This window comes from Streptomyces rhizosphaerihabitans (assembly GCF_025399795.1).
Taxonomy (GTDB): domain Bacteria; phylum Actinomycetota; class Actinomycetes; order Streptomycetales; family Streptomycetaceae; genus Streptomyces; species Streptomyces rhizosphaerihabitans.
Genome location: NZ_JAODTZ010000032.1, coordinates 1 through 57,671 on the forward strand (window position 1 = coordinate 1; position 57,671 = coordinate 57,671).

44 protein-coding genes (1 of these 44 running past the window's edge) are annotated in these 57,671 nt (G+C 71.2%); 24 read left to right on the forward strand and 20 right to left on the reverse strand.

All coding sequences use genetic code 11. The features are described 5' to 3' along the window. Positions 1 to 136: 136 nt before the first annotated feature. Entirely contained in the window at positions 137 to 1,963 is a 1,827-nt protein-coding gene (locus N4G66_RS27845) for a serine hydrolase (RefSeq protein ID WP_261706977.1), read from the reverse strand. A gap of 172 nt (positions 1,964 to 2,135) precedes the next feature. Here N4G66_RS27845 and N4G66_RS27850 point away from each other — a divergent pair, with 172 nt between their 5' ends. The 3 genes from N4G66_RS27850 (at position 2,136) to N4G66_RS27860 (ending at position 6,373) form a co-directional block, all read left to right on the forward strand. Continuing rightward, the gene (locus tag N4G66_RS27850) at positions 2,136 to 3,248 is read left to right on the forward strand and encodes an NAD(P)H-dependent flavin oxidoreductase (RefSeq protein WP_261706978.1); all 1,113 of its coding nucleotides are present in this window, start codon (positions 2,136 to 2,138) and stop codon (positions 3,246 to 3,248) included. Then, positions 3,245 to 4,795 (forward strand): acyl-CoA synthetase, encoded by a 1,551-nt coding sequence (locus N4G66_RS27855; protein WP_261706979.1) that lies wholly within the window; start codon positions 3,245 to 3,247, stop codon positions 4,793 to 4,795. The genes N4G66_RS27850 and N4G66_RS27855 overlap by 4 nt, the downstream gene beginning before the upstream one ends. 78 nt (positions 4,796 to 4,873) lie before the next feature. Then, entirely contained in the window at positions 4,874 to 6,373 is a 1,500-nt protein-coding gene (locus tag N4G66_RS27860) for an acyl-CoA synthetase (protein ID WP_261706980.1), read from the forward strand. 53 nt (positions 6,374 to 6,426) lie between these two features. On the opposite strand, the gene paaK is transcribed toward N4G66_RS27860, so the two are convergent. The 4 genes from paaK to N4G66_RS27880 all read right to left on the reverse strand — a co-directional run bounded on the left by paaK (position 6,427) and on the right by N4G66_RS27880 (position 12,317). Beyond that, positions 6,427 to 7,734, reverse strand: coding sequence for a phenylacetate--CoA ligase PaaK (gene paaK, locus N4G66_RS27865; RefSeq protein WP_261706981.1), 1,308 nt, complete (start codon positions 7,732 to 7,734; stop codon positions 6,427 to 6,429). A 139-nt stretch (positions 7,735 to 7,873) separates the two neighbouring features. Beyond that, positions 7,874 to 9,205, reverse strand: a complete 1,332-nt coding sequence (locus N4G66_RS27870) for an enolase C-terminal domain-like protein (RefSeq protein ID WP_261706982.1) — start codon at positions 9,203 to 9,205, stop codon at positions 7,874 to 7,876. Positions 9,206 to 9,318: 113 nt separating this feature from the next. After that, positions 9,319 to 10,278, reverse strand: a complete 960-nt coding sequence (locus tag N4G66_RS27875; protein ID WP_261706983.1) for a 5-dehydro-4-deoxyglucarate dehydratase — start codon at positions 10,276 to 10,278, stop codon at positions 9,319 to 9,321. Positions 10,279 to 10,688: 410 nt separating this feature from the next. Beyond that, the gene (locus N4G66_RS27880; protein ID WP_261706984.1) at positions 10,689 to 12,317 is read right to left on the reverse strand and encodes an acyl-CoA synthetase; all 1,629 of its coding nucleotides are present in this window, start codon (positions 12,315 to 12,317) and stop codon (positions 10,689 to 10,691) included. Between the two features lie 197 nt (positions 12,318 to 12,514). Between N4G66_RS27880 and N4G66_RS27885 the strand changes: the two genes are divergently transcribed. From N4G66_RS27885 to N4G66_RS27915, 7 genes are all read left to right on the forward strand, one after another. After that, positions 12,515 to 13,315 carry a crotonase/enoyl-CoA hydratase family protein gene (locus tag N4G66_RS27885; protein ID WP_261706985.1) on the forward strand — a complete coding sequence of 267 codons (801 nt, stop codon included), beginning with the start codon at positions 12,515 to 12,517 and terminating at the stop codon, positions 13,313 to 13,315. A 78-nt stretch (positions 13,316 to 13,393) separates the two neighbouring features. Further along, a complete protein-coding gene (locus tag N4G66_RS27890) occupies positions 13,394 to 14,335 on the forward strand; it encodes a Zn-ribbon domain-containing OB-fold protein (protein WP_261706986.1) in 942 nt (313 codons plus the stop codon). Then, a complete protein-coding gene (locus N4G66_RS27895) occupies positions 14,336 to 15,391 on the forward strand; it encodes a thiolase domain-containing protein (protein ID WP_261706987.1) in 1,056 nt (351 codons plus the stop codon). Continuing rightward, a complete protein-coding gene (locus N4G66_RS27900; RefSeq protein ID WP_261706988.1) occupies positions 15,388 to 16,554 on the forward strand; it encodes a thiolase domain-containing protein in 1,167 nt (388 codons plus the stop codon). The genes N4G66_RS27895 and N4G66_RS27900 overlap by 4 nt, the downstream gene beginning before the upstream one ends. Before the next feature lie 83 nt (positions 16,555 to 16,637). Beyond that, complete coding sequence (locus tag N4G66_RS27905; protein ID WP_261706989.1) at positions 16,638 to 16,880, forward strand: DUF397 domain-containing protein; 243 nt, start codon at positions 16,638 to 16,640, stop codon at positions 16,878 to 16,880. A 246-nt stretch (positions 16,881 to 17,126) separates the two neighbouring features. Continuing rightward, positions 17,127 to 20,018, forward strand: a complete 2,892-nt coding sequence (locus tag N4G66_RS27910) for an ATP-binding protein (RefSeq protein ID WP_261706990.1) — start codon at positions 17,127 to 17,129, stop codon at positions 20,016 to 20,018. 79 nt (positions 20,019 to 20,097) lie between these two features. Further along, positions 20,098 to 20,595, forward strand: a complete 498-nt coding sequence (locus N4G66_RS27915; RefSeq protein ID WP_261706991.1) for a hypothetical protein — start codon at positions 20,098 to 20,100, stop codon at positions 20,593 to 20,595. A 21-nt stretch (positions 20,596 to 20,616) separates the two neighbouring features. On the opposite strand, the gene N4G66_RS27920 is transcribed toward N4G66_RS27915, so the two are convergent. From N4G66_RS27920 to N4G66_RS27930, 3 genes are all read right to left on the reverse strand, one after another. Further along, positions 20,617 to 22,935, reverse strand: coding sequence for a SpoIIE family protein phosphatase (locus N4G66_RS27920; protein WP_261706992.1), 2,319 nt, complete (start codon positions 22,933 to 22,935; stop codon positions 20,617 to 20,619). 209 nt (positions 22,936 to 23,144) lie between these two features. Beyond that, complete coding sequence (locus tag N4G66_RS27925) at positions 23,145 to 25,112, reverse strand: N-acetylmuramoyl-L-alanine amidase (RefSeq protein WP_261706993.1); 1,968 nt, start codon at positions 25,110 to 25,112, stop codon at positions 23,145 to 23,147. A 263-nt stretch (positions 25,113 to 25,375) separates the two neighbouring features. Beyond that, on the reverse strand, positions 25,376 to 26,515 hold the full coding sequence (locus tag N4G66_RS27930; RefSeq protein ID WP_261706994.1) for an aminoglycoside phosphotransferase family protein: 1,140 nt from the start codon (positions 26,513 to 26,515) through the stop codon (positions 25,376 to 25,378). On the opposite strand from N4G66_RS27930, the gene N4G66_RS27935 reads away from it, so the two are divergent. Together N4G66_RS27935 and N4G66_RS27940 are read left to right on the forward strand one after the other, a co-directional pair. Then, positions 26,514 to 26,687 (forward strand): hypothetical protein, encoded by a 174-nt coding sequence (locus N4G66_RS27935; protein ID WP_158997174.1) that lies wholly within the window; start codon positions 26,514 to 26,516, stop codon positions 26,685 to 26,687. The two genes, N4G66_RS27930 and N4G66_RS27935, sit on opposite strands and share 2 nt — an antisense overlap. Before the next feature lie 59 nt (positions 26,688 to 26,746). Beyond that, positions 26,747 to 28,246, forward strand: a complete 1,500-nt coding sequence (locus tag N4G66_RS27940) for a DNA-binding protein NsdB (protein ID WP_261706995.1) — start codon at positions 26,747 to 26,749, stop codon at positions 28,244 to 28,246. A 189-nt stretch (positions 28,247 to 28,435) separates the two neighbouring features. On the opposite strand, the gene N4G66_RS27945 is transcribed toward N4G66_RS27940, so the two are convergent. The 3 genes from N4G66_RS27945 to N4G66_RS27955 all read right to left on the reverse strand — a co-directional run bounded on the left by N4G66_RS27945 (position 28,436) and on the right by N4G66_RS27955 (position 32,239). Then, complete coding sequence (locus N4G66_RS27945; protein WP_261706996.1) at positions 28,436 to 29,902, reverse strand: PP2C family protein-serine/threonine phosphatase; 1,467 nt, start codon at positions 29,900 to 29,902, stop codon at positions 28,436 to 28,438. A gap of 362 nt (positions 29,903 to 30,264) precedes the next feature. Continuing rightward, complete coding sequence (locus N4G66_RS27950) at positions 30,265 to 30,945, reverse strand: TetR/AcrR family transcriptional regulator (RefSeq protein WP_261706997.1); 681 nt, start codon at positions 30,943 to 30,945, stop codon at positions 30,265 to 30,267. Positions 30,946 to 31,225: 280 nt separating this feature from the next. Further along, positions 31,226 to 32,239, reverse strand: coding sequence for a Gfo/Idh/MocA family protein (locus N4G66_RS27955; RefSeq protein ID WP_261706998.1), 1,014 nt, complete (start codon positions 32,237 to 32,239; stop codon positions 31,226 to 31,228). A gap of 205 nt (positions 32,240 to 32,444) precedes the next feature. On the opposite strand from N4G66_RS27955, the gene N4G66_RS27960 reads away from it, so the two are divergent. Further along, entirely contained in the window at positions 32,445 to 33,863 is a 1,419-nt protein-coding gene (locus N4G66_RS27960) for a basic amino acid/polyamine antiporter (protein ID WP_261706999.1), read from the forward strand. 33 nt (positions 33,864 to 33,896) lie between these two features. After that, positions 33,897 to 35,159: an arginine deiminase gene (locus tag N4G66_RS27965; RefSeq protein WP_261707000.1), complete on the forward strand. Its 1,263-nt coding sequence runs from the start codon at positions 33,897 to 33,899 to the stop codon at positions 35,157 to 35,159. A gap of 43 nt (positions 35,160 to 35,202) precedes the next feature. Here the strand turns inward: N4G66_RS27965 and N4G66_RS27970 are convergent, their stop codons facing one another. From N4G66_RS27970 to N4G66_RS27980, 3 genes are all read right to left on the reverse strand, one after another. Further along, complete coding sequence (locus tag N4G66_RS27970) at positions 35,203 to 36,771, reverse strand: FMN-binding glutamate synthase family protein (RefSeq protein WP_261707001.1); 1,569 nt, start codon at positions 36,769 to 36,771, stop codon at positions 35,203 to 35,205. 143 nt (positions 36,772 to 36,914) lie between these two features. Continuing rightward, entirely contained in the window at positions 36,915 to 37,463 is a 549-nt protein-coding gene (locus N4G66_RS27975) for a DUF4232 domain-containing protein (protein WP_261707002.1), read from the reverse strand. A gap of 245 nt (positions 37,464 to 37,708) precedes the next feature. Next, on the reverse strand, positions 37,709 to 39,286 hold the full coding sequence (locus N4G66_RS27980) for an alpha/beta hydrolase (RefSeq protein ID WP_261707003.1): 1,578 nt from the start codon (positions 39,284 to 39,286) through the stop codon (positions 37,709 to 37,711). A gap of 269 nt (positions 39,287 to 39,555) precedes the next feature. Between N4G66_RS27980 and N4G66_RS45710 the strand changes: the two genes are divergently transcribed. After that, positions 39,556 to 40,302, forward strand: a complete 747-nt coding sequence (locus N4G66_RS45710) for a chaplin (RefSeq protein WP_315903701.1) — start codon at positions 39,556 to 39,558, stop codon at positions 40,300 to 40,302. A 128-nt stretch (positions 40,303 to 40,430) separates the two neighbouring features. Here the strand turns inward: N4G66_RS45710 and N4G66_RS27995 are convergent, their stop codons facing one another. Further along, complete coding sequence (locus N4G66_RS27995; protein ID WP_261707004.1) at positions 40,431 to 41,990, reverse strand: glycoside hydrolase family 76 protein; 1,560 nt, start codon at positions 41,988 to 41,990, stop codon at positions 40,431 to 40,433. Positions 41,991 to 42,319: 329 nt separating this feature from the next. Here N4G66_RS27995 and N4G66_RS28000 point away from each other — a divergent pair, with 329 nt between their 5' ends. After that, complete coding sequence (locus tag N4G66_RS28000) at positions 42,320 to 43,177, forward strand: GNAT family N-acetyltransferase (RefSeq protein WP_261707005.1); 858 nt, start codon at positions 42,320 to 42,322, stop codon at positions 43,175 to 43,177. Positions 43,178 to 43,199: 22 nt separating this feature from the next. Here N4G66_RS28000 and N4G66_RS28005 read toward each other — a convergent pair whose 3' ends face one another. Further along, positions 43,200 to 43,949, reverse strand: a complete 750-nt coding sequence (locus N4G66_RS28005; RefSeq protein WP_261707006.1) for an MBL fold metallo-hydrolase — start codon at positions 43,947 to 43,949, stop codon at positions 43,200 to 43,202. A gap of 389 nt (positions 43,950 to 44,338) precedes the next feature. On the opposite strand from N4G66_RS28005, the gene N4G66_RS28010 reads away from it, so the two are divergent. Further along, the gene (locus N4G66_RS28010; protein WP_391858891.1) at positions 44,339 to 46,327 is read left to right on the forward strand and encodes an RICIN domain-containing protein; all 1,989 of its coding nucleotides are present in this window, start codon (positions 44,339 to 44,341) and stop codon (positions 46,325 to 46,327) included. 521 nt (positions 46,328 to 46,848) lie between these two features. Then, the gene (gene fusA, locus N4G66_RS28015; RefSeq protein WP_261707008.1) at positions 46,849 to 48,939 is read left to right on the forward strand and encodes an elongation factor G; all 2,091 of its coding nucleotides are present in this window, start codon (positions 46,849 to 46,851) and stop codon (positions 48,937 to 48,939) included. Between the two features lie 150 nt (positions 48,940 to 49,089). Here the strand turns inward: fusA and N4G66_RS28020 are convergent, their stop codons facing one another. The 4 genes from N4G66_RS28020 to N4G66_RS28035 form a co-directional block, all read right to left on the reverse strand. Next, the gene (locus tag N4G66_RS28020; protein ID WP_261707009.1) at positions 49,090 to 49,524 is read right to left on the reverse strand and encodes a (2Fe-2S) ferredoxin domain-containing protein; all 435 of its coding nucleotides are present in this window, start codon (positions 49,522 to 49,524) and stop codon (positions 49,090 to 49,092) included. A gap of 152 nt (positions 49,525 to 49,676) precedes the next feature. Next, complete coding sequence (locus tag N4G66_RS28025) at positions 49,677 to 50,090, reverse strand: cupin domain-containing protein (RefSeq protein ID WP_261707010.1); 414 nt, start codon at positions 50,088 to 50,090, stop codon at positions 49,677 to 49,679. A gap of 90 nt (positions 50,091 to 50,180) precedes the next feature. After that, the gene (locus N4G66_RS28030) at positions 50,181 to 51,131 is read right to left on the reverse strand and encodes an alpha/beta hydrolase (RefSeq protein WP_261707011.1); all 951 of its coding nucleotides are present in this window, start codon (positions 51,129 to 51,131) and stop codon (positions 50,181 to 50,183) included. Positions 51,132 to 51,160: 29 nt separating this feature from the next. Beyond that, on the reverse strand, positions 51,161 to 51,595 hold the full coding sequence (locus N4G66_RS28035) for a cupin domain-containing protein (protein WP_261707012.1): 435 nt from the start codon (positions 51,593 to 51,595) through the stop codon (positions 51,161 to 51,163). 293 nt (positions 51,596 to 51,888) lie between these two features. On the opposite strand from N4G66_RS28035, the gene N4G66_RS28040 reads away from it, so the two are divergent. The 6 genes from N4G66_RS28040 to N4G66_RS28065 form a co-directional block, all read left to right on the forward strand. Continuing rightward, a complete protein-coding gene (locus tag N4G66_RS28040; RefSeq protein WP_261707013.1) occupies positions 51,889 to 52,539 on the forward strand; it encodes a GntR family transcriptional regulator in 651 nt (216 codons plus the stop codon). 75 nt (positions 52,540 to 52,614) lie between these two features. Then, complete coding sequence (locus N4G66_RS28045) at positions 52,615 to 53,403, forward strand: PIG-L deacetylase family protein (RefSeq protein WP_261707014.1); 789 nt, start codon at positions 52,615 to 52,617, stop codon at positions 53,401 to 53,403. After that, the gene (locus tag N4G66_RS28050; protein WP_261707015.1) at positions 53,400 to 54,110 is read left to right on the forward strand and encodes a 4-carboxy-4-hydroxy-2-oxoadipate aldolase/oxaloacetate decarboxylase; all 711 of its coding nucleotides are present in this window, start codon (positions 53,400 to 53,402) and stop codon (positions 54,108 to 54,110) included. The genes N4G66_RS28045 and N4G66_RS28050 overlap by 4 nt, the downstream gene beginning before the upstream one ends. After that, complete coding sequence (locus N4G66_RS28055; protein ID WP_261707016.1) at positions 54,107 to 55,195, forward strand: 4-oxalomesaconate tautomerase; 1,089 nt, start codon at positions 54,107 to 54,109, stop codon at positions 55,193 to 55,195. The genes N4G66_RS28050 and N4G66_RS28055 overlap by 4 nt, the downstream gene beginning before the upstream one ends. Positions 55,196 to 55,204: 9 nt before the next feature. Beyond that, positions 55,205 to 56,155 (forward strand): catechol 2,3-dioxygenase, encoded by a 951-nt coding sequence (locus N4G66_RS28060; RefSeq protein ID WP_261707017.1) that lies wholly within the window; start codon positions 55,205 to 55,207, stop codon positions 56,153 to 56,155. A 457-nt stretch (positions 56,156 to 56,612) separates the two neighbouring features. Beyond that, on the forward strand, positions 56,613 to 57,671 hold the 5' portion of the coding sequence (locus N4G66_RS28065) for an MFS transporter (RefSeq protein WP_261707018.1). 270 nt of this gene lie beyond the right edge of the window; only the first 1,059 of its 1,329 coding nucleotides appear in the window; its start codon is at positions 56,613 to 56,615; the stop codon falls past the right edge of the window.

Consider the following 57,671-nt stretch of genomic DNA (forward strand, 5'->3'; position numbering starts at 1 on the left):
AGCCGCCAGCCGCCAGCCGTCAGCCGTCAGCCGTCAGCCGTCAGCCGCCAGTCCGCGACTGGCCACCCGTCACCGGCCCCGGCCACCCGCCGGCCGACTGCGGGGCGACCGCACGACCGTCCCCGCAGCCCGCGCGTCAGTCCCGGGACGGCACCCAGCCCACGGCCGCGATCCGCTCCGCGTCCGCCGGGCGCGTCTCGTCGAAGACGACGCGGCCTGCGGCCTCGACCCGCAGGGCGTCGACGTACGCGCCACGGCCGACGTACAGCCGGTCGGTCGTGTACCGCCAGCGCAGTGAGAGAGAGCGCGCGTTCGGCAGGTCCGCGCGGAGCCGGTGCCACACCCGCCCCGACCAGCCGGTGGCCGTGCCCGCCGGATGGTCCTCCGGGTCCTTCGACCGTCGCCGGGTCGTGAAGGGGACCGGCTGCCAGGTCGTGCCGCCGTCGGTGGAGGACTCCAGGAACAGGACGTCCGACCGGGGTTCGGTGTCCCACCACAGCGCGCAGCCGAGGCACGTGGGACCGGCGGTGGTGTCGAGCGCGGGGAGCGTCAGCGTCGCCGTCGTCGAGTTCGCCGTCCCGGAGAACCAGGACGTACGGCCGCGCGCGGGACGCACCGCGACGGCCCGCGCCAGATTGTTCCCGGCGGCGACCCGGGGAGCGGAACCGGATCGCCAATTGCGCACGGGATGGACGGAGTTGCCGAGGACGATCAGGAAGGAGTCGGTCGTCGGGTCGAGGACGAGCGAGGTACCGGTGAAGCCGGTGTGGCCCGCGGTGCGCGGAGTCGCCATCGCGCCCATGTACCAGTGCTGGTAGAGCTCGAAGCCGAGGCCGTGCTCGTCGCCCGGGAACGCGGTGTTGAAGTCGGTGAACATCAGGTCCACCGTCTCCGGTCTCAGGATGCGCGCCCTGCCGTACGCGCCGCCGTTCAGCAGCGTACGGCCGAGGATCGCCAGGTCCCAGGCGCGGGAGAAGACCCCCGCGTGACCGGCGACTCCGCCCAGGGAGTACGCGTTCTCGTCGTGGACCTCGCCCCACACGAGCCCTCGGTCCAGTCCCGACCAGGGCAGCCGGGCGTCCTCGGTCGCGGCGATCTCCGGCTTCCAGGAGGCAGGCGGGTTGTAGCGGGTGCGGTCCATTCCGAGCGGGCCGGTGATCTCGTCGCGCAGGAGTGTGTCGAGGGTCCGGCCGGTGATCCTCTCCAGGACCAGCTGGAGCGAGATCAGGTTCAGGTCGGAGTAGAGGTACGCGGTGCCGGGCGGATGGAGGGGCACCTCGTCCCAGATGAGCTGGAGCTTTCCCTCGCGGGTCGGCGCCTTGTACAGGGGGATCCAGGAGCGGAACCCGGAGGTGTGGGTGAGCAGTTGACGGATCGTGATGTCCTGCTTGCCGCCGCCCGCGAACTCCGGGAGGTACGAGGCGACGCCGGCCTCCAGCTCCAGGGCGCCGCGCTCCATCTGCTGCACGGCGAGGATCGAGGTGAACAGCTTCGAGACGGAGGCGAGGTCGTAGACCGTGTCAGTCGCCGCCGGGATCTGCCGGTCGGCGGGGAACTCCACACCGGTGTCCGTCTTCTCGTCGTACGCCGCGTAGCGCACGGCCATGCCGATCGGCTGGTGCAGGGCCACGGTGCCGCCGCGCCCGGCGAGCAGGACGGCACCGGCGTACCAGGGGTACTTGGGGGAGGGGCCGAGGAACGTCTCGGCGTCCGCGACCAGTTGGCGCAGATGGCCGGCGAGCAGTCCGGCCTGCCCGGGGGTGCCGTGCTTCAGGGTCTGACGGCCGCTCCCCGTCGAGGCCGCCGCCGGGCCCGCCGGGAAGGGCGCGAGGGCCAGCGTCCCGCCCGCGGCCAGTAAGCCCCTGCCCCATTGACGACGGGTCAGCGCGCCGCCCGTTCCGGCCCGGTCGCCCCCCGCCCCGTCCTGCTCGCCTTCCGTCCTGTCCTTCGCGCCTTCGGTCATCGAGAAGCCTCTCGCTCGCGTCGCCTGAAAGTATCTTTCCGGGTCTGCCGTGCCGAGTGAAACTTTCTCGTCAGTGGCGGGCGTGTCAACCCTCCCCGACAGGCCCGAAGAGATCTGACGGAGTATCAGAAAAGGCCTTCCCTCGTCCGGACGTCTGCGGCATCCTGCGCCCATGCAGACGGAGCTGAGCAAGGAACTGGGAGTCGAGCACGCCATCTTCGGCTTCACGCCGTTTCCCGCCGTCGCCGCGGCCATCAGTCGCGCGGGCGGATTCGGTGTGCTCGGCGCGGTCCGCTACACCGCCCCCGCCGACCTCGAGCGCGACCTCGACTGGATCGAGGCGAACGTCGACGGCAGGCCCTACGGCCTGGACGTCGTCATGCCCGCGAAGAAGGTCGAGGGCGTCAGCGAGGCGGATGTCGAGGCGATGATCCCCGAGGGCCACCGGCAGTACGTCAAGGACACCCTCGCCAAGTACGGCGTCCCCGAACTCGCCGAGGGCGAGGCGGCCGGCTGGCGCATCACCGGCTGGATGGAACAGGTCGCCCGTGGTCAGCTCGACGTCGCCTTCGACTATCCGATCAAGCTGCTCGCCAACGCGCTGGGCTCACCGCCCGCCGACGTCGTCGAGCGCGCCCACGCCCAGGGCGTGCTCGTCGCGGCCCTCGCGGGCAGCGCCCGGCACGCGCGCAAGCACGCCGAGGCGGGCATCGACGTCGTCGTCGCGCAGGGCTACGAAGCAGGCGGACACACCGGGGAGATCGCCTCGATGGTGCTCACGCCCGAAGTCGTCGACGCCGTCGGCCCGTTGCCCGTCCTGGCGGCGGGTGGCATCGGCAGCGGACAGCAGGTGGCCGCCGCGCTGAGCCTCGGCGCCCAGGGAGTGTGGCTCGGGTCGGTCTGGCTGACCGTCACCGAGGCCGACATGCACTCGCCCGCCGTCACCCGAAAGCTCCTCGCCGCCGGCTCCGGCGACACCGTCCGCTCGCGCGCCCTGACCGGCAAGCCCGCACGCCAGTTGCGCACCGAGTGGACCGACGCCTGGGACGACCCGGACGGACCCGGCACGCTCCCCATGCCGCTCCAGGGCCTGCTGGTCGCCGACGCCGTCTCCCGCATCCAGAAGTACGAGGTGGAGCCCCTGCTCGGTACACCGGTCGGCCAGATCGTCGGCCGGATGAACAGTGAACGCTCCGTCCAGGAGGTCTTCGACGACCTGACCCGGGGCTTCGAGCGCGCCGTCGACCGCGTCAACCGCATCGCGGGCAGGGAGGAACGGGCATGAGCACGGCACCGAACGGTTTCTGGGCCCAGGCGACCGCCGACCCCGAGCGCGTCGTCCTCGTCACCCCCACCGGTGAGGAATGGACCGCGGGACGGCTGCACGCCACCGCCAACGGGCTCGTCCACGGACTGCGGGCCGCCGGCCTCCGGCGCGGCGACTCCTTCGCGGTCGTCCTGCCCAACGGCGTCGAGTTCCTCGTCGCCTACCTCGCCGCCTCGCAGGCCGGTCTCTACCTGGTCCCCGTCAACCACCACCTCGTCGGCCCCGAGATCGCCTGGATCGTCTCCGACTCCGGAGCCAAGGTCCTCATCGCCCACGAGCGGTTCGCCGACGCCGCCCGGCACGCCGCCGACGAGGCGAAGCTGCCCGGGGCGCAGCGGTACGCCGTCGGTGAGATCGAGGGCTTCCGCCCGTACACCGAGCTCCTCGACGGACAGCCCGGCTCCCCGCCCGCAGACCGCACCCTCGGCTGGGTCATGAACTACACCTCGGGCACCACGGGCCGCCCGCGCGGCATCCGGCGCCCGCTGCCCGGCAAGCTCCCCGAGGAGTCGTACCTCGGCGGGTTCCTCGCCATCTTCGGCATCAAACCGTTCGACGACAACGTCCACCTCGTCTGCTCGCCGCTCTACCACACCGCGGTGCTCCAGTTCGCGGGCGCGTCCCTGCACATCGGCCACCGACTGGTGCTCATGGACAAGTGGACGCCCGAGGAGATGCTGCGTGTCATCGACACACACAGCTGCACCCACACTCATATGGTGCCGACCCAGTTCCATCGACTGCTGGCCCTCCCCGACGAGGTGAAGGCCCGCTACGACGTCTCCTCCATGCGGCATGCCATCCATGGCGCGGCCCCGTGCCCGGACCATGTGAAACGGGCCATGATCGCGTGGTGGGGCGACAGCGTCGAGGAGTACTACGCGGCCAGCGAGGGAGGCGGAGCCTTCGCGACCGCCGAGGACTGGCTGAAGAAGCCCGGAACCGTCGGCAAGGCGTGGCCGATCAGCGAACTGGCCGTCTTCGACGACGACGGCAACCGGCTGCCGCCCGGTGAACTCGGCACCGTCTACATGAAGATGAGCACCGGCGGATTCTCCTACCACAAGGACGAGACCAAGACCCGGAAGAACCGTATCGGCGACTTCTTCACCGTCGGTGACCTGGGCTGCCTCGACGAGGACGGCTACCTCTTCCTCCGCGACCGCAAGATCGACATGATCATCTCGGGCGGGGTCAACATCTACCCGGCCGAGATCGAGGCGGCCCTCCTCTCCCACCCCGCCGTCGCCGACGCGGCCGCCTTCGGCATCCCGCACGACGACTGGGGCGAGGAGGTCAAGGCGGTGGTCGAGGCAGCCCCTGGCCACGAAGCGGGTCCGGCGCTCGCCGCCGACATCCTCGGCCACTGCGAGCGGCAACTCGCCGGGTACAAGCGGCCCAAGAGCGTCGACTTCATCGCGACCATGCCCCGCGATCCCAACGGAAAGCTGTACAAGCGACGGCTGCGCGATCCCTACTGGGAGGGCCGCAACAGGGCGATGTGACCTGGTTCGCCTTCCATCGCTGCCGCGCCGCGCCGCCTCACTTGACCTCGGCCTTCCCTGGATCGAGGATCACGTCTCATGAAGCCTGGACACGGCAGTACGGTCGACGGGGTGCTGCGCCGCAGTGCCCGGCGCACACCGGCGCGGCGCGCCGTCGACTACCGAGATCGCTCCTGGACGTACGCGGAACTCGACGAGGCCGTCTCCCGCGCGGCCACCGTCCTCCTCGGCGAGGGACTCGTCCCCGGGGACCGCGTGGGCGCCTACGGCCACAACTCGGACGCCTACCTGATCGGCTTCCTCGCCTGCGCCCGCGCCGGACTCGTTCATGTCCCGGTGAACCAGAACCTGACCGGGGACGACCTCGCCTACATCGTCGGCCAGTCGGGAAGCAGCCTGGTCCTCACCGACCCCGACCTCGCCGGCCGGCTCCCGGAAGGCGTACGGACCCTGCCTCTGCGCGATGCCGACGACTCGTTCCTCGCGCGGCTGGACACGGCACTCCCGTACGACGGGGACGAGCCGCGCGGCGACACGCTCGTGCAGCTGCTCTACACCTCGGGCACCACCGCACTGCCCAAGGGCGCGATGATGACGCACCGCGCCCTGGTGCACGAATACCTGAGCGCGATCACCGCTCTCGATCTGAGCGCCGGGGACCTGCCCGTGCACTCGCTGCCGCTCTACCACTCGGCGCAGATGCATGTGTTCCTGCTGCCCTACCTCGCGGTCGGCGCCTCGAACACCATCCTCGACGCGCCGGACGCCGGTCAGCTCTTCGACCTGATCGAGGCGGGCCGCGCGGACAGCCTGTTCGCCCCGCCCACCGTGTGGATCGGCCTGTCCAACCGTCCCGACTTCGCCGACCGCGACCTGAGCGGCCTGCGCAAGGCGTACTACGGGGCGTCGATCATGCCGGTCCCCGTGCTGGAGCGGCTGCGCGAACGGCTGCCGAAGCTGGCCTTCTACAACTGCTTCGGCCAGAGCGAGATCGGCCCCCTGGCCACCGTGCTGGGACCCGACGAGCACAAGGGCCGGATGGACTCGTGCGGACGCCCGGTCCTGTTCGTGGACGCACGCGTGGTGGACGAGGACGGCAAGGACGTGCCGGACGGGACACCGGGCGAAGTCGTCTACCGTTCACCGCAGTTGTGCGAGGGCTACTGGGACAAGCCCGAGGAGACGGCCGAGGCCTTCCGCGACGGCTGGTTCCACTCGGGAGACCTCGCGGTGCGCGACGCGCACGGGTATTTCACCGTCGTCGACCGGGTCAAGGACGTCATCAACTCCGGTGGTGTCCTGGTCGCTTCACGGCAGGTCGAGGACGCGTTGTACACCCATGAACAGGTCGCCGAGGTGGCCGTCGTCGGGCTCCCCGACGAGCGCTGGATCGAGGCCGTCACCGCGGTCGTCGTCGCCCGGGGCGAGGTCACCGAGGACGAACTGATCGCCCACGCACGCGAGAAGCTCGCCCACTTCAAGGCGCCCAAGCGCGTCCTGTTCGTGGACGAGCTGCCCCGCAACGCCAGCGGAAAGATCCTCAAGCGGGAACTGCGGGACCGGTTCGGCCAGGCGTAGCGGACAGGGCCGCGGGGGGTGTCAGGAGCCCCCGCGGCCCTGTCCGCGGCCGGTCAGGCGCGCGGACGCAGGTCCACGATCCGCTTCAGCTTGCCCACCGACCGTTCCAGGGACTCCGGTTCGACGATCTCGACGGTGACCGAGACGCCGATCCCGTCCTTGATGCCCGCGGTGATCGCCCGAGCCGCCGCCTCGCGTGTCTCGGGTGTCGCGCCGGACCTGGCCTCGGCCCGTACGGTGAGGGCGTCGAGGCGGCCCTCGCGCGTCAGCCTGAGCTGGAAGTGCGGGGCGACTCCCGGAGTCCGCAGCACGATCTCCTCGATCTGCGTCGGGAAGAGATTGACCCCCCGCAGGATCACCATGTCGTCACTGCGCCCGGTGATCTTCTCCATCCGCCGGAAGACCCGCGCCGTGCCCGGCAGCAGCCGCGTCAGGTCCCGTGTCCGGTAACGGATCACGGGCATGGCCTCCTTGGTGAGCGAGGTGAAGACCAGCTCGCCCTCCTCGCCGTCCGGCAGCACCTCACCGGTGATGGGGTCGACGACCTCCGGGTAGAAGTGGTCCTCCCAGATGTGCAGACCGTCCTTGGTCTCCACGCACTCCTGGGCGACCCCCGGGCCGATGACCTCAGAGAGGCCGTAGATGTCCACCGCGTCGATCGCGAACCGCTCCTCGATCTCGCGGCGCATCTCCTCGGTCCACGGCTCGGCCCCGAACACGCCGACCCGCAGCGAGGTGCCGCGCGGGTCCACGCCCTGCCGCTCGAACTCGTCGAGCAGGGTCAGCATGTACGACGGTGTCACCATGATGATCTCGGGCTTCAGGTCCTGGATCAGCTGGACCTGACGTGCCGTCATGCCGCCGGACGCGGGGATCACCGTACAGCCGAGCCGTTCCGCGCCGTAGTGGGCGCCGAGCCCGCCCGTGAACAGCCCGTAGCCGTAGGCGATATGGACCTTGTCGCCGGGCCGGCCGCCCGCCGCGCGGATCGAACGGGCCACCATGTCGGCCCACATGGACAGGTCGTTCTCCGTGTAGCCGACGACCGTGGGCCGCCCGGTCGTCCCGCTGGACGCGTGGATGCGCCGGATCCGCTCCTGCGGCACGGCGAACATTCCGTACGGGTAGTTCTCGCGCAGATCCGACTTCACTGTGAAGGGGAACCGGGCCAGGTCGGCGAGCGAGCGGCAGTCGTCGGGGCGCAGCCCGGCCTTGTCGAAGGAGTCCCGGTAGAAGGGCACGTTCTCGTACGCGTGCCGCAGTGACGCGCGCAGCCGCTCCAGCTGGAGCGCCCGCAGTCCCTCCGCATCGAGCCGCTCGCCCGCGTCGAGCAGGCCCTTCGCGTCCGTCGAGCCCGCCATCGCGCCCACTCCCTCACCAACCGTGCGATTCCGGACGACCGATCATTCGGTCGTTCTGTTCCGGATCAGTAATTCAGGTGTCCCGCGTCAGTGCAAGGGGTCCGCGAGCGCTTTTTGCGGGAGCGCGCGAGACGCCGGGTCAGCGCACCAGCGCGGGCCGCTTGGCGTCGAACTTCCACCCGGGGACGAGGAAGCGCATCCCGACGGCGTCGTCGCGGGCGCCGAGCGCCTCCTTCAGGTACAGCTCGTGTGCCGCCAGCAGCCGGTCCATGTCCAGCCGGACGCCCAGGCCGGGGGCGTCCGGAAGCGCGATCTCGCCGTCGACGATGCGCGGCGGGGCGACCGTGAGCCGCTCCAGACCCTCCTGCCAGATCCAGTGCGTGTCGAGGGCGTTGTACGCGCCCGGTGCCGCGGCCCCGCAGTGTGTGACCATGGCGAGCGAGATGTCGAAGTGGTTGTTCGAGTGGCAGCCCCAGGTCAGGCCCATCGCGTTGCACAGCTGGGCCACGCGCACCGAGCCCCGCATGGTCCAGAAGTGCGGATCGGCCAGCGGGATCGAGACCGACTGGAGGGCCAGGGCGTGGGTCAGCTGCCGCCAGTCCGTGGCGATCATGTTGGTCGCCGTCGGCAGCCCGGTCGCCCGGCGGAACTCGGCCAGGATCTCGCGCCCCGAGTAACCGTCCTCGGCGCCGCAGGGGTCCTCGGCGTAGGCGAGCGTGCCGACGAGCGGCTCGCACAGCTCGATCGCCTCGCGCAGCGACCAGGCGCCATTGGGGTCGAGCGTGATCCTGGCCTCGGGGAAGCGGTCCTTCAGCGCCCGGACGGCCCGGACCTCCTCGGCACCCTCCAGGACACCGCCCTTGAGCTTGAAGTCCCGGAAGCCGTAGAGGTCGTGGGCGGCCTCGGCCTGCCGGACGATCGCGCCGGGCGTGAGGGCCTCCTCGTGCCGCAGGCGGTACCAGTCCACGTCCGAGTCGCTCTCGCGGACGTACGCCAGGTCCGTGCGGTCCGGATCGCCGACGTAGAAGAGATAGCCGAGCACCCGTACCCGGTCGCGTTGCTGCCCGTCGCCGAGGAGGGCGGCGACCGGCACGTCGAGGTGCTGGCCGAGCAGGTCGAGCAGGGCCGACTCGACTGCGGTGACGGCGTGGACGGTCGTCCGCAGATCGAAGGTCTGGGCGCCGCGCCCGCCGGCGTCGCGGTCGCGGAAACGCTCCCCGATCTCGCGCAGGACGCGCTGGTAGTCGCCCACCTTCGCGCCGAGGACGAGCGACTCCGCGTCGCGCAGCGTCCGGGTGATCTTCTCCCCGCCGGGCACCTCGCCGAGCCCGGTCCGCCCCTCGGAGTCCTTGAGGACGACGACGTTGCGGGTGAAGTAGGGGCCGTGGGCGCCCGACAGGTTCAGCTCCATGCAGTCCCGCCCCGCGACGGGGTAGACGGTGAACTCGGTGATCGTCGATTGCTGACTCATCATCAAAATCCTTGTGTACGAGGGTGACCGGGCCGCTGATCCCAGGATGACGGCGACGGGCCGGGCGAGGGGCCGGCCCGCCCTGAGCCCCGTCGGGCCGTCCCCCGCCTGCTTCAGGCGGGTCGGCGCGCGGCGCCGGTCAGAGCCAGCCCGGTGTCGAGGATCCGTTCCAGGGCGGCGAGATCTGCCGGGCCCGGATCGGTGAGCGGTGCGCGCACCGGGCCGACGGGCAGGCCCCGCAGCCGGGCCGCGGCCTTGACCAGGGAGACGGCGTAGCCGGGCACCTTGTCACGCAGTTCGACGAGCGGGACGTAGAAGTCGCGCAGCAGCTTGGTCACGGTCGCCTCGTCGCCGGTGCGCAGCGCGGTGAAGAAGGCGTCGGCGATCTCGGGAGCGAAGGCGTGGACGGCCGAGGAGTAGGCGGGGACGCCCACGGTGGCGTACGCGCGGGCCTGGATCTCGGCGGTGGCGGCTCCGTTGAAGAAGAGGAAACCGTCGGGCGCGGCGAGTGTGAGGCGCTGGAGCCGGTCGAGGTCGCTGTGTCCGTCCTTCAGCCCGATGACGGTCGGGATCGCGGCGACGGCCCTCAGTCCCTCGGGGGTGAAGGCGACCGGGCCGCGCTGGTAGGCGATCAGCGGCAGTCGTGTGCCGGTGGCGATCCGGCGCAGCTGTTCGACCAGGCCGGCCTCGGGGGCCTCGACGAGGTAGTGGGGCAGCACGAGCAGGGCGTCCGCGCCGGCCTCCTCCGCGATCCGGGCGAACCGCAGCGCCTGCGCCCACCCGTAGCCGACGCCCGCGATGACGGGCATGCGGCCGTCGGCGATCTCGACCGTCGCGGTGACGACCGCGCGGTACTCGTCCTCGTCCAGCGCGCTGAACTCCCCGGTTCCGCAGGCGGGGAAAACCGCGCCCGGCGCCGTGGCCAACTGGGCGGCCAGGTAGGCCCGGTAGGACTCCGGATCGAGGGCGCCGTCCTCCGTGAAGCTCGTGAGCGGGAAGGACAGGACCCCGCTCGTCATGCCGTCCCGCAGCCGCTCGGCCACGCGCTCCGGCTCCGCGCCGATCCCTGCCATGAGTCTCATCCCTATATGCAGACGGTGTCTATATATGAGAACTCAGATTAGATTCGTGAACCCCGAGGGTCAATGGGTACGGCGGAGCGGATTTTCGATCATGTGCGCCAGCTGCTCTGCTCTGCCCGGTTCCGGTGGCGCGGCTCACAGCGAACACGAGGCCGGCATCGTCGCCGACGTGCGGGAGGCGCGGACGAGGAGCGGAGCCCGTCGGTCGCCCACCTCGGACACGTCCGACTGGCGCCGATGGGGGGTGGGGCGTTCCGGCTGGTGCCGACCGGGTGCGGCCGGTGTCGGGCTTCAGGTTCTCCGTCCGGCCCCGGCTGGAGAGCCTGTCCGGCGCCGCCGGTTCGTGCGCGACGATCGTGACGGGCGCATCCCGGACCGTGCCGGGGTCGCGGGCGCTCCGGTCAGGGTGTCGCGTCGGCGGCGACCGACCGGGCCCAGCGGTAGTCCGCCTTCCCGCTCGGGGAGCGCTGGATGAAGTCGGTGATGACGAGCCGGCGCGGGATCTTGTAGCCCGCGAGGCGGGCGCGGCAGTGCGTCTGGATGTCGTCGAGGGACGGCAGCGGCGCGCCCTCCCGGAGCTGTACGACCGCCGCCACGTGGTTGCCCCACTTGGGGTCGGGCACTCCGGCGACCAGGGCGTCGTACACGTCCGGATGCGACTTGAGGGCCTGTTCGACCTCCTCGGGATAGACCTTCTCACCGCCGGTGTTGATGCACTGAGAGCCCCGGCCGAGGACGATGACGATGCCCTCCTCGTCGACCGTGGCCATGTCGCCGAGGAGCACCCAGCGCTCGTCGCCCTTCCGGAAGAACGTCTCGGCGGTCTTCTTGGGATCGTTGTAGTAGCCGAGGGGTACATGGCCGCGCTGCGCCACCCGCCCCGGCTCGCCCACCGCGACCGGCTCGTGGGTGACCGGATCCACCACCTGCGTACGGGCGTTGACGCGAATCCGGAAGCCGCGCTCCGGGCCGGAGTCGGCTGTCGCGGTCCCGTTGAAGCCGGACTCCGAGGAGCCGAAGTTGTTGAGCAGCATCACGTTCGGGACGAGCGCCTGGAACTGTTCGCGCACGGTGTCCGACATGATCGCGCCGGACGAGGACACGCTGAACAGGGCGGAACAGTCCGTGCCCTTCAAGGGGCCGTTCAGCGCGTCGATCAGGGGCCGCAGCATCGCGTCGCCGACCAGCGACACGCTGGTCACCTTCTCGTTCTCGATCGTCCGCAGGACTTCCTCGGGCGCGAACTTGCGGTGGAGCACGACGCGTTGACCGAAGTTGAAGGCGATGAAAGCGGTGAGCGTCGAGGTGCCGTGCATCAGCGGGGGAGTGGGGAAGAAGGTGATCCCGGCACCGCCGGCCGCGACGCGCTCGGCGACCTCCTCCGGCTTCGCGACCGGATCGCCGGTCGGCGCGCCCCCGCCGAGACCGGCGAAGAAGAGGTCCTCCTGCCGCCACATGACGCCCTTGGGCATCCCTGTCGTGCCGCCGGTGTAGATGATGAACTGGTCGTCCGCGGAACGCGAGGGGAAACCGCGCCCGGGTGACCCGGCAGCCTCGGCCTCGGCGAACTCGACCACATCCGCCATGACCGGCGCGACCGCCGCGGACGTCGCGGCACCCACCCGTACGAGGTGCCGCAGCCGCGGGGCGCGTGGCCGTGCCGCCGCCACCCGATCGGTGAACTCCGCGTCGAAGACCAGCGCCGAAAGGTCGGCGTCCTGGTAGAGGTAGGCCAACTCTTCCTCTACGTATCGGTAGTTGACGTTGACCGGGACGATGCGCGCCTTCAGGCAGGCCAGCACCGTCTGGAGGTACTCGATGCCGTTGTAGAGGTGGAGGCCGAGGTGCTCGCCGGGACGGATCCCGCTGTCGATCAGGTGGTGCGCGACACGGTTCGCGGCCGCGTCCAGTTGCGCGTACGTCAGGCGGCGCTCCGCGCCCGTGCCCGGGTGGTCGATGTACACGAGCGCCTCGCGGTCCGGGACCGCGTCGACGACCGACTCGAACAGGTCGGCAAGGTTGTACTCCACCGTTCCTCCTGACCGTGCACGTCCGTGGCCGGGCGCCCCCGGGGCAGGTCCACCCCGGGCCCGACGGTCATCAGAGCAAAGCCCGACCCAACTGGGAAGGGTCCCGGCACAAGAAATCTGACTGTCTGTCAGAAAACCCTTGTACTGGCTCGACGCCTCCTGCAACCTGTTCTCGCATCCGAGACGGGAGGACGGCAATGGGTGGGACGGAACACCTCACCGTGCAGCGCGAAGGCGCCACACTGGTGCTCACGCTCAACAGGCCCGAGGCCAGGAACGCGCTCTCGCTGCCGATGCTGGTCGGTCTGTACGACGGCTGGGTCGATGCCGACGAGGACGACGCGATCCGCTCGATCGTGCTCACCGGCGCCGGTGGTGCCTTCTGCGCCGGGATGGACCTCAAGGCGCTGGCCGGCAAGGGCATGGAGGGCGAGCAGTACCGGGACCGGCTCAAGGCCGACCCCGATCTGCACTGGAAGGCCATGCTGCGCCACCACCGCCCCCGCAAACCGGTGATCGCGGCCGTCGAGGGGTACTGCGTGGCCGGCGGTACCGAGATCCTCCAGGGCACCGACATCCGGGTCGCCGGCGCCTCCGCGACGTTCGGACTGTTCGAGGTCAGGCGCGGACTCTTCCCGATCGGCGGCTCGACGGTCCGGCTGCAACGCCAGATCCCGCGCACCCACGCCCTCGAAATGCTCCTCACGGGACGCCCGTACACCGCCGAAGAGGCCGCGGGCATCGGTCTGATCGGCCATGTCGTGCCCGACGGCACCGCGCTGGAGAAGGCCCTCGCCGTCGCGGAGCAGATCAACGCCTGCGGCCCGCTCGCGGTCGAGGCCGTCAAGGCGTCGGTGTACGAGACCGCGGAGCTGACCGAGACCGACGGCCTCGCCGCCGAACTGCGGCGCGGCTGGCCGGTCTTCGACACCGCCGACGCCAAGGAGGGCTCCCGGGCCTTCACCGAGAAGCGCCCGCCCGTCTACCGGCGAGCCTGACCCGCAAGCCCGGTCCCGGACGCGTTCGACCCGCCCCGCGGGCGCGGCGCGTCCGGCCGTTGGAAGGAGAGATCCGGGATGCCCGAAGTCCTCAAAGCCCCACTCGTCGTCGAGTTCCCCTTCACCCGCTCGCTCGGGCCCGTGCAGAGCGCCTTCCTCACGGGCCTGCGCGAACGGGTCGTCCTCGGCGTACGGACCACCGACGGCCGCACCCTCGTTCCGCCCGTCGAGTACGACCCCGTCACCGCCGACGAGATACGCGACCTGGTCGAGGTAGCCCCCACCGGCACCGTGACCACCTGGGCCTGGAACCACGAACCCCGCCGCGGCCAGCCCCTCGGCACTCCCTTCGCCTGGGTCCTGGTGAAACTCGACGGCGCCGACACCGCCCTCCTGCACGCCCTCGACGCCCCCGGTCCCGACGCCGTACGCACCGGGATGCGCGTCCGCGTCCGCTGGGCCACCGAACGCTCCGGCGCGATCACCGACATCGCCTGCTTCGAGCCGTACGACGGCGCGCCGGGCGAACTCACGGGCCACGACGGCCGGTTCGGCGACATGGTGACCGGGATCGTCGCCCCCGCCCGGCTCGACTACGTCTACTCACCGGGCCGCGCCCAGTCCGCCTACATCGCGAGCCTCTCCGAGCGGCGGACCGTCGGCGAACGCTGCCCCTCCTGCCGCAAGGTGTACGTACCGCCCAAGGGCGCGTGCCCCACCTGCGGGGTGGCCACCTCCGAACAGGTCGAGGTCGGCCCGCGCGGCACCGTCACCACGTACTGCATCGTCAACATCAAGGCGAAGAACCTCGACATCGAAGTCCCGTACGTATACGCGCACATCGCCCTCGACGGCGCCGGCCTCGCACTGCACGGCCGGATCGGCGGCATCCCCTACGACGAGGTCCGGATGGGCCTGCGCGTGGAGCCGGTGTGGTCCGAGGGCGGCCGCCACCCCGACCACTACCGGCCCACCGGGGAACCGGACGCGGACTACGAGACGTACAAGGAGATGCTGTAGATGCGGACCGTCAGGGACATCGCCGTCGTCGCCTTCGGGCAGACCGACCACCGGCGCACCTCCGACGAGCTCTCCGAAGTCGAGATGCTCCTCCCGGTCCTGCACGACGTCCTCGACCGGACGGGCCTGCAGACCAGCGACATCGGCTTCACCTGCTCCGGCTCCACGGACTATCTCGCGGGCCGCGCCTTCTCCTTCACCATGGCGCTCGACGGCGTGGGCGCCTGGCCGCCGATCTCCGAGTCGCACGTCGAGATGGACGGCGCCTGGGCGCTGTACGAGGCGTGGACCAAACTGCTGACCGGCGACGCCGACACCGCGCTCGTGTACGCATACGGCAAGTCCTCGCCCGGCTCCGTACGCGACGTCCTGACCCGGCAGTTGGACCCGTACTACGTGGCCCCGCTGTGGCCCGACTCGGTCGCCCTCGCCGCGCTCCAGGCCCAGGCGCTCATCGACGCGGGGGAGACCGACGAACTCGCGCTCGCTTCGGTCGCCGCCCGGAGCAGATCCTCAGCGACCGCCAACTCCCATGCCCAGCTGCGGGGTTCGGTGCCGCAGGGCGACTATCTCGTACGACCGCTGCGCACCGGCGACTGCCCGCCCATCGGCGACGGCGCCGCCGCCGTGATCCTCGCGGCCGGGGACCGGGCCCGCGAACTGTGCGAACGGCCCGCCTGGATCCGGGGCATCGACCACCGCATCGAGGCGCACTCCCTCGGCGTACGCGACCTGACCGACTCGCCGTCCACACGACTGGCCGCCGAACGGGCCGGAGCCTTCGAACGACCCGTCGACACCGCCGAGCTGCACGCCCCCTTCACCTCCCAGGAAGTGGTCCTGCGCAAGGCGCTGCGGCTCGACGACAGCGTGCGAATCAACCCGTCCGGGGGCGCGCTCGCCGCCAACCCGGTGATGGCGGCCGGACTCATCCGCATCGGCGAGGCCGCCGCGCGCGTCCATCGCGGGGAGTCCGACCGGGCACTCGCCCACGCCACCTCGGGCCCCTGCCTCCAACAGAACCTGGTCGCCGTACTCGAAGGGGATGCCCGATGAGCAAGGAGCCCGTGGCCGTCGTAGGCATAGGCCAGACCAAGCACGTGGCGGCGCGACGGGACGTGTCCATCGCCGGACTCGTCCGTGAGGCCGCACAACGAGCCCTTGAAGACGCCGAGTTGACGTGGGCCGACATCGACGCCGTCGTCATCGGCAAGGCGCCCGACTTCTTCGAGGGCGTCATGATGCCCGAGCTGTACCTCGCCGACGCGCTCGGCGCGGTCGGCAAACCGATGCTCCGGGTGCACACGGCGGGCTCCGTCGGCGGATCGACGGCCCTGGTCTCCACCAACCTCGTCGCGGGCCGCGTCCACGGCACCGTCCTGACCCTGGCCTACGAGAAGCAGTCCGAGTCCAACGCCATGTGGGGCCTGTCCCTGCCCATCCCCTTCCAGCAGCCGCTGCTCGCCGGCGCCGGCGGCTTCTTCGCACCGCATGTGCGCGCCTACATGCGGCGGACCGGCGCACCCGACACCGTCGGCTCCCTCGTCGCGTACAAGGACCGCCGCAACGCGCTCAAGAACCCGTACGCGCACCTCCACGAGCACGACATCACCCTGGAGAAGGTCCAGGCCTCACCCATGCTCTGGGACCCGATCCGCTACTCCGAGACCTGCCCCTCCTCCGACGGAGCCTGCGCGATGATCCTCACCGACCGCGCCGGAGCGGCCCGTTCACCGCGCCCGCCCGCCTGGATGCACGGCGGCGCGATGCGCAGCGAACCGACCCTCTTCGCCGGAAAGGACTGCGTGTCCCCGCAGGCCGGAAAGGACTGCGCGGCGGACGTGTACCGGCAGGCGGGGATCGCCGACCCCCGCCGAGAGATCGACGCCGTCGAGATGTACGTGCCGTTCTCCTGGTACGAGCCCATGTGGCTGGAGAACCTCGGCTTCGCCGACGAGGGCGAGGGGTGGAAGCTCACCGAGGCGGGTGTGACCGAACTGGAGGGCGACCTGCCCGTCAACATGTCGGGCGGGGTCCTCTCCACCAATCCGATCGGCGCCTCCGGCATGATCCGCTTCGCCGAAGCGGCCCTCCAAGTACGCGGCCAGGCCGGAGAACACCAGGTCGACGGGGCTCGCAGAGTGCTCGGCCACGCCTACGGCGGCGGATCCCAGTTCTTCTCGATGTGGCTGGTCGGGGCCGAGCCGCCCGCCTCCTGAAACCGTCCCTCTCACGTGGCCTGTGCGCGGCACGGACCGATCGCTAGGCTGGCCGCGGACGACGAACCGGGAGGAGCACGGACGTGGCCGAAAGCACCATCGAGCAACACCCGCTCGCGGGCTGGGACAAGCCGGAGCTGGACCTCAGCAACGCCGAATGGCAGTCCAGCAGCCGGGGGCGGGGAGATGTCCAGATCGCCTTCGTCGAGGGCTTCATCGCGATGCGCAACAGTGGCCGCCCGCAAAGCGCTTCCTTGATCTTCACTCCCGCGGAGTGGGGGGCCTTCGTATCGGGAGCCCGCGAGGGCGAGTTCGACCTGACCTGAACCGAAGACCGACGGGTCCTCCCGCTCCGGCCCCTGGCACGGGGAAGGGGCGGCGGCCCGAGCCCTCGCGCCCAGCGGGCCGCTCACCGGCCGGTCCTCCCGCGGCCACGCCGCCTCGGCGAGGTTCCGACCAGGAGTGCCCGAACGGGCTGCCCCGCGGATGATCGGGGCGTACGCTGAGGTGCCTGGACGTCACGGTGCGCATCCGCTCCCCGCGCGGGCGCGCGATCGTGACAGGGGGTGATCATGGGGCAACGCAGCCTGCGCAGCCGTCGGACGCTCTTCGAGCGCGAGAGTGAACTGTCCACCGCCGACGAGGCGTTGAGCGATCTCGTCGGCCTGCGCCGGGACGCCGGTGAACCACCGGGCCGCCCCCGTGGCGCGCTCCTCGCCTTCGCCGGACGCGCCGGAATCGGCAAGACGACCCTCCTCGGCGAGGTCCGCAGGCGCTCCGCGGCCAAGGGCTGCACCGTGCTGAGCGCGCGTGGCGGAGAACAGGAGCAGCGCGTCGCCTTCCACGTCGCCCGCCAGCTCCTGCAGCCGCAGCTCGCCGGATTCTCCGAGGCCGAACTCCGCGCCTCCCTGGGCAGTTGGTACGCGATCGTCGGCCCGGCGCTCGGCCTCTGCGCGCCGTCCGAGGGCGCCCCGCCCGACCAGCAGGGCCTGCGCGCCGGACTCGACTGGGTGCTCACCCACCTCGCCGTGCAGCGTGCCCCGATGGTGCTCCTCCTGGACGACGCGCACTGGGCCGACGCCGAATCGCTCAGCTGGCTGGCCGCGTTCGCGCCCCGTGCCGAGCAACTCCCGCTGCTGCTCGTCGTCGCCTACCGGCCCGACGAACTCCCCGAACACGCCGAGGCGTTCAGAGGGCTGCCCGGTCGCGCCGGACAGCGCCCCATCGGCCTCGAACCCCTCAGCGCGGCGGCCGTCGCCCGGCTCGTCCGCGAAGACCTCGGCACCCAGGCCGACGACGCCTTCTGCCGCGAGTGCTGGGCCGTCACCGCGGGCAACCCGTTCGAGGCCGTCGAACTGACCGCGAAGGTCCGCGACCGCGGCCTGACGCCGACCGAGGACGGAGCGCATCTCCTGCGCGACCTCGCCGCCGCCGTCAAGGGCAGCGGCATCGTCGCCCGCCTCGAACGCCTCGGCACCGCGACCGTCCGCTTCGCCTGGGCCTGCGCCGTGCTCGGCACCGAGATCCACCCGACACTCGCCGCGGCCGTCGCGGGCCTCGGCCCCGAGGAGGCCGCCGACGCGGCGGACGCGCTGCGCATCGCGAGGATCCTCACCGGCGCCGACCCCCTCGAATTCGTCCACCCGCTGATCGCCACCGCCGTCTACCGGGACATCCCCGGCAGCGTCCGCGTCGCCCTGCACGGCCAGGCCGCCTGGTGCGTGATCGACGAGGGCCTCGGCCCGGCCGCCGCCGCCCGGCACCTCATGGAGACCCACCCCGACGGCGACACCTGGATCGTCCAGCAATTGCGCGCCGCGGCCCGCGAGACCCAGCGCGCCGGAGCCCCCGACGCCGCCCGCCGCTACCTCGCCCGCGCCCTGCGCGAACCCCCGCCCATCGAGGACCGCGCCGCCGTCCTGTACGAACTGGGCTGCGCGTCCCTGCTCACCGAACCGACGACCACGGTCAACCACCTGCGCGCCGCTCTGGAAGAGCCCATCACCGACCCCGAGCTGCGCCACAACATCGTCTACCGACTCTCCCAGGTCCTCGCGCACAGCGACCGCCTCGCCGAGGCCTCCGAGACCCTCGCCCGCGAGATCCCGGTCACCGGCGACGCCCGGGTACGGCTGCGTATGCAGTCCGAGCAGTTCATGTGGGACGCCTTCCGCGCCGACGAGCCCGACTCGCCGGCCCGCTCCCGCCGACTGGCCCGCCTCGCCGACCGGCTCACCGGCCACGACCTCACCGAGCGCTATGTCATCGGACTGCGCGCCTGGGACGCCACCCTGCGCGGCGAACCCGCCCAGGTCGCCCTGCACCACGCCGAACGCGCCCTGGCCGGCGGGCTCGGCTGGGCCGAGGCCGACCGCGGCTTCGAGGTCCCGGTCCTGGTCGCCATGACCTTCATGTACGCCGACCGGCCGGGCCGCACCGAGGAACTCTTCGCCACCGGCATCGCCGACTTCGAATCCCAGGGCTGGCACGGCGCCCACCTCTCCTTCGGCTACACGATCCTCGGGTACGTCCGCTTCCGCCGCGGCCGTCTCGCCGAAGCCGAGGACTTCGTCCGCGCGGGCCTCCGGCTCGCCGAGCGCGTCGGGCCCGGTACGCCCGTCCACTGGTACGCGGTGGGCACCCTCATCCAGGTCCTGCTCGCCCGGGGCCAGGTCGAGGAGGCCGCGCGGACGGGCGAGGCCTACGCCTTCTGCGCGCCCTTCCCGGCCGCCGTGACCTTCCCCGACGCCCAGACCGTGTACGGCGAACTCCTGCTCGCCCGCGGCCTCACCAAGGACGCCGCCATCGAGCTGGCCGCCGCCGGCCGCCGCCTCGAGCCGCGCGGCATGCGCAACCCGGCCTGGTGCCCCTGGCAGCTCCACCTCGCGCGCGCCGAGAGCCACGACACCCCGGAGCGCGCCGTCGCCACGGCACTCGAAGCGGTGAACCGTGCCCGCCAGTACGGCGCCCCCTCCGCGATCGGCCAAGCCCTGCGCGTCGCCGCCGAGGTCTCCCCGGGCCCGGCCCGCGTCCAGCTCCTCGAAGAGGCCGTCGGTCATCTGGAGCGTTCCCCGGCCGCCTACGAACTGGCCTGCGCCCTGGTTGCCCTGGGCACCGAACTGCGCCGCGCCGGACGCCCCAAGGAGGCCGCCGAGCACCTGTACCGCGGCCTCGACGCGGCCGTCCAGTGCGGTGCCGACGGGCTGATCGAAGACGCCAGTGACGGGATTGCGGCTGCGGGACTGCGACCGCGCCGCCTGCACAGCACCGAGACGGACACTCTGACGGCCCGCGAGCGCACCGCCGCGGCACTCACCGCGCAAGGCCGGACCCCGGCCCGGATCGCCGAGGAACTGAACATCGACGAGCACGCCGTCGCCCGGCTCCTGTCGGCGGTCTACCGCAAGGTCGGCACGGACGACAGAGGACTGGCGGCGGCGCTGGGGGAACAGGCGATCTCCTGACGCGCGGGGGCCCGTGCCCCGGCCCGCGCGGACGGTGCCCGTGGGGCCCGGTAAGCGCCCGTGCACGTACCATTGCGGCATGTCCTTCCTCCGCCGCCGCAGCGCCACGCCCGCCGGGCCCGACTTCGACGTTCTGGCCATGGATCCGGGCGACTGGCCCGGCAATCTGGGCGCGGGCCTGCTGCCCGCCCCCGACGGCAGCTGCCAGGGTGTCTTCCTGCGCTACGACCTGTTCGGCGGCCGCGGTCCCGCGATGATCATCGGCAATCTGCCGGAGGGCTCCCAGGCCCGTGACGTCGCCGAGGGCGAGGTCCCCTTCGAGGTGGCCCAGCTGCTGATCGCGTTGGAGAACGACGAAGAGGTCACCGTCACCGGGACCGAGGACATGCCGGTGATGCAGGGCGACAACCTTCTGATCGTGCGGCGGCTGAAGCTCTCCGAGACCCGGATCGCCTGCGTCCAGTTCGACCGCAGCGACAACGTCCTGGTGACCATCGCCGCCTGGGACCGTCCGATCACGGACGACCTGTACGCCCTGCTGAAGCCGCTCCCGGCGGAACTCTTCCAGCAGGGCTGAGGCCGAACACCCCTCCAGGCGTCACAGTTTGAGGGTGAACCAGGTGGTCTTGCCCGAATCGGTGGGCCGGATGCCCCAGTCGTCGGCGAGCGCGCGGACCAGGATCAGTCCCCGTCCCGACTCCTCGTCCTCGGTGGCCGTCCGGGGCTGCGGCAGATGCGGGCTGCGATCGCTGATCTCCACGGTCAGATCGGTGGCCGTGCGGCACAGGTGCAGGCTGATGGGCCCCTGGGCGTGCTGCACGGCGTTCGTGAGGATCTCGGAGAGCAGGAGCCGGGCGTCGTCCGCGGAGGGCGCGCAGTCCCAGGCGGTCAGCGCCTTGCTGAGGAAGGCGCGGCCCTCCGGCACCGATTCGGGCGCCGCGGGCAGGTCGGTGCTGATGGTGGCCAGGGGCCCGTCGGGGAGCCGGGTGAGCAGCAGTGTGACGTCGTCGTTGTGTCCCTCGGCGTCCGGCAGCAGGGTGGCCAGCACATGGTCGGCGGCCGCCTCCAGATCGGGCGCGGTGGTGAACAGGCCCGTGAGGGTCGAGGTGAGCTCGGCCAGCTGGTCCTCGATGTCGCTGCCGGGCGTCTCGATGAGACCGTCGGTGTAAAGGACGAGCGTCGCCCCCGGCGGTATCACCGAGGTCGCCTGCTCGTAGAGGATGCCGCCGACACCGAGGGGCGCGTTCACCGGCGCGGGGAGCGGCCGGGCGTCGGCGCCGGGCGTGGCCACCAGTGTGGGCAGATGCCCGGCGGAGCAGACCGTCACCTCGCCCGCGTCGGCGGAGATGACCAGATAGCAGCAGGTCACGAGCTGGTCGGGCACATCCAGATCGCCGACGACCGCCTCCAGGGCCTGCATCAGCTGGCGGGGCTGCATACCGGTCTTGGCCAGGGCGTGCGCGGCCGACCGCAGCTGGCCCATCACGGCGGCGGCGTCCAGTCCGCGGCCCATCACATCGCCGATCAGGACCCCGACCCGGCCGGCCCCCAGCGGGATCAGGTCGAACCAGTCGCCGCCCACCCCGGCTCCCTGTGTGGCGGGCCGGTAGCGGCTCGCGGTGGTCAGGCCGGGAATGGCGGGCGGGGTGCCCATGAGGCTGCGCTGGAGGGTGAGGGCGATGTGCCGCTGCTGTTCGTAGAGGAAGGTCAGCTCCGCCTCGGCCTTCTTGCGGTCGCTGATGTCCCGGACGATCGCGCACGCACCGATCACCGAACCGTCCGTGGCACGGGTCGGCCACAGTGTGATGTCCACGTCCAGCAGGTCGCCCGAGCGCGTCAGCCGCAGGGTCTCGAAGTGCTCGACCTTCTCACCGCTGCGCAGCCGGTCCAGGAGCAGGTCGATCTCGCCGCGCCGCTCGGTGGTGGCGAGCAGCGACACATGCCTGCCCATCACCTCGGACCGGCTGTAGCCGTACAGCCGCTGGGCCGCCGCGTTCCAGTACGTGATGTGGCCGTCCAGGGTCTTGGCGAGGATCGCGTCCTGGGAGGACTCCACCAGACCGGCCAGTTCGTTGATCCGGGCCTCGGCAGCCTTGCGGTCGCTGACGTCGCGGACGGCGGCGGAGACGAGCAGGCCGTCGGCCGTTTCGAGTGGGCTGAGGCTGATCTCGACGGGGAATTCGGTGCCGTCCTTGCGGAGGCCGTGGAGTTCGAGTTCGGCGCCCATGGGGCGGACCTGTCGGTTGTCGGCGTAGCCGTCGCGGTGGCGGTGGTGGTGGGCGCGGAAGCGGCCGGGTACGAGGAGTTCGACGGGATTGCCGAGGAGTTCCTCGCGTTTGTATCCGAAGAGGGCTTCGGTCTGGGCGTTGACGAGTCTGATGGTGCCGGTGTCGTCGACGATGACCATGGCGTCCGGTGCTGCCTCCAGCAGCCCCCGAAACCTTTCCTCGGCAGCCTTGCGGTCGCTGACGTCGCGGACGGCGGCGGAGACGAGCAGGCCGTCGGCCGTTTCGAGTGGGCTGAGGCTGATCTCGACGGGGAATTCGGTGCCGTCCTTGCGGAGGCCGTGGAGTTCGAGTTCGGCGCCCATGGGGCGGACCTGTCGGTTGTCGGCGTAGCCGTCGCGGTGGCGGTGGTGGTGGGCGCGGAAGCGGCCGGGTACGAGGAGTTCGACGGGATTGCCGAGGAGTTCCTCGCGTTTGTATCCGAAGAGGGCTTCGGTCTGGGCGTTGACGAGTCTGATGGTGCCGGTGTCGTCGACGATGACCATGGCGTCCGGTGCTGCCTCCAGCAGCCCCCGAAACCTTTCCTCGGCCCCTGCCGGTGCGCTCTCGCGCGTTGCGCCGCCGCACCGGCATTGCCGGGGGTCCGCCACATCGGCGGGCCGCGTTGAAGTCTCTTTGACGAAGTCGCCCATACCCGCCCCAGATGTGCCGCGTACTGTGAGCGACCCATCCCAGCGCACATCGATCGGGCGCGCGGTTACATGTCGTTAACTGGCCCTACCGAGGTCGAACCTGTCCTAGGCGGCACATTCCCTGGTCGGTTGCCCGGGTCATTGTCGTCACCGACGGACGGAAACCGGGTCCGCTCCGCGCGGACCCGGCTCCGCATCATCGGGATCCGCTACGGAACCAGGTCCACGTCCGCGGCCCGCACGAACTCCACCCGGTGCCCGAACTGGATCTCGTAGTACATGTCCGTACCGATCACGACCCTGTGCGGTGTCGTGTCGAAGGTCGGCGCGTAGAAGTACTCGCCGGGCACCTTGTCACCGGCCGCGTACCGCTGGCCCGCGAGGATCTTGTACGGCAGCGGCGAGACGGCCTGGACGGGCACGCCCGCCGGATAGGCCTCCTTCTCCGGGTACGCCCTTCCGTATACGGGGATCTGCGCCAGCCCCTCCTTGGGTGTCACGACGGGCCCCGACGCCCGCACCGCCGTCGGCTGCTTGCGCGGGTTCTTGAACCAGGCCTTCTGGCCCAGGTACCAGATCGCCGTCCAGTCGCCGTCCCGTCCGGCGAGCGCGTACCGCTGACCGGTGGAGACGCGCGAGGCCACGTCGTTCACGCCCGTCGTCGAGGCGTCGCCCTTCGGGTACAGGCCGATGTCCTGGATCAGTGGTGAGCTCTCGTCCGGCTGGGAGTAGAGCCGCACCTCGCTGGAACCGTGGGCGGCACAGGGCTCGCCCTTGGTGACGCAGCCCGTGTACACCGGCTGGTTCGCGTCGAAGTCGGGCAGGACGGTCACCAGGTCGCCCTTGCGGAACGAGCGGTGGAAGGGGTGCCCGAGCAGGGTGAAGTAGTGCTGCCAGTCCCAGTACGGACCCGGGTCCGTGTGCATGCCCGGAATGGTGGAGGTCGTGGGGCCCGGTACGTTGTCGTGCCCCAGGATGTGCTGCCGGTCCAGCGGGATGTCGTACTTCCGGGAGAGGTACCTCACCAGCCGGGCGGAGGCGCGGTACATCTCCTCCGTGTACCAGGCGTCGGGTGCGGTGAGGAAGCCCTCGTGCTCCAGGCCGATGGACTTGGCGTTGATGTACCAGTTGCCCGCGTGCCAGGCCACGTCCTTGGCCTTCACGTGCTGGGCGATGTGCCCGTCGGTCGAGCGCAGGGTGTAGTTCCATGAGACATACGTCGGGTCCTGGACGAGGTTCAGCACACCGTCCCAGGTGCCTTCCGTGTCATGGATGACGATGTACTTGATGCTCTGCGACGTGGGCCGGTCGCCCAGGTCGTGGTTGCCGTAGTCGCCCTCGCCGAACTCCTCGTACGGGGCCGGGATCCACTCGCAGGACACCGTCCTCGGGCATTCCGTGCCGTCGGCGGAGGCCGTCCGCAGCCCTGCCTCTCGCAGCTGGGCCGTGTCGGGGCTCAGCCGGGGCTGAGCGTCGAGGGTGACCTGCTGGCCGGCGTCCGTGGTGCGTCGCTCGCCTGAGCGCATCACCTCGTAGGCGTCGTCGGCGTAGGTCGCCGCGGTGGTGCTGTCGTCCGCTCCCGAGAAGCGCGCCACCGCTCCGTACCAGTCGGCGGCGTCGTCGCTCAGGGGCTCACCGAGGTCCCGCTGCGCGGCGGCGAGGAGCGCGGCGCCGCCCGCGACGTTCGCGGCCGCGTCGGTGCGCAGTTGCTCCGCCGGCAGGCCGGTGAGATCGGCGGCCTTCGTCAACGTCTTGAGCCGGGCCGGAAGTCGGGAGTCGGTGGGCGCCGACGCGTCGGGCAGGAGCGCGGGACGCGAGCTGTCGCCGCGGGCATCCTCCGTGCCGTCGCTGTGATGCGGAGTCCCGGCGATCGCCGTCCGGGCGTCGGTCAGGTGCATGGGACCGTAGCCGCCGGTGACGCTCGGGGCGCCGGCGTGCGCGTCCCAGCGGGACTGCAGATAGGAGACGGCGAGCAGCACGCTCTGCGGAACGTGGTATTCGGTGGCCGCGGCGGCGAAGGCTCGCTGCAACCGGGCCGCGGGCGCCTGCTCGGCGGAGCTCGAAGGGGCCGCGCCGAGCAGCGGCAGCAGCAGCGCCGCCGAGGCGACGGCTCCTGCGGACCTGCGCGCGCGTCTGTGCCCGGTGGTGCCCTTGGGTTCGGTGGCGGACCAGTGCAATGCAGCCTCCTGGGACGGTCGGGCGCGGTGGGGCGTGCGAGGGCCGAACGCGTCAGTGCTACCGGCTCTCCGACGATCCGTCAATCATGCCCACAGGCAGGCGATTTCCCATGTCAGTGCGGGGTGAACGGGGTTTCGTGGCGGCGGCCTCCCGGCCTGCGGGGCGTCAGTGGAATGGACCAATGCGCCGAACGGAGGGCTGTACATGAGGGAGGTCCGCGGTGCGCCCGTACCTCGGCGTCACCGCGGACCTCCGTCCCCCGTCAGCGAGTCCCGACCGCCGCTCGCACGGCCCGGCGGGCCATCTGGCAGTCGTCGTGCAGCCGCCTCAGCAGCAGCCGCTGTTCCTCGCCGGACGGCGCAGCAGCCGGGTGGGCCGGGCCCGCTGCCGCCGGGGCCGCGTCGTGCAGGGAACGCTGCACTGCCATCTCGTACGTACGGATCTCCCGGGTGAGGACGATCATCAGGTTCACCAGGAAGGCGTCCCGTGCCGCCGGGCCGGCCGACTGCGCGAGCTGGCTGATCTGACGGCGCGCCACGGGGGCGTCACCGAGGACCGCCCACAGCGTCGCCAGGTCGTAGCCCGGCAGATACCAGCCCGCGTGCTCCCAGTCCACCAGCACTGGACCGGCCGGTGAGAGAAGGATGTTCGACAGGAGGGCGTCGCCGTGGCAGAACTGACCCATGCCCTGGCGGCCGGACGACGTCGCGATGCCGTGCAACAGCTTCTGCAGATCGCCCATGTCCCGGTCCGTGAGCAACCCCAGCTCATGGAATCGGGAGATCCGTTCCGCGTAGTCCAGGGGGGCGTTGAAGGTCCCCGCCGGCGGCCGCCACGCGTTCAGCCGACAGATGGCGCTCAGCGCGGCGCGGATGTCCGCGCGCGGCGGGGCCTCGAGCGGGTGGCGCTGGAGCGCGGCCACCCGGCCCGGCATGCGCTCGATCACCAGCGTGCAGTTGTCCGGATCCGCCGCGATCAGCCGGGGCACCCGCACGGGCGGGCGGTGCCGGACGAACAGGCGGTATGCAGCTATTTCGTGCCGGATCCGCTCGGCCCAGACGGGGGAGTGGTCCAGTAAGCACTTGGCGACGGCCGTGTTGCGCCCCGTCGTGCCGACGAGGAGCACGGAGCGTCCGCTGCGGCGCAGCACCTGGACCGGAGCGAACTCCGGACAGATCCGGTGCACCGACGCGATCGCCGTGCGCAGCTGGGCGCCCTGAGGGCCGGACAAGTCGAGTCTCCCGCTGAGCGGTTGGGTGCCGAGCCCCGGCACGCGCCGCGTCCGGCCGGCACCGAGTACGGGGGCCGCCTGACGTGCGGGGTCGAGGTAAGGGCCGCTGCCCACCGGGCGGGAGTGCAACGACCGGGGCGGAGCGGACACGGAGGACGATGCTGTGTACATGGGCGAAACAGATCCCTTCGTGTGCCTGCAAGTTGCCGCGCTGCCCGCCCCGGCCGCCTGGTTCATCCTGGGGAATGTCCCTGGCAACCGGGTCGGGGTGGCGCGTTCCTACCTGACACCCGACGTCCACTGGCACACCATCTGGCGCACCCTGGCGAACCCTGGCGAATAGTCGCTCAGCAACTGACAGGCGGTTACTGTCGAAATCAGCCGAGAACCTGGGGGCTTGACGTGAACGGACAACCCAACACTCGTCTGTCGGACCTGTTCGGCCTGGCCGGCTGGTCCAAGGGCGAGCTCGCGAGAATGGTCAATCGGCAGGCGGCGGCCATGGGCCACCCCCAGCTGGCGACCGACACCTCGCGGGTGCGGCGGTGGATCGACACGGGAGAGATCCCGCGCGATCCGGTGCCGCGGGTGCTGGCGGCTCTGTTCACCGAGCGTCTCGGCCGTGTCGTGACCATCGAGGACCTCGGTCTGGTCAGGCACGGGCGCGCGGGGAAACGGCAGGGCGGCGGGAGTGCGGAACATCCCGACGGAGTGCCGTGGGCGCCCGAGCGGACTGCCTTGGTCCTCACCGAATTCACGGGAATGGACCTCATGCTCAACCGACGCGGCTTGGTGGGCGCGGGTGCCGCGCTCGCCGCGGGATCCGCACTCAGCACTGCCATGCACGACTGGCTGCACACCGATCCGGCCCTGACGGCCGACGCTCCGCAGTTCGAAGACCCCCTGCACGCCGACCCCGCCGGGTTCGACCGGTACGAGGCCGCCCCCATCGGGTCGCAGGAGATCGAGGAACTGGAGCGCTCCGTCGAGGTGTTCCGGGCCTGGGACGCGGCCCGCGGCGGCGGGCTGCAACGCAAGGCCGTGGTGGGCCAGCTCAACGAAGTGGGAGGCATGCTCTCCTACCGGCACCCCGACCATCTCCAGCGGCGCCTCTGGGGCGTCGCCGCCAACCTCGCCGTCCTCGCGGGCTGGATGTCGCACGACGTCGGCCTGGAGCCCACGGCTCAGAAGTACTTCATCATCGCCGCCCACGCGGCCCGGGAGGGCGGCGACCGGCCCCGCGCCGGGGAGGCGCTCTCCCGAGCGGCTCGCCAGATGGTGCATCTGGGCCGGCCCGACGACGCACTCGACCTCATGAAGCTCGCCAAGTCCGGTTCCGGCGAAGAGGTGCTGCCCCGCACCCAGGCGATGCTGCACACCATCGAGGCCTGGGCTCAGGCGTCCATGGGCAAGGGCCAGGCCATGCGGCGCACCCTCGGTGTGGCGGAGGACCTGTTCGTCTCCGACCGTGGTGACGTACCACCGCCCAGTTGGATGCAGTTGTTCGACGAGGCCGATATGCACGGCATGCAGGCTCTGGCCTACCGCACCCTCGCCGAACACGAGCCGGCCGCCGCGGTGACCGCGCAACGTCACGCCAAGGAGGCGCTGAAGCTGCGGGAGTCGGGCCGGGAGCGGTCGAAGATCTTCGACCACATCTCCCTCGCGTCGGCCTGCTTCATCGCCGACGATCCCGAACAGGCCGACCGCTACGCGCGACTGGCACTGACGTCGATGGGCTCCAACTCCTCCCATCGCACCTGGGACCGGTTGCGCGAGATGTACCGGCTCACCGGGCAGTACTCCAGCTATCCGAAGATCAGCGATCTGCGTGAGGAGATCAAACTCGCGCTGCCGAAGGGTGCGTTGAAGCCCAGGCGCGGCAACAGTGCGCGGGTGTAAGGGGCCTGCTCCCACATCCCCGCGTGCGGGTGCCGGTATTCGGGGCGGGTCGCGCTGCGACGTGCCGCGGCGACTCGGCTGACAACGACGTCAGCCGTCAGGCGCCGAAGCCGATCCTGACCCACTCTCCGTCGTGTCCGACTCGGGTGTCATCGGTGTGCGGTGTCGGCAGGGTCAGCGTCATCGGCGTCAGGGTCCGATCCGGGCGATGAGTACGCAGGCGTCGTCCTCGCGCTCGGTCTCGCCGAATTCCTCGACAACCATCCGTACACAGTCCTGGGCCGTACGGGCCTCGCCGAAGCGCGGGGCCAGGTCGAGCAGCCTCTGGACGGCCGCCGTTCCTCCCAGGCTCCCGGCTTCGTCCGGGTCCGGGGCATCCGATCGCCGGGGCACCAGCCCCTCGGTGTGCAGGAGCAGCAGGTCGCCCACACGGAGGTCTACTTCGGCCTGCCCGTAGACGGCACCGGAAGTGGCTCCCAGCAGTACGCCGTCCGGTGCGGCCAGCGCACACCCCGTCCCGTCCCGGAACAGCAGCGGGGCGGGGTGTCCTGCCTGCGCCCAGCTGAGGGTGCGGGTCGCCGGCAGGTAGCGGCAGCAGACGGCGCTGCCCAGGGCGGGTTGGACGGTGGCGTCGAGCAACTGATTGAGCCAGGAGAGGAGTTGACCCGGCTGGGTGCCCGCCACCGCCATACCGCGCAGGGCGCCGAGCAGCATCGCCATCCCCGAGGTCACGGTGACCCCGTGGCCGGTCAGGTCGCCGACGCTCAACAGGGTCTCCCCGTCGGGGAGTTCGAGTGCGTCGTACCAAGTGCCGCCGACCAGCGTGCTGGTCGAGGACGGCAGATAGTGGGCGGCCACGTCCAGCGCACGGGGGCCCTGGCGCGGGAACCGCAGGGAACCGCGCCAGGGCGGCAGCACCGCCTCCTGGAGTTCGACCGCGAGCCGATGCTCGGTCTGTGCGACGTGCTGCTGGCGCCTGAGCGATTCACGGGTCTCACCCACCGTCCGCTGACTGAGGCGCAGTTCGCTGACATCGCGCAGCACGGCCCACATCGAGGCGGTGCTGCCGTCGGCGTCGAGCACGGGCTCGCCCATCATGTGCACGGTCCGCACTCCGCCGTCGGGACGCACGATGCGGAACTCCCCGTCGATGGGCTTGGCGTCGATGAGGCAGTCGGTGACCATCGTCGTCAGCATCGGCCGGTCATCGTCGAGGACCAGGGAGGGCAGTTCGTCGAGGGTGAGCGGGGGAGCGGCGGCGTCGCGGCCCAGGATCTGGTAGAGCTCGCCGGACCAACTGGCCTCGTCCGTCAGCAGGTTCCACTCCGCGCTGCCGACCCGGCTCAGCAGTGAGCCGTGCCGGGATGCGCCCGGTCCGGTTCCCGCGGTGGGCACGGCCGCGGGCTGGACGGGTACGGCCGGCGGTCCGTCCCGCAGCTGGGCCAAGTGTTCGTCCAGGTCGTTCAGTTGGTGGAGTGCCAGATTGCACAGCGCGCGCTGCCAGCGCCCCTGCGCGTCCTCGTCGTCGGCGGGCGCCTCACGCCGTACGGCGTCCACCTCACCGCGCAGACGCCGCGTCTGCGAGATGAGCGCGTCGACCGTGCCGCGCCGGGGCGGCTGAGCGGCGGGGCGGTCCGCAGAGAGATGGGGTGGCATGACGTACTCCGATGCGGGGACGGTACGACCTAGGCTGACGGAAGGACCGTTACGACTGTCGCACAGCCCGCGACGCGCTGTAAGGGATTTGGCAACACCCGATACGGTCGTGCTTCTGGTATATGCCGCAGTCCTCCCGGAGCGGGCGACTGGTCCCGATGCGGTAGATGTTGCTCGGGGGCAAGTCGTAGACACCGTACGCGACTTGAGGGTCGGTGATGGACCCGTGGAGGGTTTTCATTCTGCTGTTCGAGGGGTGTTTGTACGAGCCTGTGCGTCGCGGATTCGCGCCCGGCCGCCCGCCCTTCATCACGCGCCCCGTCAGGCGTCGCCCGTGAGGCGTCGCCCCTTCGCGGGGCCTCTCAGAGCGAGCGCACGAAGTCCGTCACCTCGGCCTCGTAGAGAAACGACGGATCGATGCCCATCGAGGTGAAGTTGCCCTCGATCTCCAGCGCGACCATGCCGTGCAGATGGGCCCACAGCATCGTGGAGCGCGCGGCGACCGCTTCCGGTACGCCCTCGAAGCCGTGCCGCTCCTGCCACTCCCGGAACTGCGCCGCCGCGCCCTCCGGGACCCGCGCGTCCGGCTCGGCCAGGGCGCTCACCGCGTCCAGGAGCACGGTCATGGCGGGCTGTGAGGCCTCGACCAGACTCGCCGACTGGGCGTCGTAGCCCTGGAGCGGGGCCCGGAAGAGCAGGCGGTAGCGATGCGGCTCGGCCAGCGCCCAGGCCCGGTAGGCCCGGCCCAGCTCGGTCAGCCGGGTGACGGCGTCCTCCGTGCAGGCCTCCGCGGTGCGGGAGAGCGCCGACGCCAGGTCCCCGTAGGCGTCGATGACGAGGTCGGTCAGCAGGCTGTCCCGGTTGGCGAAGTAGCGGTAGAGCGCGGGTCCCGTCATGCCCAGCTGCTTGGCGATGGCGTTGAGCGACAGCGCTTCCGGGCCACCCTCGGCCAGCTGGCGCAGCGCCGCCGTCTTCACTTCCTGGCGTACCTGCGCGCGGAACCGGTCGCGCGGGCCCGTCCCGGTCCGGGTTTCAGCGGCCATGTCATCGCCTCTTCGTATCGGGTGCGGGAGGGTGTGATAGTTAGAGACTATCACGGTCGCAATAAGCAGTAACGAAACGGCTTCGCGCCGGGGTTCCGGCCGGGCGCGCGGGTCTTCCCGCAGACGGCGCAGCCGGGATCAGCCATGATCGCCGCGTACAACGGTGATCACGTGAATCCCGGGCTCGGCCGGTACCCCAGGCACCGCGGAACGATCACGGCAGTCCGCCCAACGGCAACGGCAACGGCAACGCCACGGCCGCCGCGCGCCGGCCGGTCGATCAGGCGTAGAGGTCCGGGCGCGGAGCGAGGTCGACGGCCACCCGGCCGCCGTTCTCCAGCGCCCGGACTCCCGCCTCGGCGACGGCGGACGCCGCGTACCCGTCCCAGACGCCGGGCCCGGTGACCCGGCCCGCCCTGGTCGCGTCCACCCAGGCCTGGACCTCGCGGTCGTAGGCGTCGGCGAAGCGTACGAGATAGTCCTGCGCCACCTCCTCGTGCGTGCCGCCCGCCGTCGTCACGGTCATGGTGTGCTCGTCCCCGATCCGCGCGCTCCCCGACTCGCACACCGCCTCGCACGTCACCTGGTAACCGAATCCGGAGTTCACGAAGACCTCGACGTCGACCAGCGCGCCGCCGGCCGTCTCGAACACGACGAACTGGGGATCGATCAGACCCTCGGGGGCGTTCGAGGACGGCTGGGGGCGCAGCACGGTCACCGCCGCGAGTTCCTGGCCCAACAGCCAGCGCGCCGCGTCGATCTCGTGCGAGACGGAGCTGTTGACCAGCATCGCCGAGGTGAAGCCGGGCGGTGAGGCGACGTTGCGGTGCGTGCAGTGCAGCATCAGGGGGCGGCCCAGCCGACCGCTGTCCAGCAGGGACTTGAGGCGCTGGTACTCGGGGTCGTACCTGCGCATGAACCCGACCTGCGCCAGTCGCCGCCCGAGCCGTACCTCCGCCTCCACCACCCGCAGCGCCCCGTCCGACTCCGGCACCAGCGGCTTCTCGCACAGCACCGGCAAGCCGCGCGCGAAGGCCGCGAGCAGGGCCTCCTCGTGCGCGGGGCCCGGGGACGCGATCAGTACGGCCCCGACGCCGGGCGCGTCCAGCGCGGCCGCCGCCTCGGCGTGGACCGACACACCGTCGATGCCCGCCACCGCCGCCTCGGCGCGAGCGGTGTCGGGATCCGCCACGGCAGCGACCCTGGCGCCGCTCACCACCTTGTCTATACGGCGTACATGGTCGGCTCCCATGTGTCCGGCACCCAGTACCGCCACACCCAACAGCTCACTCACGCGGTGCGCACCTCTCCGACGACAGCTCGGACGCTTCCGTCCCTGTCATCCGATTGTCGGCCGGGGAGATCAATAACGCAGCACCCTGACGGCTTCCTTTGCCGGGCATTCAGGGCAATTGGTTGTTAATGTCGCTCAAGTCGCCAGACGACGTCGCCCGCATCGTGGTCGCGCACGACGATGCCTGTCTCCGCAGGACATCCCCATGACGCAGGTCGGCACCGAATCCGAGGCGCCAACGGCCGCCAAGCTGACGCTGGTCACCCTCACCATGATGGTCGTCGGCTCCATGGTCGGCGCCGGTGTCTTCTCCCTCCCGCGACGGTTCGCGCAGGAGACGGGCGTGGCGGGCGCGCTGATCGCCTGGGCCGTCGCCGGCACCGGCATGCTCATGCTCGCCTTCGTCTTCCAGCGGCTCGCGATCAGCAGACCCGACCTCGACGCGGGCGTCTACGCGTACGCGAAGGCGGGCTTCGGCGAGTACCTCGGATTCTTCTCGGCCTTCGGCTACTGGGCCAGCGCCTGCGTCGGCAACGTCACCTACTGGGTGCTCATCATGTCGACCATCGGGGCCATCGCACCCGCGCTCGGCGACGGGGACACCGTCCTCGCGATCGTGCTCTCCTCGGTCGGCCTGTGGGCCTTCTTCCTCCTCGTCCGGCGCGGGGTGAAGGAAGCTGCGGCCATCAACCGGATCGTCACCGTGGCCAAGATCGTCCCGATCCTCGTCTTCATCGTCCTTGCCCTCTTCTATCTGAAGCCCCAGGTCTTCGCCGACAACTGGGGCGGCGCCGACTACGCGGGCTCGCTCTTCCAGCAGGTCAAGGGCACCATGCTGGCGACGGTGTTCGTGTTCCTCGGAGTGGAGGGGGCCAGCGTCTACTCCCGGCACGCCAAGCGCCGCGAGGACGTCGGCCGGGCCACCGTCCTCGGCTTCCTCAGTGTGTTCGCCATCTTCGCCTCGGTCACGATCGTGTCGTACGGGCTGATGCCGATGGCGGAGATCGCCGAGCTCAGGCAGCCGTCGATGGCCGGGGTCCTGGAGAGCGCGGTCGGCACCTGGGGCCAGGTCTTCGTCAGCGTCGGCCTCATCGTCTCGGTGCTCGGCGCCTACCTCGCCTGGACGCTGATGGCGGCCGAAGTCCTGTTCGTCGCCGCCAAGGACGAGGACATGCCGCGCTTCCTGTCCCGCTCCACCGCCGCCGACGTGCCGGTGCCCGCACTGCTCCTGACGACCCTGCTCTCCCAGGTCTTCCTGTTCGTCACGCTGTTCTCGGACGACGCCTTCAACTTCGCGCTCGACCTGACCAGCGCGCTGACGCTCATCCCGTTCCTGCTCGCGGCGGCCTTCGCCGTGAAGATCACCCGGGGCAGATTCGGCGGCGACCTCGTCGTCGCCTCCCTCGCCACCGTCTACACCGCGTTCCTGCTCTACGCGGCCGGACTGAGGTTCATCCTCGTCTCCTTCATCATCTACGCGCCCGCCACCGTGCTGTTCGTGATGGCGCGACGCGAGCAGGGCAGAGCGCCGTTCTCGCCCCGCGAAGTCGTCATCCTCGCCATCTCGATCGCCGGTGCCGTCCTGGGGATCGTCGCCCTGGCGCTGGGCTGGATCAGCCTCTGAACCGTCAGCCTCCGACCTGGAGAAAGGCACACCGTGACCAGTCAAGACACCACGAGCCGTCCGGCGTACGGCGTCCACTCCGAGGTCGGCAGGCTGCGCAAGGTCCTGGTCTGCGCACCCGGCCTCGCACACCGCAGGCTCACCCCGACCAACTCCGACGACCTGCTCTTCGACGACGTGATGTGGGTGGAGAACGCCCAGCGCGATCACGCCGACTTCGTCAACAAACTGCGGGGACGCGGCGTGGAGGTCGTCGAACTGCACGAACTGCTCGCCGAGACCATGGCCGTCCCCGCCGCGAAGGACTGGCTCCTGGACCGGAAGATCACCGCGAACGAGGTCGGACTCGGTCTCATCGACGGCACCCGGGCCTACCTGGAGTCCCTCGCACCCGCCCGCCTCGCCCAGTACCTGATCGGCGGACTGGCCACCGCAGACCTGCCCGACGAGTTCCGCTCCGGCTATCTCTCCCTGGCCCGCGAATCGACCGGGGTGCGCGAGTACCTGATGCCGCCGCTGCCCAACACCCTCTACACCCGCGACACCACCTGCTGGCTCTACGGCGGGCTCACCCTCAACCCGCTCTACTGGCCGGCCCGGCACGACGAGACGCTCCTGATGAAGGCGGTCTACTCCTTCCACCCGGACTTCGTAGGCTCCACCGTCTGGTGGGGCGACCCCGAACTGAGCTGGGGCCAGGCCACGTTCGAGGGCGGCGACATCATGCCGGTCGGCAACGGCGTCGTCCTCATGGGCATGAGCGAGCGCACCTCACGGCAGGCCATCAGCCAGGTCGCGGCCGCGCTGTTCAGCAACGGCGCGGCCGAGCACGTCGTCGTCGCGGGCCTGCCGAAACTGCGCTCCGCGATGCACCTGGACACCGTCTTCACCTTCGCCGACCGCGACCTCGTCACTCTGTATCCCGCCATCATGGACTCGGTGCACACGTTCTCCCTGCGGCCCAGCGACAAGGCTCCCGGTGTCGAACTCACCGACGAGGGCTCACGCGACTTCACCGATGTCGTCGCCAAGGCGCTCGGACTGTCCGAACTGCGGATCGTCGAGACGGGCGGCGACGTGTACGCCTCCGAGCGGCAGCAGTGGGACAGCGGCAACAACGCCGTCGCCCTGGAGCCCGGCGTGGTGTTCACCTACGACCGCAACACCCAGACCAACACCCTGCTGCGCAAGGCCGGCATCGAGGTCATCACCATCGTCGGGGCCGAGCTCGGACGGGGACGCGGTGGCGGCCACTGCATGACCTGCCCCATCGTGCGGGACTCCGTCGACTTCTGACGCCCAGCCGGAGATTCCGGCCCTCGGCAGGCGTCTTCCACGCTCAGAAGGAGTCCGGATCGGCGGCGGCCCAGTCCTTGGCCCAGGACGAGGGCGGCTCGGCGAGCAGCACCCCGGGAGCCAGCCACTCGTAGAGCTCCGCGTACGACCGTACGGTGGTGGGGCCGACGCGCCGCAGCAGCCGGTGGGGCGTGAGGTCGCCCGGATCCCGTACGCCCATCGCGGCCATGATCCGGCTCGCGCTGTGAACGGTGGCCCGCTGGTAGCGGTGCACGCGCTCTGACTTGTCGGCCACGTCCAGCGCGCGGACCCGGCGGGGATCCTGGGTCGCCACGCCCACCGGACAGGTGTTGGTGTGGCAGCGCCGGGCCTGGAGGCAGCCGACGGCGAACATCATCGCGCGGGCCGCGTTGGTGTAGTCGGCGCCCTGGACGAGGCGTTTGACGATGTCCGAGCCGGTGGCGACCTTGCCGCTCGCCCCGATCCGGACACGGTCCCGCAGCCCGGTGCCGACCAGCGCGTTGTGCACCGTGATCAGCCCCTCGGTCAGCGGCGTGCCGATGCTGCCGTCGAACTCCGCGGGCGCGGCCCCGGTGCCGCCCTCCGAACCGTCGACCACGATGAAGTCGGGCGTCACGCCCTCGGCGAGCATGGCCTTGCAGACGGCCAGGAATTGCCGGCGCGAGCCGACGCAGAGCTTGAAGCCGGTCGGCTTGCCGCCCGCCAACTGCCGCATCCGGGCGATGAACCGCACCAGTTCCCGCGGGGTCGAGAAGACCCGGTGGTACGGCGGCGACACCACGGTCCGGCCTTGGGGGACATCGCGGGCCCGCGCGATCTCGGCGCTCACCTTCGCCCCCGGCAGGACCCCGCCGATCCCCGGGTCCGCGCCCTGCGAGAGCTTCAACGACACGCACTTCACCTCGGGCAGCGCGGCCTTGTCCGCGAACTCCCGCGCCTCGAAGTCCCCTTCGGAGGTGCGGCACCCGAAATACCCCGTGCCGATCTCCCAGACGAGGTCGCCACCGCCCCGCAGATGGTGGTCCGACAGGCCGCCCTCGCCGGTGTCGTGCGCGAAACCCCCCATCGCCGCACCCCTGTTGAGCGCCATGATCGCGTTCGCCGAGAGTGCCCCGAAGCTCAGCGCGGAGACATTGAGCAGAGCCATGTCGTACGGCTGGGTGCAGTCGGGGCCGCCGACGCGGACGACGGGCGGCTCGTCCGGCACCCGGACCGGACGCATCGACGGCTCCAGGAACTCGTGGCCGTCCGCGTACACGTCGATGTCGGTGCCGAACGGCTCCTCGACCTCGACGCCCTTGGCACGCTCGTACACGAGGGCACGCACCCGGCGGTCGTAGGGCCGTCCGTCGTGGTTCCGCTCGACGACGTACCGCTGGAGCTTCGGGCGCAGCGCCTCCAGGAGGAAGCGGAGATGGCCGGAGAGGGGATGGTTGCGCAGGACGGAATGACGTCGCTGCCCCAGGTCCCAGCCGCCGAGCACGGTCAGCGCCAGCAGCGGGGCCGCCGCGCACCACCACCACGCCGAGACGCCGCGGACGAGGACGAGCGCCCCGGCCGCACCGAGGGCGACGAGCAGCAGTGGGAGCATCCGGCGCACCCCATGAGTCAAACCCATGGAGACGAAAGCCGCCGATCGGGACACCCGGGGATCACGGGGTCCCGCGACCGGCGGCTACGGACGGCCCGGGTCCCGCGCCGCGCGAGCACGCGTACGCCCGGGAGGGGTGCCGCTCAACGAACGCCGAGCACCCTGTCCGCGGCGGCCGCGGACGGCTTCCACCATGTCGTGACCGGCTCCCACACCAGGACGGCGGAACCGGCGCCCAGCTCGCGCGCGGTGAAGGCGCGCCCGAAGAGCGAGGGATCGGCCGAGACGGTGATCGAGCGGACCCGGCGGGCGTCCGGGTCGGACCTGTCGGCGATCGTGCGCACGGACGCGTACGCGGTCAGGCCCGCGGCGATCCGGTACGGAGCGCTCTGTCCGGCGGGCTTCGGCAGGGCCGCGCCGTCGAGGTTGCCGAAGGTGACGACGGGGACGCGGTCGACGGTGCAGGCGCGGCTCGATCGGTTGGTCACGCGCAGGTGCAGTACGCGGTGGTCCGCGGACTGCTCGGCCCGCAGTCCGAGGGCGTTCGCCGAGCACTTCCTCGGCTGCGCGGCGGCCTTCGAGGGACGGGCGCCGGAGGGTGCGGACGGCATGGCAGCCGCACTGCTCTGGGGTACCGCGAGGAGCAGCGCGGCGGCGACGGCGGAGAGGGTGAGGACGGGTCGGATACGCATCGGTGCTGTTCCCCCTGCTGTGGTCATGTGCGGGCTCGGCGGGCCGGATGAAGGCGACGCCTGTCCATAGTGACCTTCGGCGGGTACGAGAGGCTGTAACCGACTTGTCCGTGTTACGTATCCGAGCCCGTTCTGTCACCGTCCGGGCGGATGCCTTGGCCGTTCGGGGCACCCCGGAGCCGGTGGGAGAGGCGCCTGGCCGTGCGGTCGTCGGCGCCGCGCCCGCGGCACGCCTGCGCCGCCGGTCAGCCGGCGTCCGTGTCCTCCGGGCCGCAGGAGCTTCCGCTGGCCGGCAGGGACCCGTACAGCAGGAAGTCGTCGACCTTCCGGTGCACGCACTTCGAGGACGCGTACCCGGTGTGCCCCTCGCCCTTGTTGTCGAGCACCACCGCGGAGGAGCCGAGGCGCCTGGCGGTCTCCAGGGTCCAGCGGTAGGGGGTCGCCGGATCCCCGCGGGTGCCGACGAGCAGCATCTTCGCGGTGGGTACGTCGCGGACCTCGTCGCGTATGTAGTCGGTGCCCTTCGGGCGGCCGTAGCACATCAGCACCTGGGCGAGCCGGTACTGGCCGAAGACGGGCGACGCCTCCTCGTAGGCGGCGCGCAGTCCGGCGATCTGCCGGGTGACCTGGTCGGCGCTGGGCCGGTCGGGGTCGTCGGCGCAGTTGACGGCCATCAGGGCGGCGGGGAGGTTGTCGAGGGGGATGTCCTCCTCGTCGACGAGCCCGCCGTTCTGCTTCGGCCGCTGCCGGGCGGGCGTGGAGGTGTCGGGCAGCGAGGCGCCGCCGTACAGCTGCGTGAGTCCGTGGGTGTCGCCGTCCTGGACCAGCAGGTTGAGGGCCTGTTCGAGGACGGGCCACATCGCCTTGCTGTAGAGCGCCTGGCTGACCGCCCCCACCAGGTCCTGTCCGGTGAACTCCTGGCCGAAGTCCGACGGCACCGGTTCCTCGTCGAGCGACCTGACGAGCTGGACCACCTGCTCGCCGGCGCTGCGCTGATCCTGTCCGAACGGGCAGGCCATGTTCTTCGCGCACCAGGTGATGAAGTCGTCGAGCGCGGTCTGCTGTCCCTCGGCACCTATGAGGCCCTGCTCGGCGATCGGCTCGGTGAGGGTGTCGACACCGTCGAGCACCATCCGCCCCGTCTTCTTGGGGAACTGGGCCGCGTACACCGCGCCGAGCCGCGTCCCGTACGAGAAGCCGAGATAGTTGAGCTTCTTGTCGCCGAGCGCCTGGCGCATCACGTCCAGGTCGCGGGAGGCGTTGACCGTGCCGATGTGGGGGAGGACGGCGCCGGAGTGCTCGGCGCACGTGTCGGCGGCCTTCTTGACCGCCTTGAGCGCCGCCTGCACGTCGGTGCCGCCGGCCGTCGCTCCGAAGATCGCGTCCACACCGTCGCCGCAGCTGACGGGCGAGGACCGGCCGACGCCGCGGGGGTCGAAGGTCACCACGTCGTAGCCGTTCGTCAGGCCCATGAAGTCCTTGCCTCCCGCGGCGAGTTCGGGAATTCCCGCACCGCCGGGACCACCGAAGTTCAACAGCACCGAACCCCGTGAACGGCCCGTCGCCCGGTAGCGCGCCAGGGCCAGGTCGAGCGTGCCGTGGTCCGGCCTCGCATAGTCCAGCGGGACGGTGACCTTGCCGCACTGCAGGTCCTCGGGCATGCCGTCGCCCTTGCAGGCCGCCCACGCGATCTTCTGGCCGTAGAAGCGGGACAGGTCGGGCCCGTCGTCGGCGGCCGCCGCCATCGGCAGACCCGCCGCCATCAGGGTCAGCGTCGCGGTGGCGGCTGCCACGACCGCGAAGCGTTGGTGCATGGACTGCATGCCTGCCTCCAGGGTCGCCCTGCGGTGGACCGGCGGTACCCCCCGGATCACGATAGGCGTGGCCTCGGGGGCACGCCTCTGGGCGGGCGCGACCGGCCGCCGTGCCTTACTCTGCCCGCCGACATCCTTCGAACAGGGGCGGTGCGCCGTTCGACAGGCGTGACCCTCGATGGGGTGAAAGGCCGATAAGCCATAACTCGGATGGGTCACAGGCGTTCTTGGCAATGTGGGCGAGTGCCCGCGACGATGTCAGGAAGGCAGTGAACCTTATGAAACGGGTGACCCGAAATGGCTTGATCGCCGCGGCCGCCGCCTCAGGCGCGCTGGCCGCGGTCATGCCGGCCCACGCCGACTCCGCGGCGAACGGCACGGCGGCAGGCTCGCCCGGCGTGATCTCCGGAAACACCGTCCAGCTTCCCTTGCACGTTCCGGTGAACCTGTGCGGGAACACGGTCGACGTGGCCGGGCTGTTCAACCCCGCCGCGGGCAACCGCTGCGCCGACGTGAGCGCCGGAGGCGGGACCGCCGCGTCCGGCGGCGGGCGGCACGGGGGAGCCCGCGGGCACAGTGGTGGCGGCGCAGGCGGTGGCGGCGCGCACGGTGGCGGGGTCACGGGCGGTGGCGCGGTCGCGCACGGTGGCGGAAAGGATTCACCGGGTGTGCTCTCGGGCAACGGCCTTCAGCTCCCGGTGGATCTCCCGGTCAACGTCAGCGGCAACTCCGTGACGGTGGTCGGCCTCGGCAACGCGTCCGTCGGCAACGAGTCCGTCAACGCCTCGGGCGGCAAGCCCCGGCAGCCGCACCACCTCGCGAAGCCCGCCCCGAGGCCGTCCACCCAGCCCGCGGTGACCCCGGAGACCGGGGCACGGGGACAGGTCCGGCCGCAGAGCGGGGCCGTGGCCTCCCTCGCCCATACCGGCGCGGACCAGACGATGCCCGCCATCGCGGCGAGCGCTGCGCTGCTGCTGGGCGGCGCCGTCCTGTACCGCCGGTTCCGGCCCGCCGCGGTCCGCTGACACGCGGCGATCACGGACCGGAGGCTCCATCGGACGGGTGACCGGTGGAGCCTCCTCCAGGTGTGTTCGCCCCCGCGCCCCCCCGCGAGTCGACTTCGGCCGTGTCGGGGGAGGAAGAGGAGGGAGTCTCAGGGCGCGGCGTCGAGCAGGTCGAGTGCGCTCTGCTGCCGGGCCGCGTCGGTGCGGTCCAGGGGGCCGGACCAGCGCAGACCGTACTGGTCGAGCGCGTTGCGGTCCCCGGCGTGGGCGGCGTCGGCCTGCCGCCCCAGATAGGCGGAGTACGGATGGTCGGGCAGCGCGGCGTCGAGCCGGCCGAGACCGCGGACATGGGCCCCCTTGAAGGACGGCCCGTCGGCCCCGCAGTCGCCGCTCTCGCACGGGTCCCGCAGAATCCCGCCCGCGGTGTTGAGCACCGGGGAGGTGGTCGCCGCGTCGGCGATCTGCCGTGCCGCGTCGAGCGTCCCGCTGTCGCCGGTCGCGCGGTTCAGCTCGGTCAGCGCGCCCAGGAGCACGCCCTGGTTGTACGACCACACGGTGCCGCCGTTGTTCCGGCAGGTCGACAGATCGATACCGTCGTTCACCAGGTGAGAGGTGTTCACCATGCCCGTCGTCCGGAACCAGGACCAGCCGGCCAGGGCCCGCGAGAGATAGGCGCTGTCACCGGGCACCCGGTTGTGCAGAGCCGCGTTGAGCTGGATGTAAAGGGAGTTGGAGATCGCGTTCTTGTACGTCTTCGCGGTGCTCCACCACACCCCACCGCCGCAGGCCGAGTCCCAGTACGCCGCCATGTGATCGGCGTCGGCGCGTGCGGTGCTCAGATAGCGGCTGTCGCCGGTCAGGTCGTACGCGGCCACCCAGGCGAGTCCCCACCAGCCGGTGTCGTCGAGGTAGTCGTTGCGGAACTGCCCTCCCTGTGAGCCGAGTTGACGGTCGTAGGTCCTCGCGATCGCGTACTTGTAGCTGCCCATGCCGGTCACCCGGATGTTGTCGATCAGGGCCGTGAGCGCGTTCGCGGAGTTCCACCAGCCGGTCGTGGAGAAGAGCCCGGTGGAGTTGTCGTAGAACATCATCTGGGCCGTCGCGGCGGCCGTACGCCGCTCACCCGCGTTCCAGGTCGTGCGCGCCCAGGCGGTGCACGCGATGTCGGTGCGGTCCCCGGCCTTGCCGCAGGCGCGCAGGGCGCCGACACCGAGGTTGCCCCAGTCGTCGACGTTGTACATGAGGGTGCGCCACCCGCGCTGACCCGTGGGCACGGAGGTGTTTCCGAGCCGGCTGCCCGAACTCCAGGTGCGGCCACCGTCGAAGGACCGGTCGAGCCACACCTCGTCGCCGGGGCTGCCGTTGTCGAGGGACGCCCAGCCCATCGCGTCCGTGTCGTCGAAGTGCAGGGTGATGGAGCGGGAGAAGAGGGTGGCGGAGACCGGGGTGCGGTCCTGCGGCGCCAGAGCGGGGTCGCGGGTGTCGCAGTACTTGTTGCAGACGGATGCGGCGGCGGACGCGGGGGTGGCGGACGTGGCGGTGGCTGGGGCGACGGGTCCGGCTCCGGCTCCGGCGGCGCGTGCGGGGAGTGCCGGCGCGGCGGGTGCGGGAAGCGCCAGTGCGGCGGGCGTGGGGAGTGCCAGCGCGGCGGAGAGTGCCAGGAGGACCGGAACGGCTCTGCTCAGACCGTGGGACAACGTTGTCTTCATGGTCGACCTCTGTTCGGGGAGAGGCGTAGGTGGGGGCGGAGAGCGCTCCCGGAAGTTAGTTGCGTGACGCGTGCGCGTCAATAGTTGTGGAGGTGTCGCGAGCCCTTGGGCTCGCACGGCACGGTGACGGCACAGCGCCGGGCGCGCGTGCCGAAGTGGCCGAATCCCTTCCCGCGTGGGGCGCTGGTCGCTGCGATCCGTAGGGAGATCGGGAAGGATGCTGCGCGTGCGGCAGGCCGGCGCATTCCGCGATCCGCGGGCGGCCGGCGCACCCCGCGACCGGTCTGCGGCCGGCGCACCCACCGACCCGTATGCATTGGAGCGCCCCCATGACCACTCCGGGACCCGACGGCCTCGTCGTCAGCCAGGCCACGCTGGACGACTGGAAGGTGGTCGGCGGCTGGGCGGCGGACGAGGGATGGAACCCCGGGCTCCTCGACAGTGCGAGCTTCTTCGCCCAGGACCCCGGGGGCTTCTTCCTCGGACGTGTCGAAGGGGAACCGGTATCGGCCATCTCGGTGGTCAACTACGGCGCCGACTACGCCTTCCTGGGCTTCTACCTCGTACGCCCCGATCTGCGCGGGAACGGCTACGGCGTCGCCACCTGGGAGGCGGCCCTCGCGCACGCGGGCGGCCGGACCGTCGGCCTCGACGGAGTGGTGGCGCAGCAGGACAACTATCGCAAGTCGGGCTTCGAACTCGCCTACCGGACCGTCCGGTTCACCGGCGTCGCCCCGGTGGGGGAGGCGCCGTCGGGAGTGCGGGCGGCCGAGCGGGCGGATCGCGCGGCCATCGCGGCGTACGACAGCGCGTGCTACCCCGCCGACCGGCCGGTGTTCCTGGAGTCGTGGCTGGCCGCCCCCGGGCACCGCACCTTCGTCCGGCACGCCGACGACGGGCACCTGAGCGGGTACGCCGTGATCCGTCCGGCGCGTGACTCCCTGCGGATCGGGCCCCTGTTCGCCGACACCGCCGACGACGCCCGCGCGCTGTTCGCCGCGCTGGCCGCCGACGCGGGCGGGAGGGCGCTCGCCATCGACGTGCCCGAGACGAACGCGGCGGCCGTCGCCCTCGTCGAGAAGCTCGGCCTGACACCCTCCTTCGAGACGGCCCGCATGTACACCGGGCCGGTCAGGGCGTTCGCGGAGGCGCGGGTCCACGGGGTCACCACGCTCGAACTCGGGTAGCGGTCGCGGTGGCCGGACCCCGTCAGCCGGCCAGCTCCCGGGCGCGCTGAGCCGCCTTGCGCACCGAGGCGCGGTGCACGGGTCCGTGTCCGGGAAGCAGCACGTCGGCGGCGAGGGCCTCGATGCGTTCGAGCGAGGCGAGGGCTCCGGCGCGCTCCGTGTCGAACATCCTGGGCAGCAGCTGCGGACCTTGTATCCGTGAGGTGGGGTGACCGCTCACCAGGGCGTCACCGGAGATCAGTACCCCGGCGTCCGGCAGGTGGTAGACGCAGTGACCGGGCGTGTGGCCGGGCGTGTGCACCGGGACCGGCCGGCCGGGCAGATCGAGCGGGCCCTCGTGCGGGAAGGCCTCGGGCTTCGTCATCGTGACGTCCGCCGTGCCGCCGGAGCGGATGGCGTGCACCGCCCAGGGCAGCACACCCGGGCGCCACGCCTGCCGCATCACCTGTCCGATGCTCACCTGGTGGAGGAACTCGCGGCGCGCGTGCGGTACTTCGGTCTCGTGCAGCTGGACCGGAGTCCCGTAGGTGCTGTTCAGGAACTCGGCGGAGCCGAGGTGGTCGCTGTGCGCGTGCGTGATGAGCACGGCGGTGACGGCCTCTGGCGCGTGCCCCAGGGTCTTCAGCGACGCCAGGAGTTCCTCGCGGTCGCCGGGGTACCCCGTGTCGATCAGGGTGACGGAGTCGCCCTCGGACAGCACCACCCAGTTCGTGTTGCTGCCGTGCACCAGATGAACTCCGGCGGCTGCCTCGACGATCGATTCCTCGCGCATGACCATCCCGACGTTGGATAACTGCTGGTGACCCCATGGGTCCTGACAGGGCGAAAGGTATCGCGAGCGCGTGCCCGACGGTGTACGGCCGCCGCTGCCCGCCTGCCCGCCTGCCCGCCTGCCCGCCTGCCCGCCGCTGTCCGGCCTCTTCGGCGCCGTCCGTGCCCGGGGCGCGGCACGGTTGCTTCCGTGACGTGGTGAACGGGCCGGGCCTGCGCCCCGGATGCCCGCTCCGTCGGTGAAGGGCTGCCCGAAGGTGAACGGCCCTTTGAGACAAGGGACTTGACGCGGCCCGGCCAAGGCGCTCCCATATGGCGAGTCGCGTTGATTTTTGTTCGACTCTGCGAACAAACCCCCCAAGGGAGAGCCGCATGTCCCCTCTTTCGAACATGCTGTGTCTGGTACGCCTCCTCAGACGTGCCGGTGTCCATGGCGCCGTCCTGCTCCTCGCCGTCGCGGCGCTGACCGGACTCGGCCGCCCGGCCGCTCCGCTCGGGGCCGAGCCGGCCGCGGTCGCGACCAGCCAGGCCGGGGTCACCCCGGCCCCGATGGGCTGGGCGTCCTGGAACAGCTTCGCCAGCGCCATCGACTACGCCACCATCAAGGCCCAGGCGGACGCCCTCGTCTCCTCCGGGATGGCCGCCGCCGGATACAAGTACGTCAACATCGACGAGGGCTGGTGGCAGGGCGCCCGCGACAGCGCCGGCAACATCAGCGTCGACACCACCCAGTGGCCGGGCGGTATGAAGGCCGTCGCCGACTACATCCACAGCAAGGGCCTGAAGGCCGGCATCTACACGGACGCCGGGAAGAACGGCTGCGGTTACTACTACCCCACCCCTTCCACGACGCCGGCCACCCCCGGCACCGGCCTCGAGGGCCACAACCAGCAGGACCTCCAGACGTTCCAGAACTGGGGCTTCGACTTCGTCAAGGTCGACTGGTGCGGCGGGGACGCCGAGGGCCTCGACCAGGAGACGACGTACAAGGCGATCCGTGACGCGAACACCGCCGCCACCGCGGTCACCGGGCACTCGCTCGTCCTGTCCCTGTGTGAATGGGGCACGGGCAATCCGTGGAACTGGGCCGCCGGCACCGGCGACATGTGGCGCACCAGCACCGACATCGTCTACTGGCCCGACAACCCCTCGATGGCGAGCGTCCTCGCGAACTTCGACAAGTCGCTGCACCCTGCCGCCCAGCACACCGGCTTCTACAACGACCCCGACATGATGACCGTCGGCATGTCGGGTCTGAGCACCGCCCAGAACCGCACCCACATGGGATTGTGGGCCATCTCCGGCGCACCGCTGCTCGCGGGCAACAACCTCGCCACCATGAGCTCGTCGACCGCGTCGGTCCTCACCAACTCCGAGGTCATCGCGATCGACCAGGATCCGCGGGGTCTCCAGGGCGTCAAGGTCGCCGAGGACACGACAGGCCTGCAGGTCTACAGCAAGGTCCTCGCCGGCACCGGCAAACGAGCGGTCCTGCTGCTGAACCGCACCTCCGCCGCCGCCAACATCACCGCCCGCTGGGCGGACATGGGCCTGACCACGGCCTCCGCCACGGTCCGCAACGTGTGGTCGGCCACCAACGCCGGTGCCTACACGACGAGTTACACCACCAGTGTGCCGGCGGGCGAGGCCGTCCTGCTCACCGTCGGCGGCACCGAGGGCTCCGCGGCGACGTACGAGGACACCACCTCGGCCACGACACCGGCCTTCACCGGCGTCAGCACGGCCGCCGCCGGTACGGAACTCGTCGACATCAGCTACGCCAACGGCGGCTCCACGGCCCGCAGGGCGACCCTCCAGGTCAACGGCCAGTACGCGCAGACCCTCGCCTTCCCGCCCACCGGGTCGTCGAGCACGTACCGCACCGTCTCCGTCCTCGCCTCCCTGGCCAAGGGCTCCAACACGATGGCCTTCGCGGCCTCGGGCACCGCGCCCGACGTCGACGCCGTCACGGTCCGCGCCCTCCCCGGAACCAACGGCACCGCGATCGTAGGCACCGGCTCCGGGCGCTGCCTCGACCTCTTCAAGAGTGCCATCGCCAACAACACCCAGGCCGAACTGTGGGACTGCGGCGGAGGCCAGAACCAGACGTTCACGGCCACCTCGCGCGGCGAACTCGTCGTCTACGGCAACAAGTGCCTGGACGCCTACAACAGCGGTACCGCGAACGGCACTCGGGTCGTCCTGTGGGACTGCAACGGCGGCACCAACCAGAAGTGGACCGTCAACTCCAGCGGCACCATCACCAACAACGTCTCCGGCCTGTGCCTCGACGCGTCGGGCAACGGCACGGCGAACGGAACGTCGATCGTCCTGTGGTCGTGCAACGGGGGAACGAACCAGAAGTGGAGCCGCAACTGAGCGAACCGGGCCTCTGCGCAGGCCGGTTGCCGCCGATGGGCGGGTGACCGGGTCGACGGGACACCGGTCGGCGATCGGGCCGGGGAATCCGGCCGGCCGAGCGGGCCGGATCCTGCGCGGCCGAGCGGGCCCGGTCTTTCCGCGGCCGAGCGGGCCGGGGAAAACCGGGTGCGCGGCTCGCGCCCGGTTCCCTACACTCGCCACGGAATCACGCACCGCCTCTTCCGGCGCCGTGCGTGTCGTGACGAACGAGGGGAGCCGGGCCGTGCGTTACCGCACCGCTGTCGTCGTTCCCCGGTCACAGTACGAGGTGATCCTCGTGTCCTGGCGGGCCCGGTACCGGCTGCGCGGCCGGAACCGGATGCCCGCGACGACTTTCTGACCTCCGCCCGCACGCCGGCGACCGCCTGCCCGGTCGCCGTGCCCGCTGCCCGCCGGAGGTCCGCCACCGCCTGAACGCAGGTGTGTCGTCCGGGATATCGCGCCGACCCGTTTCCGGATCGTCCGAAAGGCCCTGGGCCGTGCGTACCGACCTTCGCCCTCACCTCACCGACCCCCTCGCCGCCGTCCGCAACCTGGGCATCCTCGCCCATGTCGACGCCGGGAAGACCACCGTCACCGAACGGATCCTCTACCTCACCGGGACCACCCACAAACGGGGCGAGGTCCATGACGGCACCACCGTCACCGACTTCGACTCCCAGGAGCGCGACCGCGGCATCACCATCTTCGCCGCGGCTGTCAGCTGCGCCTGGGACGGCCACCGGATCAACCTGATCGACACCCCCGGCCACGTCGACTTCTCCGACGAGGTGGAGCGCTCGCTCCGTGTCCTCGACGGCGCCGTCGCGGTGTTCGACGCCGTGGCGGGCGTGGAGCCGCAGAGCGAGTCGGTGTGGCGGCGGGCCGACCGGCACGGCGTCCCGCGGATCGCCTTCGTGAACAAGCTGGACCGCGCCGGCGCCGACCTCGACACCGCGGTCGCGTCGATCCGGGACCGGCTGCATCCGGCGCCGCTGGTCGTCCAGCTGCCGATCGGTACGGAGGACGCCTTCACGGGCGTGGTCGATCTGCTCCGGATGCGCGCGCTGGTGTGGGCCGACGGCGCCGAGTCGGCCGAGGAGATCCCGGTGCCGCAGGACCTGCTGGAGGAGGCCCGACGGCGACGCCGGCTGCTGGAGGAGGCGGTGGCAGAACTCCATCCGGTGGCCCTGGAGGAGTTCTGCGCCCGCTCCGCCCTCTCGGCGCGGACCCTTTCGGCCGCGCTGCGCGACCTGACCCGTACCGGGGAGGGCGTGGTGGTGCTGTGCGGCTCGGCCTACCGCAACCGCGGGATCGAACCGCTGCTGGAGGCCGTGGTGGCCTACCTGCCCTCGCCGCTCGACGTGCCCGCCGTCCGCGGCACGCACGGCGGCGCGGAGCAGGAACGGGCGGCGGACCCGCAAGCGCCGTTCGCGGGGCTGGTGTTCAAGGTGAGCGCCACCGCCACCGGACGCATGACGTATCTGCGTGTCTACGCGGGCACGGTGGAGAAGGGACAGACGGTGGTGGACGTGGGCACGGGACGCACCGAGCGGATCGGACGGATCCTTCGCGTCCGGGCCGACCGCCACGCGGAGCTGGAGCGCGCGGTGGCCGGTGACATCGTCGCCGTGATCGGGCCGAAGTCCGCACGGGCCGGCGCGACCCTGTGCGCGCCCGCGGCGCCGTTGCTCCTCGAACCGCCGGTCGTAGCCGACCCGGTGGTGTCCGTGGCGGTCGAGGCACGCAGGAGCACCGAGACCGAACGACTGGTGTCGGCGCTGGCGCGGCTGGCCGAGGAGGACCCCTCGCTGGTCGTCCGCACCGACCCCGAGACCGGGCAGACGGTGCTGTCGGGCATGGGAGAACTGCATCTGGAGGTGGCGGTGGAGAAGATCCGGCGCGCCCACGGGCTCGATGCCGCCGTGGGGCGGCCGAGGGTGGCCTACCGGGAGACCGTGGCCCGCGGGGTGTCGGGTCTGGTGTACCGGCATGTCAAACAGGACGGCGGCGCGGGGCAGTTCGCCCATGTCGTTCTCGACGTGGAGCCGCTGGGGGCCGACCCCGGTGGCGTCGAGGGGAGTCCGGCGGGCTTCGTGTTCGCTTCGACGGTCGTCGGCGGCCGGGTCCCGCAGGAGTACGTCCGTGCCGTGGAGGCGGGCTGCCGGGACGCGCTCGCCGAGGGTCCCCTCGGCGGTCACCCGGTGACCGGGCTGCGTGTCACCCTCACGGACGGGGCGACGCATGCGAAGGACTCCTCGGAGATGGCGTTCCGCGCGGCCGGCCGGTTCGGGCTGCGTGAGGCACTGCGCGCCAGTGCGATGCTCCTGCTGGAACCGGTGGTCGAGGTCACCGTCACCGTGCCCGAGGACGCGGTGGGCGGGGTGCTCGGCGACCTCGCGGCCCGGCGCGGCCGGGTCTCCGGCACGCTCACCCGGGTGGGTACGTCGGTGATCACCGCCACCGTGCCGCTGGCCGAACTCTTCGGCTACGCGACCCGGTTGCGCAGCCGGACCCAGGGCCGGGGTGTCTTCACCACCCGCCCCACCGGCCTCGCACCGGCGCCCTCGCAAGAGGCCTCGGCCCGGTAGCCGCGAGCGGTCCCACTCCTGACGACGGCCCCGCCCCGACGAGGGCGGGGCCGTTCCCGCTCTCGTCGGGCGAGGCCGTCCTCGCTCACGACGGTTGCGACCGCCCATCGCCGGGGGGGAGAGAGAGGCGGAGAGCGGCCGTTCGTGTCCTCAACGGCGCGTGCGGACCCGGGTCTCGCGCGGCGGGCGGACGAACTGGAGTTCCAGTGCGGCCGGTGGCGCGGCTACGCCCGGCCCTCCGGCGGCGGCCCAGGCCAGCAGTTCGTCCGTGCAGTCGTCGTCCATGGCGAAACCGATCCAGGTCGGCCGGCCGCCCGCGCGCCGCCCGTCACCCGACGGCTGCACCACGATCACGTTCGCCTGGTCGCAGGGCCCGAGACAATCCGTCGTCCGCACGGCGAACCGTCCCCCGGACACCTCGGCACCGGCCCGCAGCCGCTCCAGCTGCCAGGCGTGATCGCTGTCCGGGAACTTGCGCGGGTCGCCGCAGCAGCAGCCCCGGCAGACGACGAGGGTGCACGGCCGCGAACGGGCGGCACCGATCGCCGCCGTACGGACACGTTCACGCGGGGCGTCGGCGGGCACGTGGTGAGGCCTTTCCTTCGGGGATCCGAACGACTCCGCGCGCGATGGCTCGCGCGCGGAGTGCCCGGTGCGCGGAGGCGATGCCCCGGACACCGATGATCACCGTACGAGACGCGCCCCACGCGCCGGCGACCGCCCCGTGCGCCCGGCATTCAGCCCATCTGGTCCTCGTCCGAGAGGTGTTCGACCGTCTTTCCGGTCTCGGTGAAGGTGCGGGTCACGTGGCCCGAGGAGTAGACCCACAGGATGCGCAGCGGGCGGTCGCCGACGTTCCTGAAGAGATGCGGGACCGGGGAGGGGACGTACGTGGTGTCGAAACGGGTCAGTTTCGTCACCTCGCCGTCGACGACCACCTCCGCCTCGCCCTCGATGACCGTCGGGGCAGGAACCTGGCGCAGGCTCTCTGTGACGGGGGACCGAGGCTGCCGTCGCCACTGTGTCCGGTGGGATGCCAGCGAGCCGACGCATCCGGTCCGAACCGGCGTCGTCCGACCGCAGGCCCGTGATTGGCCGAAGGCGTTGTCCTCGGGCGGGGCGCCCGCCGTCCATTCGGTGGGATTCGGCAAGGACGGGCGGCTACCGGCCACCGGCAGCGGGGATTTCGGCGTTGCAGCTGACGGCAGGCGACATCGCCCGCCCCCGAGGTACCCCTGCGCTCAATCGGTCCCGCTCGCCCCGGTGCCCACGGCCCGCCCTACATGCCCCGCTATGAGGGCGTAGATCTCCCGGGCCCGGGTGTCGTCCGTGCCGTCGTATCCGTGGTCCGCCTTCGGCACGTCGATGTGACCGGCCAGAGCGCCCGCCCTCCGCAGCCGTTCCGCGTAGCGCTCGCCCTCCGGTTTGAGGAGGTCGAACTCCGCGGTCACGAGGAGGGCGGGCGCGATGCCGTTCAGATCCCAGGTGTCCGACGGATGCGCCGGCGACACCAGCGGGTCGGAGCGCTCACGCGGGTTCGGCACGTAGGAGGAGTCGAAGACCTCGCCCATCCAGGGACGCAGCACGGGCCGGGGAATGGGCGCCGGTTTGTCCTTGACGCTCGTCACCAGGTCGAGCGGCGGGTAGTGCAGGACCTGCAGGGCGATCGCGGGTCCGCCCTCCTTCAGAGCCTGGCGGGCCGCGGCCGCGGCGAGCCCGCCGCCCGCGCTCTGCCCGCCGATCGTGAGGCGGCTGCCGTCCCAGCCCTGTTCGGCGCCGTGCTCGGCGATCCACCGTACGACCTCGAAGGCCTGCCGGGGTGGCGCGGGGAACGGGTACTGCGGTGCGACCACGTAGTCCACGTTGACCACGACGACACCCGCCGTGGCGGCGAGGCAGCGGCACAGCGGGTCGTCCAGTTCCGTCAGCGGCATCACATAGCCGCCGCCGTGGAAGTTGACGTGCACCGGCGGTGGCGGCCCCTCGGACGCAGGCAGGTACACCGTGGCGCGGGCCGGGGCGACCGTGGTCGGGATCGTCAACTCTCTTGTGCGGCGCTGGAATTCCGGCAGGCGGGCGTGCGACGCGGCGGCGGAGCCGCGTCCGGCCGACCGCCGGTCCGCGAGCACGGCGAGCCGCTGCAGGGACCTGGCGGCCAGGGAGGCCACCGCCGGACGGGCGAGGAGAGACATACGGGTCCGTTCGTCGAGGCGCTCGGGCTCTATTCGAAGGCGCAGCCGGGGTTGGGGGAGTCCTCGGAGAAGGGCGCGCCGTGCGGCAGTACGTAGAGGACGTCCAGGACCAGGGGCTTCGTGCCGAGGTTGCGGCCGATGTGGACGTTCGTGGGGCCGGACGGCTCGGTGAGGGAGTCGCCGGCCCGGTAGAGACCGTCCTTCGCGCACGTCGAGTCGAAGTGGCTGAGGGTGCCCTGCTTGACGTATCCGTACAGCGGGCCGTCGTGGTAGTGCCAGCCGGTCGCCTGGCCGGCCGGGATGGTGATCTCCCGGAGGATGTAGTCCGTGCCGTCGACGGTGGTCTGCGCGATGGTCCTGCCGCTGACCCCGGGGCCGGGCGGAGTCGCGTGAGCGGGAACGGCGACGAGCGACAGACACAGGGCCGCTATCCCTGCCGACCCGGTGCGGAGCAAGGCGCGCATGCGGTAAGTCCCTTCGACCGAAGGCGAGTTGGCGTTCCGTCGCCCGGCCCTGCGGGTCGCGGCGGTCGCAGTTCATGGTGAGGCCGTCACCTCCGCGCCACAACCCGGTGGCGGCAGATGTGTCACTCACGCACGGCAACCCGGTTGCCGCGGGGGATGGGAGTGCTCGTTCGGCCGGCCCCGGGCACGCGCGTGGCTGCCCGAAGCGTGTCGGCAACATACCGAACAAAATTGTTGACAATCTTGTTGGTCTAGATTTACGTTCGACAGGCACTCACTCAGGGAGGGCAGCAATGCAGAAGGAAGCCCGTCCAGGCACCGGCGAGCAGGCCAAGCAGCACGCGTTGGTGCAGCTGCGGCAGGCGATTCTGCGCGGAGAGATGGCACCGGCCCAGCGGCTGGTGGAGAACGAACTCGCCGAGCAGTTCGGTGTCACCCGGGCCAGTGCCCGCGCGGCGCTGATCGAGCTGGAATCGGAGGGACTGGTCGAGCGGATCCGCAACCGTGGATCACGCGTCCGGGTGGTGACCGTGGAGGAAGCGGTCGCCATCACCGAGTGCCGTATGGCGCTCGAAGGCCTCTGCGCCGCCAAGGCGGCCGCCCTGGCCACCGACGACCAGCTCGCCGAACTGGCCGACCTGGGCGCCGCCATGGTCAAGGCGGTCGCCGACGGCGAACCGGTCACCTACTCCGAGCTCAACCACGAAGTACACGCCCGGATCAGGGAGTTCTCCGGCCAGCAGACGGCTGTGGGACTCCTGGAGCGGCTCAACGCCCAACTGGTGCGCCACCGGTTCCAGTTGGCGCTGCGCCCCGGTCGTTCGCAGCAGTCCCTGAGTGAACACCTGGCCATGATCGAGGCGATCGCGGCCAGGGACCCGCAGGCGGCCGAAGCGGCCGTCCGCGCTCACCTCGGCAGTGTGATCGAAGCGCTGCGCGACTGACGTGCCGCGCGGCGACGCGCGGTACGACGGACAGCCGAGGCGGGCGCCCACCTGTCCACCAAGGAGATTGCTGCAATGACGCACGGCAACGCGCCCGCCGCCCCCGAGCCCCCGGCCCCGCCCGGACAGGGGGGACGCCCTTCACGATCGACACTGGTCGTCACCGCGCACGCCGGAGACTTCGTGTGGCGGGCCGGGGGAGCCATCGCCCTGGCTGCCTCCCGGGGGGAGAAGGTCACCGTCGCGTGCCTGACCTTCGGCGAGCGCGGCGAGTCCGCCAAGGCCTGGCGGGAGGGCAGGAAGCTCGACGAGATCAAGGCGATACGCCGCGAGGAGGCCGAGGAGGCCGCCGCCACGCTCGGCGCCGCGGTCCGCTTCTTCGACGCGGGCGACTACCCGCTGACCGCCACCGCCGAGCTCACCGACCGGCTGGTGACGGTCTACCGCGAGACCCAGCCGGACGTCGTGCTCACCCACCCGACCGAGGACCCGTACAACTGCGATCACCCGGCCGCCAACCGCATGGCGCTGGAGGCCCGCATCCTCGCCCAGGCCATCGGCTACCCCGGCGAGGGCGAGATCATCGGCGCCCCGCCCGTCTTCTACTTCGAGCCCCACCAGCCCGAGATGAGCGGCTTCAGGCCCGAAGTCCTCCTCGACATCACCGAGGTGTGGGAGACCAAGCGCAAGGCGATGGAATGCCTCGGCGCCCAGCAGCACCTGTGGGACTACTACACCGACCTCGCCGTACGCCGAGGGGTCCAGCTCAAGCGCAACGCGGGCCCCAACCTGGGCCTGGCCCACCGGACCAGGGCCGAGGCGTACATGCGTCCCTTCCCGCAGATCGCGAAGGAGCTGGCATGAGCGGTGTGATCGTCACCGGCCCGCCGAAGGCGGACGCGAAGGACGTCGAGGCGATCGCCGGATACGGCACCGCGACCGTGCACGAGGCGATGGGCCGCACCGGTCTGCTCGGCACGCGTCTGCGCCCCATCCAGCAGGGCGTCCGCGTCGCGGGCACCGCGGTCACCGTGCTGTCCTGGCCCGGCGACAACCTCATGATCCACGCCGCCGTCGAGCAGTGCGGCGAGGGCGACATCCTGGTCGTCACCACCACCTCGCCCTCCACCGACGGCATGTTCGGCGAGCTGTTCGCCACCGCGCTGCACCGGCGCGGCGTGCGCGGCCTGGTCATCAACGCCGGTATCCGGGACACCGCCGAACTGCGCGCCATGGGCTTTCCCGCCTGGTCCGCCGCGGTCAGCCCGCAGGGCACCGTGAAGGCGACCGGCGGCTCCGTCAACGTTCCGGTGGTGCTCGGCGGCCAGATCGTCCGGCCCGGCGACGTGATCCTCGCCGACGACGACGGCGTGGTGTGCGTGCCCCGCGAGGACGCCCGCACGGTCGCCGAGGCGTCCGAGGCACGCGAGCGGAAGGAGGCGCTGGCCCGCGCCGCCTTCCTCGAAGGCGAACTCGGCCTGGACCGCTACGGGTTGCGCGAGACCCTCGTACGCATGGGCGTGACGTACACGTCGTACGACGAGTACGTCCGGGACGGAGCCGCGCCATGAACGGGCCCGAGAAGGTCCGCTGCATGCTTCTGCGCGGCGGCACCTCCAAGGGGGCCTACTTCCTGGCCGGTGACTTGCCCGCCGACCCCGCCGAACGCGACGGCCTGCTGCTGCGCGTGATGGGCAGTCCCGACCCGCGCCAGATCGACGGCCTGGGCGGCGCGCACCCGCTGACCAGCAAGGTGGCCGTGGTCTCGGTCTCCGCCGACCCCGCCGCGGATATCGACTACCTGTTCCTCCAAGTCGCCGTCGAGAAGGCCGAGGTGTCGGACCGTCAGAACTGCGGCAACATCCTCGCAGGGGTCGGCCCGTTCGCCGTCGAACGCGGACTCGTCGAACCGGGGGAGGGCCGTACCTCGGTACGCATCCGCATGGTCAACTCGGGGGATCTCGCCATCGCGAGTTTCTCCACCGGGGGCGGGCGCGTGGTCTACGAGGGCTCCGCCGAGATCTCCGGAGTGCCGGGGACAGCGGCGCCCGTGGTGATCGAATTCCCGCGGGGAAGCGCCCCGTTGCTACCCACCGGCCGCGCCCGGGACCTCGTCGCCGACACCCCGGTGACGTGCGTGGACAACGGCATGCCGACCGTGCTGATCGCCGCGTCCTCGCTGGGCGTCACCGGGTACGAGAGTCCGAAGGACCTGGAGGCGGATCAGGCTCTGGCCGCCCGGCTCCGCGAGATCCGCCTGGAAGCGGGCAAGCTGATGGGACTCGGGGACGTCGAGAACGCCACCGTGCCCAAACTGACCCTGCTCGCTCCACCCCGGTCCGGCGGGGCCGTCATGACCCGCACCTTCATCCCGGTGCGCTGCCACACCTCCATCGGCGTCCTCGGCGCAGCGAGCGTCGCCGCCGGGCTGCGCGTCGAGGGCGGCGTCGGACACGCCGTGGCACGGCTGCCCGACCGCGGCGACCGGCTGCGTATCGAACACCCCACCGGATTCCTCGACATCGAAGCCGGTGTCGAGTACGGCCCCGGGGATGCCTCACCCGTGGCCCGGCGCACCGCCGTCGTCCGCACCGCACGCAAGATCTTCGACGGCACGGTCTTCCCCCGGCCGGCCGGAGCCGCACATCACCCTTAAGGAGGCCCCATGGCCCCGCCGCTCGGCGACATCGCCCACCTCGGGCACGTCGAACTGCTCACCCCCGACCTGGACGCCAGTGTCCGCTTCTTCACGGAGTACCTCGGTCTGACCGAGAACGGCCGCTCCGGGGACTCCGTCCATCTGCGGACCTGGGACGACTACGAGCACCACAGCCTGACCCTCACCCCCCACACGACCTCGGGCATCCGCCGCACCGCCCTGCGCGCCTCCAGCGAGGAGGCACTCCAGCGCCGGGTCAAGGAGATCGAGAGCGCCGGCCGCGAGGGCCGCTGGGTGAACGATGAGCCAGGCCTCGGCCCGGTCTACGTCACCACCGACCCCGACGGCCACGAACTCGCCCTGTACTGGGAGAGCGAGTGGTACCGGGCGCCCGACCATCTGAAGCCCGGTCTGAAGAATCAGCCGCAGGCCAAGCCCGGCCACGGGGTCGGCGTACGACGCCTGGACCACGTGAACTACCTCGCCTCCGACGTCGCCGCCAGCGGAGACTTCGTCCGTGACGCGCTCGGGGCCCGCCCGACCGAGCAGATCCAGCTCGACAGCGGCCGGATCGCGGCCCAGTGGCTGACCTTCAGCAACAAGTCGTACGACGTCGTCTACACGGAGGACTGGACGGGTTCGAGCGGGCGCCTGCACCACATCGCGTTCGCCACGGACACCCGCGAGGACATCCTGCGTGCCGCCGACCTCGCCATCGACACCGGTGTCTTCATCGAGACGGGCCCGCACAAGCACGCCATCCAGCAGACGTTCTTCCTGTACGTCTACGAACCCGGCGGCAACCGCATCGAGCTGTGCAACCCGCTCACCCGGCTCGTCCTGGCCCCCGACTGGCCGCTGATCACATGGACCGAGGACGAGCGGAAGAAGGGCCAGGCCTGGGGGCTGAAGACCATCGAGTCGTTCCACACCCACGGCACGCCGCCCATCGGCTGACCGGCACCCCGGCAGCCGTCCATGGGCTGGCCGGCACGCTCGGCAGCCGCTCATCGGATGGCCGGCACGCTCGGCAGCCGCTCATCGGCCGACTGCCATCCGTGGGAACCGCGCATCGGGCCCCGGGTCGGCATCGGTTGCGGCCGTCTGTCGGCTCAACGCCCGCGGCAGCCGTCTGCCGGCTGACCGACTGAGCGGTTGATTCCAGCCAGCGCAGGCGCGCGGGCGGCACCGGAATGTGTGCCGCCCGCATCCGTTTCACCTGGTTCTCAGCTGTCTGTGCGGCGGTCGCGGAGGGTGGCCTGATTGTTTCCTAGATTGTTGACAAAAGCGTTGACACTTCGGGAGCTCACTCCTTAGCGTCTGTCGCACAATCGGGTCAGCCGCACGAGCCGCGTCGACCCGCATCCCCGATCCCCTTCCAGGGCCCACGCCTCCTGGACGAGAGGAAACAACGATGTCCTCCTCCCTCGCCCTGCCCGCTCGCGGCGGCAGCAGACTGGCCGCGATCGTCGTCGGCCTCTGCTGGCTGGTCGTCCTCTTCGACGGCCTCGACATGTTCATCTACGGCTCCGTGCTGCCGCACATGCTGGAGACGAAGGCCCTCGGCATCGACCCCGGCAAGGCCGGCGACGTCGGCTCCTACGCCACCTTCGGCATGCTGATCGGCGCCCTGTCCTCCGGCACCGTCAGCGACTGGGTCGGCCGCAAGAAGACGATCATCTGGTCGACCGCCGTGTTCTCCCTGGCCTCCGCGGTCTGCGCGTCGGCCGCCGGCCTGGGTGTTTTCAGCCTCGGCCGCTTCCTGGCCGGCCTCGGCCTCGGCGGCCTGCTGCCGAGCGCGATCACCATGGTCACCGAGTACGCGCCGAAGGGCCGCCGCGCCCTGATCGTGGGTTCCCTGATGACCGCTCACCAGGCCGGCGGCATCGTCGCCGGATTCGTGGCGCTCGGGACGGGCGACTGGCGTGTCTCCTTCTGGATCTGCGTGATACCGCTGTTCATCGGGGTGCCGCTCGCGGCGGTGTACCTGCCCGAGTCGATGGCCTTCCTCCAGGCCAAGGGCCGCACCGACGAGGCCCGCGCGCTCGCCGACCGCTACGGCGTCGGCCTGGCCGCCCGTGCCGAGGAGCGCCGGGCCGCGGCCGACCGCTTCAGCGCCGTCACCGCCCTGTTCCGTGGCGGCCGCTGGGTCCAGACGCTGCTCTTCTGGGTCGCGTCCTTCGGCGGTCTCCTCCTGGTCTACGGCGTCTCGCAGTGGCTGCCCTCACTGATGAAGGCCAACGGCTACAACCTCGGGTCCTCGATCGGCTTCGTGATCGTCATCAACCTCGGCGGCATCGTCGGCATGCTGATCGGCGGCCGCCTCACCGACAAGTTCGGCGGTTCGCTGATCTCCGCGATCTGGTTCGGCGCCACCGCCGTCGGGATCTACTCCCTCAGCTTCAAGATGGCGCTGCCCCTCACCTACACCGTCGTCTTCCTGACCGGACTCTTCCTCTTCTCGGCGCAAGCC

Bases quoted from the DNA above. Each gene is read 5' to 3' on its own strand.
- N4G66_RS27845 (WP_261706977.1), bottom strand. From the start codon at position 1,963: ATGACCGAAGGCGCGAAGGACAGGACGGAAGGCGAGCAGGACGGGGCG.
- N4G66_RS27850 (WP_261706978.1), top strand. From the start codon at position 2,136: ATGCAGACGGAGCTGAGCAAGGAACTGGGAGTCGAGCACGCCATCTTC.
- N4G66_RS27855 (WP_261706979.1), top strand. From the start codon at position 3,245: ATGAGCACGGCACCGAACGGTTTCTGGGCCCAGGCGACCGCCGACCCC.
- N4G66_RS27860 (WP_261706980.1), top strand. From the start codon at position 4,874: ATGAAGCCTGGACACGGCAGTACGGTCGACGGGGTGCTGCGCCGCAGT.
- paaK (WP_261706981.1), bottom strand. From the start codon at position 7,734: ATGGCGGGCTCGACGGACGCGAAGGGCCTGCTCGACGCGGGCGAGCGG.
- N4G66_RS27870 (WP_261706982.1), bottom strand. From the start codon at position 9,205: ATGAGTCAGCAATCGACGATCACCGAGTTCACCGTCTACCCCGTCGCG.
- N4G66_RS27875 (WP_261706983.1), bottom strand. From the start codon at position 10,278: ATGGCAGGGATCGGCGCGGAGCCGGAGCGCGTGGCCGAGCGGCTGCGG.
- N4G66_RS27885 (WP_261706985.1), top strand. From the start codon at position 12,515: ATGGGTGGGACGGAACACCTCACCGTGCAGCGCGAAGGCGCCACACTG.
- N4G66_RS27890 (WP_261706986.1), top strand. From the start codon at position 13,394: ATGCCCGAAGTCCTCAAAGCCCCACTCGTCGTCGAGTTCCCCTTCACC.
- N4G66_RS27895 (WP_261706987.1), top strand. From the start codon at position 14,336: ATGCGGACCGTCAGGGACATCGCCGTCGTCGCCTTCGGGCAGACCGAC.
- N4G66_RS27900 (WP_261706988.1), top strand. From the start codon at position 15,388: ATGAGCAAGGAGCCCGTGGCCGTCGTAGGCATAGGCCAGACCAAGCAC.
- N4G66_RS27910 (WP_261706990.1), top strand. From the start codon at position 17,127: ATGGGGCAACGCAGCCTGCGCAGCCGTCGGACGCTCTTCGAGCGCGAG.
- N4G66_RS27915 (WP_261706991.1), top strand. From the start codon at position 20,098: ATGTCCTTCCTCCGCCGCCGCAGCGCCACGCCCGCCGGGCCCGACTTC.
- N4G66_RS27920 (WP_261706992.1), bottom strand. From the start codon at position 22,935: ATGGGCGACTTCGTCAAAGAGACTTCAACGCGGCCCGCCGATGTGGCG.
- N4G66_RS27935 (WP_158997174.1), top strand. From the start codon at position 26,514: ATGGGCGAAACAGATCCCTTCGTGTGCCTGCAAGTTGCCGCGCTGCCC.
- N4G66_RS27930 (WP_261706994.1), bottom strand. From the start codon at position 26,515: ATGTACACAGCATCGTCCTCCGTGTCCGCTCCGCCCCGGTCGTTGCAC.
- N4G66_RS27945 (WP_261706996.1), bottom strand. From the start codon at position 29,902: ATGCCACCCCATCTCTCTGCGGACCGCCCCGCCGCTCAGCCGCCCCGG.
- N4G66_RS27950 (WP_261706997.1), bottom strand. From the start codon at position 30,945: ATGGCCGCTGAAACCCGGACCGGGACGGGCCCGCGCGACCGGTTCCGC.
- N4G66_RS27960 (WP_261706999.1), top strand. From the start codon at position 32,445: ATGACGCAGGTCGGCACCGAATCCGAGGCGCCAACGGCCGCCAAGCTG.
- N4G66_RS27970 (WP_261707001.1), bottom strand. From the start codon at position 36,771: ATGCTCCCACTGCTGCTCGTCGCCCTCGGTGCGGCCGGGGCGCTCGTC.
- N4G66_RS27975 (WP_261707002.1), bottom strand. From the start codon at position 37,463: ATGCGTATCCGACCCGTCCTCACCCTCTCCGCCGTCGCCGCCGCGCTG.
- N4G66_RS27980 (WP_261707003.1), bottom strand. From the start codon at position 39,286: ATGCAGTCCATGCACCAACGCTTCGCGGTCGTGGCAGCCGCCACCGCG.
- N4G66_RS45710 (WP_315903701.1), top strand. From the start codon at position 39,556: ATGAAACGGGTGACCCGAAATGGCTTGATCGCCGCGGCCGCCGCCTCA.
- N4G66_RS27995 (WP_261707004.1), bottom strand. From the start codon at position 41,990: ATGAAGACAACGTTGTCCCACGGTCTGAGCAGAGCCGTTCCGGTCCTC.
- N4G66_RS28000 (WP_261707005.1), top strand. From the start codon at position 42,320: ATGACCACTCCGGGACCCGACGGCCTCGTCGTCAGCCAGGCCACGCTG.
- N4G66_RS28005 (WP_261707006.1), bottom strand. From the start codon at position 43,949: ATGCGCGAGGAATCGATCGTCGAGGCAGCCGCCGGAGTTCATCTGGTG.
- N4G66_RS28010 (WP_391858891.1), top strand. From the start codon at position 44,339: ATGCTGTGTCTGGTACGCCTCCTCAGACGTGCCGGTGTCCATGGCGCC.
- N4G66_RS28030 (WP_261707011.1), bottom strand. From the start codon at position 51,131: ATGTCTCTCCTCGCCCGTCCGGCGGTGGCCTCCCTGGCCGCCAGGTCC.
- N4G66_RS28035 (WP_261707012.1), bottom strand. From the start codon at position 51,595: ATGCGCGCCTTGCTCCGCACCGGGTCGGCAGGGATAGCGGCCCTGTGT.
- N4G66_RS28040 (WP_261707013.1), top strand. From the start codon at position 51,889: ATGCAGAAGGAAGCCCGTCCAGGCACCGGCGAGCAGGCCAAGCAGCAC.
- N4G66_RS28045 (WP_261707014.1), top strand. From the start codon at position 52,615: ATGACGCACGGCAACGCGCCCGCCGCCCCCGAGCCCCCGGCCCCGCCC.
- N4G66_RS28050 (WP_261707015.1), top strand. From the start codon at position 53,400: ATGAGCGGTGTGATCGTCACCGGCCCGCCGAAGGCGGACGCGAAGGAC.
- N4G66_RS28055 (WP_261707016.1), top strand. From the start codon at position 54,107: ATGAACGGGCCCGAGAAGGTCCGCTGCATGCTTCTGCGCGGCGGCACC.
- N4G66_RS28060 (WP_261707017.1), top strand. From the start codon at position 55,205: ATGGCCCCGCCGCTCGGCGACATCGCCCACCTCGGGCACGTCGAACTG.